Here is a 57671-nt window from a genome sequence, read left to right as displayed (position 1 = left end):
CCCGAGAGCCGTCGGTTGGCGCGAATGGCCCACCGGGTCAATGGTTTGTGGCGCTCGATCTGGTAGAGGCACTGGCGCACGTTCCAGCTCACCGCCGGCCGCTGGCGGCACAGGCGAGCCGCCATGCTGGCCATGAGGTTGCCGTGGTACATCCAGCCCTGAATGACGTCAGGGGCGAAACGTCGCACCAGAGCACCCAGACGAGGCAGGGTCCAGGGCGCGGGAATTCCCTGGCGCATGCCAAGAGCATGGACCTCGATGCCCAGCTCGCGAATACGTGGCCCGTAGCTACCCTCGTCCATCAGGGCGATCACTGCGACCTCGTCCGGGGCACTGACGCCTGCGGCCAGCAGATTGTAGAGATTTCGCTCCGCGCCACCGGTACCGAGTCCGGTGATGACATGAAGTACGCGCACAGACATGGGCAGACACATCCTGTGATGGGCAAGAAAGCGACAACAACGCAGTCGCTCAGGGAAAACGCAGAGGTGCCACGGAAATGGCGGTGGCCGAGATTTGCCGCGGATGGCCCGAGCACAGAGCCTTGCGCAGGCGCACCAGAACTCAGCCCTGCGACGCCATCGACGATACGCCGCTGTTCAGGCGAACAAGGTAGCGCTCGACGGCCAGTTCGGCGCCAAAGTCGGCGGCGCGCTGGTGAACCGGTGGATGCTCGTCACGCGCCAGCACTTCGTCGAGCGCGTCTGCAAGCGCTTCGCTGTCGCCCATGGGAATCAGCCGCCCCCAGCGCCCGCCCTCGAGAATTTCCTGAGGGCCCGAGGGGCAGTCAGTCGCTACCACCGGGGTGCCGCAGGCCATCGCCTGGATCAGCACGCTAGGCAACCCCTCGGCGTAGGACGACAACGCGAAGACCCGGGCCTTGCGCATATACACAAAAGGATTGTCGACGAACCCGGGCAGCGATACGGCGTCGGCCACCCCGAGGCGATGCGCCTGGTCAAGCAGCGTGTCTCGCAGCGGTCCTTCGCCGAGAATCGTCAGTCGCACCTCTCGGTGCTCATGGCGCTGACGCAGGCGTGCCAGAGCGTCGATCAGCACGTCGAAACCCTTCTGCTCGATCAAGCGTCCCACCGCGACGATGCCGACTTCGCCGATATCCTCCACCGACGACTCGGCGAGCTGCACCAGCCGCTTGTCGACGATGGGATTGAAGATGACCTCGATCCGAGAGGGGTCCAGCGCCAGGCCTCTGGCCAGGTCATCGGCGACACCTTGGGAGACCGCCACCACGGCGTCGGATCGCAGATAGGCATGGCGCATCAGCCGCCGCATCACCCGGGCATTGAAGCCGGTGTTTCTGGCGGTCACTGCAAAATAGTTGGTGTGCTCGGTCACCACCAGTCGACAGTCGAGGCGGGCCAGCGCCCGCGCCGCCACCGCCACCACGTTGGCGTGGCCCATCGCCGACAACAGGGCAGCGGGCCGTTCGCGCTTCAGATAGCGCACCAGCGCAGGCAGACTGCTGGCGACTCTGGAGGCGCCCAGGCTGAAGTGGCGGATGCCGGGGGCGATTTCCGCCTGGTAGACGTTCTCGTCGCTGGCGGTCACCAGGTCGACCTCATGACCGGCCGCGACGAAGCCATTGGCGAGCAGCACCATGACCCGCTCCGCGCCGCCGCCCCGCAGCGACGGCAGAAACAAGGCAATCTTTTGCATAGGACTTCGAATAGCGCTTCGAACAGGGCTGCGAACAGGGCTTTGCATGGCGTCCTTTTCCTTTGCTCTTCGTTCGAGCATGACCAATGGTCGGGCGGGCTTGAACGAGCACGATGGCGTCTCAAGGGAGACTTAACGCTGCATCGCGCCCGATCGGGAGCCCAGGCGTCGCAACCTGAGCGCCAACGTCAACAGCGCGGAGGCAGCTCCGATCAGCACTGGGTGACTGGCCAATCGAAATAGCGCGAGATCCCGCCGCTCGCGCCAGTTTCCAGGGGTGAATATCTCCACCTGAAAGCGGCAGGCGGTAAGGTCTCGTCTGCTCAGGCTGGACAACCACTGGCGTCGGGAAAAGGCGTTGCGATGATGGTCCTGACACAGGTAGCGCTTGACCACGTAACGACTGGCATCCAGATTGGCGCTGGAGCTCATGCGGCCCTGGCGCGTCACGTCCATGACTGCGGTCGGCTGCGGGTCGAACAGTAGACGCTCGCCCTGGTGAAAGGCGCGAATGGCGAAGACCCAGTCCTGATGCTTGCGCGTCGCGTCATCGAAGCGCGTCCCCTGCCAAAAGGCCTTGCACAGCGACAGGGTGGAAGAACGCACGTCTCCACGCTCCACGAACAGGTAGTGACGCATGTCGCCGCCGCGGTAGGCCGGAAGTCGCGACGCGCTCAGGCGGGAGGCGTCGGCGAGGCGCGCGAGATAGTTACCAAAGATGACGCCGGCGCCGCTATCGCGGTGCATGGCCATGCGGCGCTTGAGTGCCCCTGGTGCCAGTGCATCATCGGAGTCCAGAAAGAAGACGAAAGCCCCACGGCTCTCCTCGAGTCCCCGGTTGCGGGACACGGCGGCGTTGGACCTGGCAGGCTTCTCGATCAGCCTGACGGCTTCGTATCGCTGCACCAGCCGCGAGAGCGCCTCACGATCATCCGAACAGTCGTCCACCAGCAGGATCTCGTGGCTCAACCCTTCGGTCTGGCTTACCACGGACAGCAGGGCTCGCTCGACGAAAGCGGCGCTATTGTAGGTCGGTATCACCACCGAGACCTGCATAGGTTTCCCTCCTGACGGTTCGGCCCTGACTTACCTGGGAGCCGCGACCTTGCCACCGTCGGATCGCCTTGATGAGCGCTCCTCCGGAAGCCGAAGCAGCGAGCCAAGATAATCGAGCCCTTCATCGCTGTAGCCATTGTCCATGTTGGCCGAGGGCGTAAAGGTCATCTCACCGAGAACGGGACGGCCGTGCTCGATGTAGAAGTCCACACGCACGAACGCAAAAGGCTCGGCCAAGGCGCGGGCGGACTCGAGCAGTGGTTCAAGACAAGCTGGACGGGCCAGATCGGCGGTATCGGTGATGATCGGCACCTTGGCAGCCATCAGCTCAAGCGGCCCCCAGTCTCGATCGAAATAGGCGTAGCGAGTCTGCCCCTTGTCCGCGGCGCACAGCAGCACCACCAACGGCTCGCCGTTGAAGCAGTAGACCTTGTAGTCCAGGGGCGCGTCCCTCCCTCCGCTGTCCAGCATGCGCTCGGCAAAGATCCGCGGCACGATCTGATCGTAGTGATACTCGAGCTTGCGACGCCCATAGCGTTCGGTCATCCAGCGCGACAGATCCTGACTGGCCTTGCGCCTTTCCAGGGTCGACTTGTCGTGCACCAGGATGTTGTAGCCGCAGCCGTGATTGCACTTCAGCACGAAGGCGTCTGGCAGGGCTTCCCAGTCGATCTCGTCGACACTGCGATATACACCCAGCAGATCATTGAGAATCGCACCCTGGCCTCTTGAGCTCGCGTAATCGTGCAGCCCGAGCTTGTCGGCGCACCTGGCCATCAGCGGGTCACGATGAAACAGCTTGAGCCACTGAAGCTTCTCGTCGAAGCGCCTGGGGGTTCGAAGGTCAAGGCGACGCCGGGTCTTGCGTTGGTGCATCAGTCGCGTCGCCTGTTCGTTGGAGAAGGCGTCCAGCCCCAACATCCCCAACGTCCACAGGCGGGACTTGGCCGCGCCCATCCACTCATTCATGACCGCCATTGTCCGCTCCTTGCACGGTTCCGTTGAAGCTCAATGACCGCCCTGCCGTTACTTCGCGGTCGTGTCGGCAGCGCCGGCCCACCTGCGTCAGATCGATCAGGTCGCCCAGGTAGCGCTGTCCGTAGGCGTTGTAGCGCCGTGATACGTTCGCCCCGGGTGTGAACGTCATCTCACCGAGCACCGCCCGCCCTTGCCGCTCATAGAAGTCGACCCGGACGAAGACAAAACCCCGCGACAGCCGCTCGGCCAGTTCGAGCATCTCGTCGAGCGCTCGAGGACGGGCCACGCCAGCGGCGCTCTGATGCTGCCGGTCATTCAGCTCGAGCCGTTGCCAAGCCGGATCATGGAAGTCGAAACGCATGTCGCCTCCCCTGTCGGTGCATACCAGCACCACGCAAGGGCGGCCATGAAAGCAGTAGACCTTGTAGTCCACGGGCACTCCCCCGGTAGCGGTCTCGATGTACTCCTCGGCCAGCACTCTCGGGGGAATGGCGTCGTAGTGATACTCCAGATAGCGTCGGGCGTAGCGCTCCTTCAGCCAACGCTGCAGCCGTCGCTTGACCGCTCGCTCGTCCGCCTTGCGCTTGTCGTCGATGATCACGTTGTAGCCGCAACCGTGGGTACACTTCAGCGCGAAGCGCGCCGGCAGTTCCTCCCAGACGATCGCATCGACGCCTTCGTAGAGGCCGATCAGTCGACTGAGGGCAACGGCGCAGCCTCGCTCGGCGGCGAACTGTCGGACGGCGTACTTGTCGGCGCAGCGCGAAAGCCCTCGACGATCACCGTAAAGCTTGAGCCACTGCAGCTTGTCATTGAAATCCCTGGGATCGTCGAGTTCGAGCCGCTGCCCGTACTCTCGCCGGTGCACCAGCCTTGTCGCCAGACGCGGCGACAGGCGGTCGACCACCCCCAGAGCGCATCGCCACCCCAGCTTCTCCGTCCTGTCGAAGGCTCGCTGAAATCCTGTCATACGATAATCCCTTGTACAGAAGCGCTCTCACGTCTTGATCAACCCCTGGTCACGCCGTCTTGCCCGCAACAGGGTCACACCGACCAGCGCCAGATTGAGCATGGCGCCGACCAGAGAGAAGGCCACCACCGCAACGAGATCGCTGTGATACACCCGAAACCCCACATACAGCGCGGCCACACGGCCGAGCACGCTGAGTACCTCGTAGATCAGAAAACCACGCTGCAGGCCCAGACTGGCGATGGAGGCCACACTGGGCTTGTTGAGAAAGGCAAAGTACAGCCAGACCGCCATCCAGCGTGCGTACTCGCCCGCCTGCCACCAGGGGTCACCGAACAGCAGAGCAAACAGCCAGGGCCCCAGCACCACCATGGCACCAAAGGGGACGAGCCCCACCGCCGCCATCACCAGGGTGGTCTTCGCCAGTGACGCAGTAATCGGCTCGCCGCGGTTGACCGCCGAGGCCACATGGGGATAGAAAACGTCGTTGACCGACTTCGCCAGCAGCACCATGGGCGCGGCCAGTACCGAGGCCGCCAGGCTGTAGTGCCCGGCGGCTGCGGTACCGAAGAATGCCGCCAGCAACAACACCGGCAACGACTGCGACAAGGCGTTGAGCGTCACCTGGGGTGCGCGATACAAGGGAAAGTCACGGTGGCGACGCGCCAGTTCCCGCCATGGGGCGCCCCGGCTCCCGCCGACCAGACCATCACCGAGTCGCCGGTCTGCCCACCACAGCAGCAAGGCGTTAAGCCCACTGGCGGCGGCGGTGACAAGCACCAGCGTCACCCCGACCGGATGCAGCACTCCGCCGGTCGCCTTGGCCAGGTTGAGGACCAGGGCATGGATCATCGCCACCTTGGCCGTCACCCCGAATCGCTGACGCCGAATCAGCCACTGCTGCATGACCTGTTGCATGGCCGCCAGCAGCATGGCCACAGGCAGCAGCCAGATCAGCATGGCGGCAAGCCTCGGATCGAGATGCCGATCCAGTAGTGGTTGCAGCACAGTGAGCGCCGCCACGGCAGCCAGCGCCAGCAGCACCGCCAACCCCATGCTGAGTCGGGCCAGCCCCCGGGCGTCTTCGTGGCGCGGCGGCAACACCATGGCGACCGGGTAGGTCAGGGCCGCCAGCGGCGCGACGACACTGACCAGGGCGCTGAAGGAGCCGGCCAGGCCGAAGGCGTCAGGGCTGAACAGACGGGTGATGAGTGGCGCAAAGGCCAGACTCAGCGCCTGTGCCCCCGCCGTGCCACCGGCTACCAGCAACACCTGGGACAGCAAGCGATGACGTCTGAGCGCTGTCAGCCAGCCCCGTTGCGGCAAGACCGCGGCCACCGAGTCGGTATCCCGGGGCGTCATTCATTGCCTCGAAAGGGCTTCATGGTGACGCTTCCTTGGCCACTGATACCCTCGCGGCGCAGCACCTTGACGACCGTCATGGCCAGTATCCTGATATCGAGCGCCAGGCTGTGGTGGTCCACGTACCAGACGTCAAGCTGGAAGCGCTCGCGCCAGGAAAGCGCATTCCTGCCGTTGACTTGAGCCCATCCGGTGATCCCCGGTCGTACCTCGTGGCGACGGGCCTGGTACCGGTCATACAGCGGCAGGTACTCCATCAGCAGCGGGCGTGGCCCGACCAGACTCATCTCGCCTTTCAGCACGTTCCAGAGCTCGGGCAGCTCGTCCAGGCTGGACGCCCGCAGCCAACCCCCGAGCGTCGTCATGCGCTGCTCGTCGGGCAGCGTGCGTCCCTGCTCGTCACAGCGCTGGGCAAGGGTCCTGAACTTGATCAAGCGGTAGGGACGGCCATGCAGCCCAGGGCGCCACTGAAAGAAGAAGGCCGGCTTGCCAAGCCTCAGCCGGACGAGTCCCCAGATGCCGAGCATCAAGGGGAATAGCAGGACCAGCAACGAGGCGGCCACCAGCACATCCAGACAACGCTTGGCCATCATCATCTCACCACGCTGGGGTCGAGCCCTGCCGGGCAGGACGACGCCGTCTCGACCCCCATGGCGTCGAGGATGCTGTGATTGACGCGGTGCACGTCGTAGCGCTCCTCGGCGCGAGCGCGGGAGGCCTGGCCGTGCTGGACGATCAACGCCGGCGTTTCCAGATAGCGTTGCAACGCCAGGCACAGGGCGTCGACGTCTTTCACCTCCACCAGATAACCGTTGACCCCGGGCGCGACGGTCTCGCGGCATCCCGGCGCGTCGGTGGTCACCACCGCACGCCCCAGGGCCATGGCCTCGAGCACCGTTCTCGGGGTCCCCTCGCGATAGGACGGCAGCACATAGACGCTGCATTCGGCGATGGCCGGACGGACATCATCGAGTCGACCGAGGTACTCGATGGCGCCGTCATCGATCCACGTCTGAAGCTCGTGCGCCGCGATGCTGTCGGGGTTGTCGTCCAGCCAACCCGCCAGGCGAAAGCGCACCTGGGGATGGCGCTGGCGGATACGCGTCGCCGCCTCGGCGTACTCGCGCACCCCCTTGTCACCCAGCAACCGAGCGATCAGCAGGAAGCTGACCGGCTCTGTCGCTGGAGCCACCGGCGAAAAATGCGCCAGATCCACTCCGGAACCGTTGATCACCCGGGACGCCGTGGTATCAAGGAGAATCCCCTCCTCGATGAACAGGCGACGATCATCCGGGTTCTGGAACAGCACCATATGAGCCCGCCCCAGAGCAACGCGGTACAACCGCCGCACCAGCGCCTTGATCAAGCGGCGCTTGTTGCCACCCTGGGCGCCACCCTGGGCGCCCTCCTGGGTGCCGGTAAAGGCGTACCCCAGCCCGGTGACCAGCAGGGTGCGCTGGCGCACCCCCAACACCCAGGCAGCCAGTGCCCCGTAGACCACCGGCTTGATCGTGTAGGCAAAAAGCCCATCGGGGCGTACCCGCAGCATCAATCTCATCAGAGCCACCAGGGTCTTCAGATCGGCCAGCGGATTCATGCCGGTGCGCGAAAGCGGGATATCGTGCAGCGTCGCGCCGAGGGCCTCGAGACTGGCTTTAAGACGCGACGAAGCAGCCGAACGCTCGGCGTCACCCTCACCGCCGGCGTCACCGGTAGCGCCCCTCCCCCCCACGGGCGCGGCGACATGGACCTCGATTCCGCGAGCGACCATCTCCCTGATCAGCTCACCGCGAAACCCGACGATGGACTCGGGGTAGCTCGCTACCATCAACAGTCGCTTGATCATCTCGCCACTCCATTTGGCGTGCTTTCGACAGACGGCGTAGCGCCCCCGGACGATTCGGCGTCGGTGGTTGTCTGTCGCGGGCGCCCCATGACGGACATCAACAGATAGATAAGCACCGGGGTAAACATCCACTTCTGACGCGCAGCGATGCCCAGATTGGCAGTGGTCATCGCCAGGATGGTCCAGGCCAGCAGCAGGTAAAACCACAGAAACAGTCGATTGGCGGGAGGCGCATTGCGCCCGGTGATGGCGGCGATGCCACCGACCACCATCAGATACAGCAGGATGACGTTATCCACCGAGGACGCCAGCTGGAACACACTGCTGGCTTCCATGGGCAGAGGCCTGAACATATAGGTGAAAAGCTGCATCGGCAGACTCATGGAGGCGATGTCCACCGCACCGCCGCCGGTCTGGTTGTAGCTCTGCCGCAATTCGATGTAACTCATCACCTGATCGGCATCGGAGCCGCTGCCGACCCCGGCGTAATCCAGCGCCAGGGGTACGATGATCGCCGCCCCGGCAAGCGCCGCAGTCCCCAGCAAAAGCCGCTGCCACAGCACGACGCCGGGCTGCAGACAGAAGGCAGCCGCCAAGGCGATCAGCTGTATACCGGCCATGTGCGGTCGCACCACCAGCATGATCATGACCGCCACCACCATCAGCAGGTGACGGCGTCTGAGATCAAGCGCCGCCCACAGCGAAAGCCCCATGGACAGAAACGACAGCGCATCCTTGCCGATGGCGGAGCCCCAGTAGTGCATCGAGGGCAGAAAGAGTACGGCCAGCGCCAGCAGACGAATACCCAGGGCACGCTCGGCAATGGCCTGATGGAGACTGCCGGCGAAGGCCAGCAGCCCGACATAGCCGGCCAGATTGAACACCAGAAAGGTCCCCAGAAACGACAGCCCCAGCCCCTGGGTGAACAGCGAGGTGAACACGATCACCCCGGCGGTGCCAAAGGAGAACTCGACGCCGTCGTTCAACGACGCCCGGTAGTACATCAAGGAATCTCCGCCGTCGCCGTTGACGAACCAGGCGTAGAGCACGCAGAAGGCCGTGTGCCAGAGATAGAGCGGCAGACACAGCATGTAAGACAGCCCGAAGGCTCGCCCCACCGCTCTGGCAAGCCACAGACCGAGCACGAACACCGCCAGGGCGGAGTACACGTCCCAGGCGGAAGTGACATAAGGGATGGGAACCATCGGCGGTAAGCTCACTCATTTGACGTGCAGGCATGCCGTTCGACTACCACGGGGGCCAGGCGCTGGACGGACAGCGTCCTTCTCAGGCAATCGCCACATGGTCGATGTCGTCGTGACCGGGATCGCCCACGGCCAGATCGCAGACTCTTCGGATATGAACGTCGCCCTTGAGGTCGACGAAGGTCACCCTGTCGAGCAGATCCAGGCAGTAGAGTTCAGAAGACGAGGAATAGTGATACACCACCAGTTCGTCGACCCGGCTAGCCAGTAGACGAATCCACACCTCGGCGGGAATCCACGGCTGCTCCAGCACCTGGATATCAGCATCGAGCCAGGCGCAGCCGTCGTGGGGATGGGGCTTGAACAGCAACAGGGGATGACGTCGCTTGAGCTCGGCAAGCTTCTCGGCGGAGATATCGCCGCCCCCCCAGGTACCCAGTACCAGCGCCGGCGTTGCCGACGTCAGCCGGTCGAGCCAGGGCGACAGCAGTGCCTGCCAGTCCTCCCAGCCTTGCTCCAGCTCGCCGACGAGCCCCGGGCAATAGCGCGCCTTGTGCGCCAGGCGTGGATTCAATCGGGCGTAGGTCCGCGGCCGCGAAACGAACACCAGGTCGGTCCTGCGGCCGCCTCCGAAACGCAGTCCGCAACCGCGCACCAGGGCCACCAGGCTCCACTTCAACCGCCTGGACAGAGGCATCTCGTAGAGATAGGAGCTGAAGTAGGTGCTGACCCCCTCCTCGTAAAGGCACAGACAGCCTGTCTTCAGCGGCGCCAGCAGCAGGTACTTGCTGGTGCGATCGTTGTCGATGAACAGACTGTCGTAGTGCAAGGCGCCCAGCGCCTCGCGTGCCGCGGCCTGGGTCGGCACGCGGCGTATCTCGTCAAAGAGAGATCGATGGTGGCTTGCTTCGACAAAGGCGTAGAAGGCGTCATACTCGGCGATGCTTTCGGCCACCAGCAGCACCAGCGCCTGCTCGATTCGATAGTGACGAACGATCGAGGCACAGGTCAGAAACTGCAGCGGCTTGCAGCAGATAAAGACGCTTCGGCCAAACGACGCCTGCGTGCTCGTCGCCGGCACTGCCCCCCCTGTGTCGATCCCTTCCTGAAGCGGTATTCCTGCCCCACCCGACGGATGCGCGCGCTCGCCACTCACCTCCTCCCTCGCCCGGTTCATACCAGCTCCACCAGGCCACAGTCGCGCCAGCGCTTGAGATAGTCGTGGACCACGCTCTCCTCGAGGCCGACCTCCCTGGCCAGCTGGCGCACGGTGGTCGGACGCGTCAGGGTCGGGATGGAATCCATCAACAGGCGCATGCGCCGGCGTGACTCGTCCGGCACGTCACCGAAGGCGACCTGGCCAGGATCCACATAGAGGTCATGGCGGGGATGCGACAGGCAGACGTTGCCCTCGAAGCGCTTCTTGATCAGCGGCGAGGACTCGATATCGTCGATGGCGGCGAGCACCACGTCTCGCGCCTCGAGCAGGCGCTGCGGCGACATCAAGCCAAGGTTATCGGCGTCGGTGTGATACTCGGGATAGGGATAGCGCGACAGCGAGGCCATGGGGATGCCGTAGGCTTCCCACAGGTACTCGTCGTTGAGCAGCAGGCTCTCGAAGTCGCCCTCGCGGTAGGCGTGCCCGCCCTCGCTGAGCACGCGCGACAACGCCTGCTCGATGTTCGATCCGGCACCTCGTGAACGCTGCAGATTGAGTATGGTGGGCGAGCCCAGCATCTCGAGCATCACACCTTCAAACAGTCGAGCGCGCTCGGCGGCGGGAAGCCGCCCAAGATAATACTCGGTGCCCATGATGCCGGGGGCCAGCACCAGTCGATAGCTGAAGCGCCTGGGTCGCGCGGCAAGCGCCTCGAACACGGCGAGCCCCACCGCCACACCGGACAGACCATCGTTGGCGACACCAGGATGATCCAGGTTGGCCCCCAGCACGATGGTCTGCTCGAGCTGACCCGGCAGGTGATAGTCCAGGCAGCGCAGATACCCCGGCGCCTCACGGGTCTCGATCACCACCTCGTAGTCACCAGGCGCAAGACGCTCGACAAGACGACGTGGCACGCAGAACCCCCAGTCACGCTGCCAGCTGGTAAATAGCTGGCGAAAATGGAACGGGATGCGCTCGTCGTAGCGGTGATCAAAATGCAGGTGGGACTTGAGTTCTTCTCGCGAGACCGTGCCTCGGAACGGCAGTGACAGCGCCATCACCGCCATGGGATGCCAGCGACCATCATAGATACACTCGCCATCCTTGTAGATGGCCGCCTCCAGCACGTCCCACCTGGGCGGAATCACCCAGCCATTGTGGACGTCAGAGACCTCGAAACGATGTTCCCGGAGCGGCCAGCGCTCGGACAGGTAGGCCACCGTGGCGTCGTAGTCGCTCGAGCAGATCACCCGATTCAGCGGAGTGAGGTCGGCCAACATGGCCATCATGGCGTCGCCGGCGGCGACAGACGCTGTCGTCGCGCTCTGCGTGCACGCTGTCATGACAAGATCCCTGTGCATGGTAGGTAGGCTGGCGGCAAACCGCCGGGGCCGCGCCAGGCTCGGCGCAAATGGGGAAGACGTGGAGGTGGACGAGGATGTGGTCAGCTATCAAACCTGGACGGTCGCCGGGTCGCCAGGGCAGGCAGCGGCCTGGCTGGGCAGATCATTGGTGTCCAGGCGCGGCAGCAGCAAGGGGTCGTCCCGGGCCGGGTCGGCCTGTCGCGACGCCACGGTCAGCCCGGCGGCGCAGCCAAGCTGGCGTAGACGACCCAGCAGCGCTTCGTCGACGCCACCGTAGGGATAGCACATCACCCAGTCGTCGCCGAGCACCCCCAGGTTTCGAAGATGAGCGAGACTGACCTCGAGGTCCCTGCCCTGTTGTTCGGGCGTCAGGCTGTCGAACCAGAAGTGCTGATCCCCGTGGCAGCCGATATGCATGCCGGCCTCGTGCAGCTGGCGGACCTCGGCATCGCTCAGATAGAGCATTTCGGCGAAGGCTCGCTGGTCCGTGCTGACGAAGCGCGCAAACAGCTCATCGATGACGTCATGGCGAACCTCGAAGGGCAACTCCCGCTGCAGCAGGCGCTTGAAGAACAGGGTATCGGGGTCATCGAAGCGTCCCTGGCGCGACAGCCGATGATAGACCCTGCGATGGATATCCTCGTAGGTCCCCAGGCCATGACGCTCGCGACGCTTGTCCAGTGCCCTGGCCAGGGCCGGCAGCAACTCTACGGTGGAAGCGACGCTGGCCAGCACGAACTGGATCTTGTTGACGTCGAGGATCAGGCCGTCGCGCAGGGTACCGGTGCAGGGAAAGAAGCTACCCTGAAGGCCGCGTCGCTCGAGTTCCGGCAGCACATGTTCGAGGTGATCACGATAGCCGTCGTCGAAGCTCAACAGCACCGCCTGCTCGGGCAATGTCTGCTGGCCGCGCCAGACGGCGATCACCTGTTCCATCGTCACCGGCCGATAGTGCCGCTCGAGATGGTCGAGCTGAGCGCGAAAGGCAGCAAGCTCCAACGCCTTGAGGCGCGGATAGCGCGACCCGGCCAGCGGTCGGACATAGTGGTACATCACGATGGTCAACATCGAGCGAAACTCCTTCCCTGCGCATATTGCAGCGGCCATGGGGCCCGCCTTGCCACACCTCCGGCAATCCCTTCGCTGCCGTTCAGCTGGTTGCGTTGATCGGATGCCGTGCATCGGCCAGCGTGCATCGACGCCGTGCTACCAGGCGCTCAAGCCACCATCCACGTGAAGCGTCTGCCCCGTCACGTAGCCGGAGGCATCCGAGGCCAGAAAGATCAGAGCGCCGACCAGATCGGTCGGCGCTCCCATGCGCCCCAGCGGCACCCTGGCCGAATAGCGCTCGACGAAGGCAGCATTCTGGCCACTCTCGATGCCGCCCGGTACCAGGGTATTGACGCGGATACCGTGGCCTGCCCAGAGCGTGGCGAGATAACGCGCCAGTCCAGACACCCCGGCCTTGGAGGCGGCGTAGACCGGAGGCGTGTTGATGGCCACCCCCAGGTACTGCGAGCCCTCGTAGATACGCGGATCGCAGCCCATCTCGCCGTAGATGGAACCGGTATGGATGATGCTGCCGCCTCGACCCTGCTTGATCATCTGCCCGCCTACCGCTCGCGACACCAGAAAGACACCGTCGAGATTGACCGCCATGACGTCACGCCACTGGGCCAGGGTGTAGTCTTCGGCCGGGGCGAAGAAGGCCTCCAGGTCTCGCGCCTTGGTCGCCGCATTGTTGTGCAGGATGTCGATGCCTCCCAGCGTCTTGACCGCATGCGCCACCATGGCCTCGACCGAGGCCTCGTCGCTGACGTCACAGCCAAGTCCGAGGCAAGGCTGACCGTGGTCGGTCTGAAGCTCGGCGGCGAAGCGCTCGGCCTCGGCAGCGTCGAGATCCGCGACCACCAGCGAGGCGCCGCATTCGGCGAGTCCTCGACAGAAGTGCCGCCCCAGGATGCCCAGGGCCCCGGTGACCAGTGCTACCCGACCGCTCAGATCGAACAGCGCCGATACAGTGCACGCCTGCGCGGGTACGAGGCCTGCACCCTCATTGTCAGAGCGCATCGAGACGTACCTCCTGTCCCCGCTCGGCCGCGAGGCGCCCGGCGATCAACGTCTTGATCACCGCGAGTGTGGTCTGGCATTGATGACGATCCGGCCCCTGCTCGAGCATCCGCCAGAACTCCCACAGGGTGCGACGAAACATGCCGAAGTTGTCGCGGATGTCGGCACTGGTCTGGCCGGCATCTCCAAACACCTCGATGCGAAATACCGGCGGCACCTCGCCGAGCGCATCGATGCTCAAAAGGCTGCCGTCACTCATGGTGATGGCGAAGGACTGGTGGCCTGCCCCAAGCGCTCTGACGGAGACCGGCGTCGCCGCCGTCAACGGCAGGATGGCGTCGAGCAGGTGAACCCCGTAGCGCTCCCAGTCTTTGACGATGGCGCCCCTGGCCAGGCGCCAGTTGCCCAGCGCCCCCGGCGCCGCACGCAGGGCGTCGAGTTCGCTGGCAAAGCGCATGCCGGAACATGACATCAGGCGCCCTGCTGCCAGGTAGGGGGAAAAATAGGCCAGATCCTGCGGATCCAGGGTCAGCGGCTTGTCGATGAACACCGCCAGGCCCGCCTCGAGAAAGGGTGCCGCCAGTTCGCGGTGGCTCGCCGGATCGTCACGGGCGATGATGACCGCATCCACCTGCCCCAGCATGTCACCAGGCTCGGCCACGGCCTCGTCGATATGGCAGGCGCGACATAGCCGCTCGGTGACGTCTCGATCCTGGGTCCAGGCGTGGGTGACACGCAGATCACCGACGCCGAATTCCGAGCGATGTCGCCGTGCCAGATAGTCATGGATCACCGGCCAGCCCGCCTCGGCCATGGCCTCATCGTGGTAGCCATTGAGGATGGCGGAAAACGAAAACGGGTGACCGTTGCCGGGACTCATGCCCAGCATGCCAATACGCCTCATCGGCACGCCCTGTCACTGCTGCTTACGTCCGCGCCACTGCTGTCGAGACCGCTGCTCTCGTCTGCCTCTGGCCAAAGCCGGGCAAAACCTGCCGGCGCGGTCCCCGCCAGCCAGTCGATGCCATCGAGGGACGGCGTCAGCGGTATCTCGTGACCCAGCCAGAAGAAGCGCCCGCTGGCGCCATCCGCGGGCAGTTCCAGTAGATGGTCCAGGGTCGGTAGACAGACCTCTGGCGCCATCGGTGCCTCGGGGGCCATCTTGCTGCGCACCGGGCCGGGGCTCATCAGGTTGATCTTGATATCCACGTCCTGATGCTCTCTGGCGGCGGTCACCGTCAGCGCATTCAGCGCCGCCTTGGAGGCGCTGTAGGCGGCATGCCCGGCAAAACAGTTGAGCGGTGCGCCGGAGGTGATATTGATGATGCGGCCAAAGCCACGACGGCGCATGCCGGGCAGCACCGCCGCCATGAGCATGGCCGGCGCGATGGTGTTGACCTCGAGCGAGCGCCGAAGCACGGCTTCGATGTCGGCGTCCACTGGCGCAGGCCGATTGAAGCCGGCATTGTTGATCAGATAGCCGACGTCGCCGCATTGCTCCAGTAGTGACGCGATATCACTTGCGATCTCACCGCCGGCGAGATCCAGGCAGTGGACCTCGACACCGGGAAGGCTTGCGGCCAGTGCTGCCAGGGCGTTGGCGTCACGCCCCAGAGCGATCACCCGAAAGCGGCGGTTCAGGTGGCGGCACAGGGCCATGCCGACCCCACCGGTAGCCCCGGTGATCATGATCGCCGGGCGCACATCGGTGGCTGCGGGAGTCACTAAGGCTTCGACAGGGTGGCTCAACGGGCTCTCCAACGGGCTGTACAACGGGCTGTCCTCAACGGGCTCTCCAACGGGCTGTACAACGGGCTGTCCTCAACGGGCTCTCCTCAACAGGCTTTCGACGATGACGAAGTCGTGCTCGCGGTCGATGTCGACCGAACGTTCCGCCGGCATGATCACCGCGCCACTACGCCCGAACAGCAACGCCTTGCCATCCTCGGGAAGACGATCGGGACGGAAGGCATAGACGGCACCATTGAGCTGATAGGCCATGGGTAACGCCTGTCGCGGCAGCCAGGGATCGCTGCCGTCGATAAAGGCGGTGGGCCGGCCCCGCGCATCCAGCCGCCAGGTACGGTGAGGATTGACCTCGGCAGCCTTGAAGGTGGCCACCGAATCCAGCCCCTGCACCACCAGACGCGACAGGCACTCGGCCACATCCTGGGCACTGCGCAAGGGGCAGGTGGGCTCCAGCAGCACCATCACCTCGGGAGCCTCGCCGCCCTGGTTCAGCTCATCGAACAGTTCGCGGATGGCGTCGATCACCAGCGCCTCGTCGGTGGCCAGTTGCGCCGACCGACGATGCACCTCGGCGCCATGCCGGCGGGCCACCTGGGCAATCTCGTCATCATCGGTACTCACGATCACCCGATCGATCGCCATCACCTGCCGTGCCACCTCGATCGACCAGACCAGCAGCGGGCGTCCGCCGAGCGGCCTCAGGTTCTTTCTCGGCACCGACTTGCTGGCGCCCCGCGCCGGTATCACCGCCGTCACCGACATTGCCGCCTCGGACACTGGTGTCATCATCATTTCCTGAACGGTTGATGGGGTCGTCGTCGAAGGGAAGAAGGTCAGCCCATCAGGCCTTTGGTCGGAGAAGAGGTGCCGCCCAGAGGGGACACCTCGTCGATGTCGAAGAACCACTTCTCACGGATGCCGGCATCCAGATTGACCCGTTTCAAGGTGTTCTTGATTCGCCGCGAGGCGGCTCCATCCTCGAAGGGGTCATAGGGATTGCTCAGGGCGCCCAGCGAACGCTTGAAGGTCTCGCTCAGGGCGGTCTCGATGCCCTTGGCGATGGCCTCCTCCGAGGCCTCGACATTGATCACGTTTCCCGCTTTGAGGCGGCCGTCCTGACGCTTGCCGACATTGACCACCGGCCGACGGAAGGATGGCGCCTCGATCAGACCGCTGGAGGAATTGCCCACCAGCACATCCATGTGCTCGAGACAGCCGTGATAGAGACGCTGCCCCAGACTGTCGACCAGACGCCTGGCCTCGGGGCGCTCGGCACACCAGCGCGCCAGCCGCGCGTTGATGCTGCGTCCATGACAGTCGGCGTTGGCCTTGCACACCAGCACGTCCAGATCCTCGAAACGCGACAAGGCCGCGATCAGCGCTTCCTCGTCCTCGCCCGTACCCGCGGTCACCGGGTGATAGGTGACCAGCGCGGTGGGCCGGTCCAGTGGCATGTCCAGGGCCCTTGCAAGCACTGCCCTGGTCGGCGTGCGGCTGCGGTACAGGTGATCGATGCCCGGCGCGCCGTGGACAAACACTCGGCCGGGGTCTTCCCCCATCTGCAGAATCCGCCGACGGTAGACCTCGGTAGCGGGAAAGTGCAGGTTGGCCAGCTTGGTCACCGCATGACGATAGTACTCGTCCAGGGCGCCACGACTGGTCTCGCCCCCGTGGAGGTGGGCCAGGGTGATACCGTGGGTGACCGCCGCCAACGCCACCGGCACGATTTCGAAACGGTCGCCCAGCAGGACCACCAGGTCGGGCCGGTCCTCGACCAGGGCATCGCCGACGCTCAACAGCGCCAGCCCCATGGCCTTGGTCATGGCGTTGCGTGAGTCCGACGCCAGCAGGATCTCGAGGCGTCGATGCAGACGAAAGCCGTCGCGCTCGATCTCGCTGACCGTGGAGCCGAACTCGGTGGACAGGTGCGATCCGCTGGCCACCAGCATCAGTTCCAGCGCAGGGTCTTCGTCGATTTCCCGAAGCAACCAGTAGAGCAGCCCATAGTCCGCTCGAGAACTGGTCAGGACCCAGATCTTTCTCGGTGTCATGCCAGTCCCCCTCATGCCCAGGCCATCATGTCAGATCCGCCCAGTCCAGCAGGGCGTCGCGACCGATACGGCGTCTGGCCACCCGACCGATCAACTGAGGCAGGGCGGCGGCCGGCAGACCGCTGCCAGGCCGCTTGAGCAGCAAATCGGCGTGCGCCAGCACCTCGCCGGCGTCGATGTCACGCCCGGCCACCACGCTGCGACGCACCAGTTCCCGCTGGGGCTGCTCACAGGGCGCCGGGCGCTTGCGACCATCGCCGAGGGCCTGCTCGATACGACGAATGGCGGTCACCATCGCCAGGAAGGCCTGAGGATCCAGCGAGGCCGCATGGTCCGGCCCCGCCATGCTGGTATCCAGGGTCAGGTGTTTTTCGATGACCACGGCCCCACGCGCCACCGCCGCCAGCGCGATATCGATGCCATCGCTATGATCGGAGTAGCCGACCGGGCATCCGAAGGCCTGGGCCAGGGTGTCCATGGCGGCGAGGTTGATCTGATCCACCGGCGCCGGGTATTCACTGACGCAGTGCAGTACCGTAACGTCGCCGGCCCCCGCCGCCGAAAGGGTCGCCAAGGCGGCTTCGATTTCCCCCAGGAAACTCATGCCCGTGGACAACAGCACCGGTTTGCCCTGGGCGCCGATACGTGAAAGCAGCGGCAGATTGGTCAACTCCCCGGAGGCCACCTTGAAGCAACCGACGTCCAGCGCCGCCAGCCACTCGACGCTATCCTCGTCGAAGGGGCTGGCCAGGAATTCGATGCCACTGTCACGGCTGTACTGGGCCAATCGCCGAAAATCGTCAAGGCCGAGCTCCAGGCGCTTGAGCATGGCGTACTGGGAGCCGTCCTCCGGGCAGGCCTTTCGCTGGTAGCTTGCCTGGGCGGCGTCGGCGGTCACCAGTTGCTCCGCCTTGAACCACTGAAACTTGACGGCATCGGCGCCGCACTCACGTGCCGCGTCCACCAGCGCCATGGCGGTATCCAGGCACCCATTGTGATTGACGCCGGCTTCGGCGATCACCTGTACGCCTGGTGACTCGGCGCGGCTCGATGCCACCCTCCTGGTCTCGACAACCTCAGAATGACTCATTCGTGTCCCCTGCTTGCGCCTCTTGGCAGAAGCGCCTTCCCTGTTTGCGTAGACCTGCTTTTTGCGTAGACCTGCTTTAATTTTTTTTCGCCTTCTGGCGCTTTTCGCTGTGACGTCTGGTGGTGATGCGCGTCGGCCAGGCGCATTCATTGCCGTCGTCGCGCAGGCGTCCCGAGATACACTCCAGGGCGTGTTACGTCCCCTACCACGGTGGCACCGGCGCCGATCACCGCCCCCGCACACACTTCGACCCCCTGGATCAGGTTGGCTCCAGTGCCGATCATCACGTCCGCCCCTAGCCTGACGCCGCCACTGAGCGTGGCACCGCAGGCGACGTGGACGTTGTCGCCCAGCACGCAGTCGTGGTCGACCACCGCCCGGGTGTTGATCAGACAGCCTCGTCCCAGACGACTGCCGGTGACCACCACGGCACCATCCAGTATCACGCTGCCGTCTCCCAGCTTCACGTCGTCATGCACCATGGCGTTGTGCGTGATCAACGGTGGCAGGTCGAATCCCTGCGCCAGGAAGGCTTCGAGCAGAGCGCGCCGCCAGGGCGCGCTGGTGACCATGCCGATTCCCAGGAAGGCGACGCCTGGCAGGCCATCCGGCGACGCCAGTCGACCACGGTCCTGCCCCAGCCAGGGGACCGGCATGGCCGACGAGGGCTCCTGTGCCACGTAGCCGGCCACCTGCCAGCCAAGCCCGCGCAGTCCATGCAGCAGCACCCGCGCATGGCCACCGCCGCCGATCACGAAGCACTGCTTCATCGGTGCCCGCCTCCCTTCATCGATGCGCGTTCGGTTTACCAGCGCTCCGTCCGTCACTTCGCCAGCGCTTCGTCCGTCGCTTCACCCGTGCCCTCATTTGCGCGCTTTACCGGAGTCCCGTCTCAGGCGCTCTGCGCCATTCGCTTGAACACCTCGTTGCGCGACATCAGCTCCCGGTAGCTGCCCTGATCCACCAGGCGTCCACGCTCCATCATGTAGATGCACTCGCAGGCCATGACGGTGGTCAGTCGATGGGCGACCAGCACGATGGTCTTGCGACCGGCGAAGTCGTGGATCGCATCCATGATCAGCCGCTCGGTGATGCCGTCCAGGGCACTGGTCGCCTCATCCAGCACCAGCACCTCGGCCTCGTGATAGAGCGCCCGAGCGATGCCAATGCGCTGGCGCTGTCCCCCGGAGAGCTGGACACCCCGCTCGCCGACCAGGGTCTCGATGCCCTGAGGCAGCTCGGCCACGAACTCGGCCAGGTGGGCGAGCCGAAGCGCCCTTTCGACGCGGTCGTCGTCGATGCACTCGGGGGCCAGTCCAAAAGCCACGTTGTCGCGAATACTGCCATCGCATAGATAGAGCTGTTGGGAGACGAAACCCAGCGCGTCCTGCCACTGGCGACGATTGGCCTCATCGATGACCTTTCCGTCCACGCTGATGCGCCCTCGCTGTGGCTGCATCAGTCCCAGCAATAGATCGATCAGGGTGGACTTGCCGGAACCGGAGGCGCCAACCAGGCCGATCACGCTATTGGCCGGTATCACCAGGCTGACGTCGTCCACCGCGGGAGAGCGTGCACCGGGATAGCGAAAGCTGACCCCCTCGAGGCGAATCTCGCGCTGGGCCTTGAGGGCTGAGCCGCCCTGGGCCGAGTCACCGCCATGCTCAAGGTGGTCATGGGCATGGCTGGCCCGCAGGTCATTGCGAATTTCCTCGAGCGCATGCAGGTTCCCGCGGATGCTCGAGACGCTGGCGTAGATATGCTGAAAAGCCGGCAGCAGCTTGAAACCCGCCAGGGCATACACCGCCAGTACCGGCAGCATCGACGCCATCTCGCCCTGGTGGGTCTTGAGCAGGTAGAACAACAGCAGGATCACCGAGGCGAAGGCCACCACCTCCATCGCATAGCGCGGCGCCTGCTTGAGCGCCTGATTGGTGCCCTGGGCCCGGGCAAAGCGTCGACTGGCCCGGTCGAAACGCTCGGTCAGCTGGGTCTGACGCCCCAGCAGCAACAGATCCTTGATCCCTCCGAATCCCTCGGCCATCAGCCGAAAGCGCTGGCCCTGGGCCGCCGACAGCGCCTCGCCGTTGCTCATCAGGCGACGCCGGGCGGTGTGATAGAGCAGCAGGTAGGCCAGTGAGAACAACGCCATGGCGCACAGCGCCACCGCGGGGTTGTAGATCAGGATGGCCAGCGACATGAACAGCGCCAGCACCACCTTGGCATTCATCTGCATCAACGGATCGATGACGCCCAGCATGACTCGCTGGCACTCCTGAGCGATCTGCTTGGTCAGATAGCTGCTGCTGCCTCCGGCGTGGAACAGCCAGTCCTTGTGCATGTAGTGGGCGAACAGTCGGGAACCCAGCTCCGCCCCGACGGTGGCGCCGTAGACCGCCAGCCGCCACACCGTCACCATCGACACCACCGCGGCGACCGACAACGCGCCCAGCACCCCCAGCCCAAGCCATAGAAGAAAGCGCTCCGGCGAGTCGGCACCGCTGGCCCGATAGAGCTCGCCCATCACGCCGTCCCCGCCAAGACGCTCCAGATCGCCCACTACCGCCATGAAGGGCGCGATGGAGGCGACGCTGAGCAGCTCGCACAGCGCCATCGCCACCACCAGCACCTGCAGCCGCAGCAGTTGCCGGCGCTGGTGGTGAGTCAGCAGGCCGTAGAGTTCGCGCAGATCAGTCAGCATCTCACCGTCCCTGGTTGTCGCCGCTGCCGTACTTACTGGTAGGCATAGACATAGTGACCATAGCCGTAACCATGCCTGGCGCTGGGGTCCATGGCGTTGAGGATGCAGCCCTTGACCCTGACGTTGGAGGTCTCCAGGCGCCTGAGCGCCACCCTGACCTCCTTGACCGGGTTGAGCTTGAAGCGCGTCACCAGCAGGCTGGTGCCCACCCGGTTACCGACGATGGCGGCGTCGGTCACCGCCAGCACAGGCGGGGTATCGACGATCACCAGATCGTAGTCGCGACTGAACTGCTCCATCAGCGTGGTGAAACGCTCGCGCATCAGCAGTTCCGAAGGATTGGGCGGGCATGCGCCTCGCGACAGATAGTCGAGGCCTTCCACCTCGGTCTGGCGGATGACCTCGGCCACCTCGCTCTTGTCCGACAACAGGTCCGACAGGCCACTTTCGGCCTTGGCGCCGAAGGCGCTGTGCAGGTGTCCCTTGCGCATGTCGGCGTCGATGACCAGGACCCGTTGACCGGCCTGGGCACAGATCACGCCCAGATTCAGCGAGATGAAGCTCTTGCCGATCTCGGGGCTGGGGCCGGTGATCATCAGGCAGTTGTTGGGCGCTTCCATCATCGCGAAGTGCAGACTGGTGCGCAGGCCACGCAACGCCTCGATGGCCATGTCGGTCGGTTGAGTCAGGGCCAGCAGGCCCTTGATCACCGGCTGACTGCGCCGGTCGCTGCGATACTTGACCCGCTTGACCAGGCGCTGCTGAAACTCGGAAAGCGGCACCGTGGCGTACACCGGCAGCCCCAGGTCCTCGAGCTGGTCCGGGCTCTCGATGCCGCGATTGAGCATGCCACGCACCAGTACCACCGCCACCGCCAGAAAGGCACCGATAACGGTGGCCAGGGCCATCATCAGGCCGGCGTTGGGTGCCACCGGATCGTCATCCACGTACGCATCGTCGATGACCCGCACATTGCCGATGGTGCCGGCCTTGGCGACCGCCACCTCTTGCGCACGATTAAGCACATTGACATAGATCGCCTGGGTCACCTCCACGTCCCGGGTCAGGCGCACGATTTCCTGCTGGGACTCGGGCATCTCGCTGACACGCTCCTCCAGTCGGGCCTTCTCCTGGTTGAGGATGCCGCGCTGGCGCATCAACGCCTGATAGGTGGGGTGATTGCGGGTGAACCTCTGGACCAGTTCGGCTTCCTGGAAATCCAGGGTGTTGAGCTGTTCCTCCACCGAGATCAACTGCTCGACCACCGAGGCCGCCTCGGAGTCCAGGTCGATACTGTCCACCTCGACGCGATAGGCATTGAGCCGATCTTCCGCCGATGACAGCGAGGCCTTCAATGCCACCGCCTGCTCATCGAGAAAGGCCAGGCTCTGGTCGGCCTGGGCCGACTGCCGCTCGACATTCTGCATCAGGAAGGTTTCCGCCAGGACATCCAGCGACTCGCGCACCCGATCGATGTCGGTGCCGGTCAGGGTCAGGCGCAACATGCCGGTGCTGGCGCTCGAGCCGCTGCCCTGCTCGGTGACCGTCAAGCGAGCCAGCAGCGAATCGATGGCCGACACCTGGGGGCGCTTGGACAGGCTGAACTCTGCACCTGGCGCTGCGGTCATCTCGCGAACGCTCAACACCACATCGCCTCCGGCGAATCTTGCGGTATCGCCGACACGACCGACACCCAACAGATCACCGTCAGGACCAAATAGCTGATAGCCGGCATCGCGGCCTGCCACCAGGCGGAAGGCCGCGCCGCGATAGGAGTCAGCGACCTCGAGGCGCGCCAGTTGCAGCGACTCCCCTGCCCACACCAGATGGCTCAGATCCCATGCCTCGGGCATCAACCGCTCGAGCCATCCAAGCGGAGCAGTCATCCAGCCCAGCTCAGCCAGGTCCTCTCGGGTCACCCCTTCACGCACCAGATAGTCACCGACCAGCGGCAGACGGCGTGGCGACACCTGGGTGTCGAGGGCGAGGCGGTCAACCACCCGCCCCAGCACCATGCGAGACCGCAGTATCTGCACCTCTGCCGAGGTGTTCTCCTCTTCTCCCATCACCGTGGCCAGGTCCCCCAGCGGACTGACCGAGGCCCGACGCTCCACGTGCACCAGGGCGTCGCCCTCGTAGATGGGTGGCTTGAGCAAGGCGGACACATAACCTGCCGCTCCGAACAGCAGGGTGACGGCGAGGATCCACCACTTGTGCCGGAGCAATAGCCCCAGGATGCGCCCGAGGTCGATATCCTCGCGGCCGGGAGCGGAAGGCAAGCGTGACATTTGGGTCATGACGGCAGGTCCTGTCGGTGGCCTCGAGCGCGGCGATACGAGGTCATGGCGCGAGCCTTCGGTGCCAGGCGTCGGCGGCATCGGAAAGCATCACGAATACCTGACGGTGTGCGTCCAGGCTCTTGCGGTAGGGGTCGGGGATATCGATCCCGTCGAGCCAGTGGGCAAACAGCAGGGTCTTGCCGGTGGCAAAGGGCGCAAGTTCGCTGACCGCCTGGCGCTGGGACGCACTCATCACCAGCACCAGATCGTGATTGGCGATCATCTCGGGCGTTGCCACCCGAGCGCGGTGGGCGCTCAACTCGAGCCCGGCTTCCCTGGCCAGCGCCTGCACCTCTGCGGGCGCGGCTTCACCTTCGCGCACCGCAGAAAGCCCGGCAGACTGAATCTCCATGGCGGGCAGCCGCCTCTGCAGCAGCGCCGCACCGAGCGGACTACGACACAGGTTCGCTCGACACAGCACCAGCGCACTGGCAAAACGCACCGATCAGATCTCGCCGATGCGGGTAGTGGTGTCGGCGATGGTGCCGGGCAGCAGTGCCGACGGCAGCAGCAGACTGATCACGTTGTTCCAGCGTGCCAGCGGGGCCGCCGTCACGTAGACCACGTCCTGGGGCTGCAGCGGGAAGTGGGTGCCCATGGTCAGCGAGGTGGCGTTGCTGATATCAAGCTGATAGACGGTGGCAAGCTTGGCATCGCCCGGCGGCTTGGGACGAATCACGAAGATCCCCGACGGTTCGGCGGTGGTCTCGATGACGCCGCCGGCTCGCGCCAGGGCGGTGGTCAGGGTGATACGTTCGTTGCCCAGCACCAGATTGCCGGGATTCCTGACCTGCCCCAGCACCGCGACGTTCTCGGACTCCAGGGTCGGGATATGCACCACGTCGCCATCGCGCAGCAGGCGGTTCTGGGTCTGGTCACCATGGCGCATCAGCGCGTACAGCGACAGCACCTCCCTGGTGCCATCACGATTGAGTACCACCTCGTGCCAGTTGGCCGTCTCCGATGGCCCCCCGGCCTGGCTGACCGCATCGACCAGGGTCAGCGGGACCGTGGTGATCGGCTGGGCGCCGGGGGTGGCAACCGCTCCACTGACGTAGATCTTCTTGGAATGGTAGGCGGCGACGTTGACGTCCACCTGGGGCTCGGTGATGTAGTTCGACAACATGCCGGTGAGGGTTCGGCGTATCTGGTCCACCGTCCGCCCGGCCACTCGGAAACGTCCGACATAGGGGAAATAGATGCGACCATCGGGCTGTACCGTCTTGCCGGTCTCTTCGGGGCTGCGCTCGGCGCCCCCCGGGATGGTCAGCTCGGGGTGGTCATAGACGGTGATGTTGAGCACATCACCCGGCCCGACACGGTACTCGTAGTCCGTCAACTGGGCCTTGAGGTAGGAAGGCATGGTGCTGGCGATATCGCCGGTGACGTTCTGGCGGAAGTTCGCCACCAATGCCGGGGTGATGGCCTGGATGTCGACCAGATGATCGATGTCCGGCGCCTCGGTCTCGTAGTCGATATGCCCGCCAGGGGCATAGGCACAACCACTCACGGTCAGCGCAAGCAGCACTGCGAAGACGGCACCCGCCAGCCAGCCGGGCGATCGTTGCGACTCGTCCACGACCCTTGTCCACTGGTGTGCCTGATTCACCTTATCCATATCGTCCCCCTGAGCGTGTGACACGCTACCGCCCCAGGGTGATATCGATGGCATATCCCTGAAGCCCTGCGCGTAGACAGATGGTTATTGTCACCGTCGAGGCTGCGTCTTCTGCGAGACGATCGACCACCGACAGCCCGCAGCACCCGTCGACGCTCGAAGACTCGATGGCCGCCAGGTACTGCGATTTATGCCAGTACGATTGCATAGCCGCGCCGTCCTGGCAGTCCGAAATTCCTGGCGTACACAGGCTGACAAACCCCATATCGGTATCCCGGAAGCATGAGAGCGACTGTTTCCGCTTGTAATTGCGTGTTCCTTGAGGACACGTCGGGGGCGCCAGCGGACAGTTACCGTGGAGAAAGTTTTTCTTTAGCCAAATCATAAGGTTGGAAATGTGCGAAAAAAGCACTGAGAAACCAGGATCGAGAATGTGGGCAAAGAGCGCGACCATGGGCCCTTCGCAGACGCACCATTGCAGTGCGACAGATCACTGATTCCTGATACGACGAGGTGATCGCTGCAGCAACCTCGGTTCATGCGCCGAGATGACGCATCTAGTCATTGGCGACATGGCGCGTCAGCCAGGGGGACGCCAGGCCTCCAATTACCAAAGCGCGGAGCGGCAAAAAGTATCCGGGCGAACGAAGCAAACTGAGAAAAAAATGCCCCCGGCAACGAGGGCATGGTAGCTTGCGAAAATTCAGGCAAGGACGAGGGAGAAAATCGGCAACCGGTCTCTCTCACCCCGTCATTGGGCCCCGTTCACGGCTCGGGGCTCTTGACTCGGCTCTTGCTACTCGGCGCTTTGCTCGCCAGGCTGCTGCTGGTTGGATCCTTGCTCGCCGCTATTGGCGTCGGCGTCCTGCTCGTCACTATTGGCTTCAGCGCCCTGCTCGTCGCTGTGCTGGTCACTCTGCTCGTCGCTCTGCTGGCCATCCTGCTCATCACTCTTCTCATCACTCTGCTCAACGCCGGCTGACTCCGCCGCCTCCTCATCGTCGGTGCTACGGGTCACCTCGGTCACCGGTGGCGTCGCGGCTTCCGGGGCCGCTTCGGCGCCACCCAGGCCATCGATCAGGGACGCCAGGGCGCCGTCGAGCCGGCTCAGATGATGGGCCATGGTCAGCGGATAGTTGGCGAAGATGCCGAGGCCACTGCCGCGCAGCACCACCGGGCTCCAGAACTGACGTTGCATACGCTCGATCTCGGCCAGCGCACGGGCGTAGCTGTCGCCGAGGCCCGCGCTTGCGATCAGATCCGCCTGGTCACGCTCGAGCGCCTCGAGCAGGTGTCCCAGCGCCCAGGTCTGACCGCGGGTCTCGTGGAACACGTTGTCGACGCGGTACCAGGGCACTCGACTGTCCTGTGCCACTTCGATACCCAGTTCCTTCAAGCGCTCGCTGTCGCTGACCGTGGATGACAGCCGCTCCCGCAACGAGGCCAACTGCTGGCGCACCGCGTCCAGATAGAGCGCCAGGCCCTGGCCCTGATCGACGAAGGACGCGCCGACCCCATCGTCGAAACGCGCCAGATAGGCGCGGGCCGAGTTCCCCGCCTGGGCCAGGTGATCCTCCATGGACGGGGCCAGCCAATCGTCGGCGTCCTGTTCGAGGGCAGCGATCAGAGTATTCACCGACTCACCGGCGCCGGGGTCGAAGTCCGCCAGGCTGGCGGCCATCAGCCTCGCCTGAACCAGCACACCAGTTTCCCAGGACGGCATATTGTCGAGCAGCAGTCCCGGCGGCATCAGGTCATTTCGCAGGTACCCGCCGGGCTTGTCCTGCAAGGTATCGATCAGGGTGGCCAGGGTCGCGACCGTAACGGTGCCTCTGGCCGCCGGCGCCGCGGAGATGCGCTGCTCCTGGGTGGCAGTCTCCACGTCGAAGCGCGACGGCGCCAGGCTCCACCAGATCCCCAGCCCCACCGCCACCATCACGGCAAGCACCAGCAGCACGGCGAGCGGTTTCCAGATCCATCCGTACTGCGGGTTCTCGAGCTCCTGACGACGCCTTTCGGCGCGCTGTCGACGACTGCTCATTTCGCTCTCCTTGTCGTTCATCAAAGGCCGGCCAGCCCTGCCTCCAATGAGGGAAAGCGCCGGCGCCAGTGGTAGAATACGCTTGCATCTGATCATAGCGCAGGGTCCGCGGGAACCCCGCCCCGCTTCCACGGTCACACAGTGGGGTCTGACACGGCAGGCGAATCCCGCCACGCCTTGCCCCGTCTTCCACACCCATCGTCAACAAGGATTCGACGTGTTCTTCGCCACACGCCTCTTGCTGTTCGTCTGTCTGCTGCTGTCCCCCTGGGTGGCCCAGGCCCAGTTCTTTTCCTCGTCGTCGAGCAGCGCCGAGTTTCTGCCGGTGAACGAGGCCTTTACCGCCAGCGCCTGGCACGACGGCGATCGGCTCTATATCGGCATGCAGAATGCCGACGGCTACTATCTCTATCGTCACCGCTTCTCGTTGGAACTGCCAGGCGAACCGGACGCCCTGGGTGAGCTGTCGCTACCGCCCGGGGAGGCCAAGACCGACGAATTTCTCGGCGACGTCAACGTCTTCTACGATCAGGTGGTGTTCAGTGCCCCGCTGGCCGACACCCGTCAGGGGCCACTGGACATCGCCCTGACGTTCCAGGGCTGCGCCGACGCCGGTCTGTGCTACCCCCCGGAACGCCTTGAGCTGGCCGCCGCCCAGAGTGAGCCCCCCGCCGCCTTTGCCGACGCTCTGGAGGACGGCCAGACGGCCAACGACAACACAGCCCAGGCTACCGCAGCGGACCTCGCCGGACAGCCGCCCACGAGCCAGCAAGCGGGCAGCCTCCCTACCGCCTCTGTCGATGCAGCTCCGCTCAGCGAAGACGGCCGCTTCCGCGCCCTGATGCAGGACGCCAGCCTGCCGTTGATGCTCGGACTGTTCTTTGTGGCCGGCCTCGGGCTGACCTTTACCCCCTGCGTGCTGCCGATGATTCCGATCCTGTCGTCGATCATCGTCGGTCAGAACCCCAGCCGCCCCCGCGCCTTTGCGCTCTCGGCAAGCTACGTCGCCGGCATGGCCGCCACCTACGCCCTGGTCGGCGTGCTGATGGGGCTGTTCGGCGCGGGGCTGAACCTTCAGGCGCGCCTGCAGTCGGCCCCGGTACTGATCGTGTTCGCCGCCCTCTTCACCCTGTTCGCACTGGCCATGTTCGGGGTCTTCAATCTACGCCTGTCCTCGGGGCTTGGCTCACGCATCGATGCCTGGCAGGCACGCGCCCAGCGCAGCGGCCCCCTGGGTCTGGCGCTGGCCGGCGCGCTGTCGGTGCTGGTGGTCTCGCCCTGCGTGTCGGCACCGCTGGCCGGCGCCCTGGTATTCATTTCCTCCACCGGTGACGCCGTCATCGGTGGCGCGGCGCTGCTGGCCCTGGCGCTGGGCATGGGCGTCCCGCTGTTGCTGGTCGGCGGCTTCGGCACCACCCTGCTGCCGCGCTCGGGCACCTGGATGAACGGGGTCAAGATCGCCTTCGGTGTGCTGCTGCTGGGCGTCGCAGTCTGGCTGATCGAGCGTTTGATCCCGGCCCCGCTCACCCTTCTTTTGTGGGCGGGTCTGGCCATCGGCACGGCGCTGGCCCTCGGCGCCCTCGATCTGGCGAGTACGCCGGGCTGGCCGCGGGTCCGCCAGGGCGCCGGTATCGTGCTGCTGGTGTGGGGCATCGCGCTGGTCATCGGCGCCGCCCGTGGCGGTGGCGATCCCCTTCGCCCCCTGGCCGCCGGCCCCATGAGCGCGACGAGCAGCTCTATCGAGGCGGCCCATCCCGATCGCATCGTCGAGAGCCTGGGCCAGCTTCAGGCGGCCCTGGCCGAGTCCACGACCCCCGCCTTCGTCAACGTCACCGCCGAATGGTGCATTTCCTGCAAGGTGATGGAGCGCGAGGTGTTTCCCGACCCCCGGGTACGCGAGGCCCTCGCCGGCTTCCGCTGGATCGACGTCGATGTGACCGACACCAACGCCGTGAGTCGTGAGGTGCTCGACCATCTGGGTCTGTTCGGCCCACCGAGTCTTCTGTTCTTCGACGGGGACCAGGAGCTTCGTCAGGCACGTATCCAGGGCGAACTCGATGCCGCTGCCCTGGCCGGCCATATCGCCGCAGTCAGCCGCGCCCTCGACGGCGCCCAGGCGGCTACCACCAGCGGGTGAAGGTGACAGCGAACAGCGTTCGGCCTCGCTGGACAACCTTCGCAATTTTCGGCAAACTCCGCACTACTCTGAATTCTGACACGATAGAGACGCCAAGAGCCGCCATCTTGCCGCGATCTCTAACGACTTGGACCGGGTTTACAGCGCCCGGTAGACACTTCACACGATCGAGACAACGTCATGGATATTCGTAAGGTCAAGAAGCTGATTGAACTGCTGGAAGAGTCCAACATCAGCGAAATCGAGATCCAGGAAGGTGAAGAATCGGTCCGCATCAGCCGTCATCCGCAGGGTGGCAGCTGGCAGCCGGCACCCGCCGCCCAACCCTGGGGCGCACCCGCTGCACCGGCGGCCGCACCTGCCCAGGCCCCGGCCGAAGCTCCCGCACCCAGCGCCGACAGCGGCCCGAGCTACCAGGGCCAGGCCGTGGTCTCGCCGATGGTCGGCACCTTCTACCGCTCCCCGGCACCCGGCGCCAAGCCTTTCGTGGAAGTCGGCGCCAGCGTGCGCAAGGGTGACACCATCTGCATCGTCGAAGCGATGAAGATGATGAACCAGATCGAAGCCGATCGTGACGGCGTGATCGAGGCCTTCATGGTCGAGGACGGCGAGCCGGTCGAGTTCGACCAGCCCCTGGTTGTCATCTCCTGAGAAGACTTGCGTCTTCCCTGATCATTCACTTTCGGCGGACACCACCATGTTGGACAAGGTTCTTATCGCCAACCGCGGCGAGATCGCTCTTCGCATCCTGCGGGCCTGCAAGGAGCTCGGGATCAAGACGGTTGCGGTCCACTCCAAGGCCGACCGCGAACTGATGCACGTGCGGCTCGCCGATGAGGCGGTGTGCATCGGCCCCGCTTCCTCGGCCCAGTCCTACCTCAATATCCCCTCGCTGATCAGCGCGGCCGAGGTGACCGACGCCAGCGCCATCCACCCCGGCTACGGCTTCCTCTCCGAGAATGCCGACTTCGCCGAGCAGGTCGAGCGTTCCGGCTTCACCTTCATCGGCCCGCGCGCCGAGACCATTCGCCTGATGGGCGACAAGGTCAGCGCCATCGAAGCGATGAAGAAGGCCGGCGTGCCCACGGTGCCAGGCTCCGACGGGCCGCTGGGCGACGATGAAGGCGAGCTGCTGGCCACCGCCCGGCGCATCGGCTACCCGGTGATCATCAAGGCCGCCGCCGGCGGCGGCGGACGTGGCATGCGCGTGGTGCACACCGAAGCCCACCTGATCTCCGCGGTCACCGTGACCCGCACCGAGGCCCACTCGGCCTTCGGCGACGGCACCGTGTACATGGAGAAGTTCCTCGAGAAGCCTCGTCACGTCGAGGTTCAGGTGCTGGCCGACGGCCAGGGCAATGCCATCCACCTGTATGACCGCGACTGCTCGCTGCAGCGCCGCCACCAGAAGGTGCTGGAAGAAGCACCCGCGCCGGGCCTGGATCCGGACGCCCGCGCCAAGGTGCTGGAAGCCTGTCGCGAAGCCTGCGTGGAAATCGGCTATCGCGGCGCCGGCACCTTCGAGTTCCTCTACGAGGACGGTGAGTTCTTCTTCATCGAGATGAACACCCGCGTCCAGGTGGAGCACCCGGTCACCGAGATGGTCACCGGCGTGGATATCGTGCGCGAGCAGCTGCGCATCGCTTCCGGCCTGCCGCTGTCGATCCGCCAGGAAGATGTCGAGCTCAACGGCCACGCCTTCGAGTGCCGCATCAACGCCGAGGATCCTCGCACCTTCATGCCTTCTCCGGGCAAGGTCACGCTGTACCATCCTCCGGGTGGTCTCGGCGTGCGCATGGACTCCCACCTGTACACCGGCTACACGGTGCCGCCCCACTACGACTCGCTGATCGGCAAGCTGATCACCTGGGGCGCCGACCGCGAGACCTCGCTGACGCGCATGCGCAACGCCCTGGACGAGCTGCTGGTGGAAGGCATCAAGACCAACACCGACCTGCACAAGGACCTGGTGCGCGACGGCTACTTCCAGCAGGGTGGCGTCAATATTCACTACCTCGAGAAGAAGCTCGCGCAGTAGCACGGCGGCTTTGCACCAAGAGCGTGACAACGGGGCGGCCCAGGCCGCCCCGTTGACGTTGCACCAGACCGAAGAGGAATACCGCCATGCCCTGGCTTCAACTCAAGGCCGAGGTCCCACCACAGCAGGCGGAACTGCTGGAGGAACTGCTGCTGGCCGAAGGCGCCACCGCGATCACCCTGCAGGACGCCCACGACGATCCGGTGTTCGAGCCGGACCGGGGCACCACCCCACTGTGGGACCAGACCATTCTCACCGGTCTCTACGATGACCTCGACGGTCTGGCGGACATGCTCGAGCGGCTGTCTGCCGCCTGGGCCGAATCCCTGCCCGGCGAGCCCTGCCCGGTCATCGAGCACGAGCTGATCGATGACCGCGACTGGGAGCGCGAGTGGATGGACAGCTTCGAGCCCCTGCGCATGGGTCAGCGACTGTGGATCGTGCCGAGCTGGCACCAGCCGCCCGAGGACGACGCGGTCAATCTGCATCTGGACCCGGGCCTGGCCTTCGGTACCGGCACCCACCCCACCACCGCACTGTGTCTCGAGTGGCTCGATGGGCTGGCGCTCGACGGCGAACTCGACGGCATCGAACTGCTCGACGTCGGCTGTGGCTCCGGCATCCTTGCCATCGCCGCACTCAAGCTGGGTGCCGCCCGAGCCATCGGCACCGACATCGACCCGCAGGCGCTCAGCGCCAGTCGTGACAACGCCGAGCGCAACGCCATCGACGAGTCGCGCCTGACGTTGCGCTACCCGGAGCAGATGGGCGAGGAGCGCTTCACCCTGGTGGTGGCCAATATCCTGGCCGGTCCGCTGGTGGAACTGGCCCCGACCATCGCCGGCCATGTCGCCGACGGTGGTCGCCTGGCGCTGTCTGGCATCCTCGAGGCCCAGGCCGACGAGGTGATCGACGCCTACCGCCACGAGGGACTTTTCATGGACGAGCCGGAAGTCCGTGAAGGCTGGGTGCGGCTTAGCGGCCGGCGCCCCACCAAGGACTGAACATCGCGCCACGAGAGGCTGTCACCGGGCAGCCTTTCGCATTAAAACGTCTCGAACACGCCTTCACCAACGGTGCTTCGAGGCGTATGATATGCAGCCCCGGAACGACGGCAGCTCCCATGTCAGACCACGATCCCAGATCCCCCATGGTGCAACAGCAAGATTCAGGCATCACCACCTGCATTGGCCCGCATCAGCTGGCCGGCCCGGTGATCCTTGCGCCCATGGCCGGGGTCACCGACCGCCCCTTCCGCGCGCTCTGTCGTCGCCTGGGCGCGGGACTGGTGGTGGGCGAGATGGTCACCTCCGATCCCAGCCTGTGGCACACCCGCAAGTCGCGCCTGCGCATGGACCACCGGGGCGAACCCGGCCCCAGGGCGGTGCAGATCGCCGGCGGCGACGCCGAGATGCTGGCCACCGCCGCCCGCCTCAACGCCGAACAGGGCGCCGAGATCATCGACATCAACATGGGCTGTCCGGCCAAGAAGGTCTGCAACAAGGCCGCGGGCTCTGCCCTGCTGCGGGACGAGGCGCTGGTGGCGGAGATCCTCGATGCGGTGGTGGCCGCCGTCGACGTGCCGGTGACCCTGAAGATCCGCACCGGCTGGTGCGCCGAATCCAACAACGCGGTGCGCATCGCCCGGCTGGCGGAAGATGCCGGTATCCAGGCGCTGGCCGTCCACGGCCGTCATCGCCAGCAACGCTATCAGGGCGAAGCCGAGTACGAGACCATCGCCGAGGTGGCATCAAGGGTCAGCATCCCGGTCTTTGCCAACGGCGATATCACGTCTCCCGAAAAGGCTCGGCGCGTACTCGACTATACTGGTGCGGATGCGGTGATGGTGGGTCGAGGCGCCCAGGGCAACCCCTGGATCTTCCGCGAGATCAGCCACTATCTGCGCCATGGCGAAATCCTGCCGGCGCCTTCCGACGCGGAACGACGCGACGTCCTCGGCTCTCACCTCGATGCCCTGCACGCCTTCTACGGTGACCATATGGGCGTGCGCATCGCGCGCAAGCATCTGGGTTGGTACCTGTCCAGCGATCGACGCCTCGACGATGATGGCCGTCGCCAGCTCAAGGCCACCTTCAACGGCCTGACCTCGACCCAGGCCCAGCGCGACTTTATCGACGAACTCTTTCGTCACGACCCCGCCAGCGCCCCCGAGCGCGTGGCCAGGGCCGTGGCACACCATGGAACCCGTGCCGCATGACCAGCCAGCAACCCATCGACCAGTCGGTGTCCGCCTCCAAACTCGACACCTCTCAGCGTGGCCTCGACGGCCTGGCACCCTCCGCACCGCAGGCCAGTGACGAACGTCCCCTGCGCGAGGCCGTGTTCGCCGCCATGGAACGCTACTTCGACCATCTCGACGGCGGCACCGTCACCGACCTCCACGCCATGGTGATGGCCGAGGTCGAGGCGCCTCTGCTGTCGTCGGTGCTCGTCTACACCAACGGCAACCAGACCCGTGCCGCAGAGATGCTCGGACTCAACCGTGGCACCCTGCGCAAGAAGCTCAAGCACTACGAACTGATCTGACCCGACCCCAAGGGAGCCCACGGCTCCCTTTTCTGCGCCAAGGCGCCCTTCGCTTCCCTTCGCAACAGAGACATCCCCATGGCCCAGCCCTCCTCTCTCGCCGTTCGTCGCGCCCTGATCAGCGTGTCGGACAAGACCGGTATCGTCGACTTCGCCCGCGCCCTCGCCGACATGGGCGTCGAATTGCTGTCCACCGGCGGCACCTACCGCCTGCTGGCCGACAACGCCATCGCCGTCACCGAGGTGTCCGAGCACACCGGGTTTCCCGAGATCATGGATGGCCGTGTCAAGACCCTGCACCCCAGGATCCACGGCGGCATCCTCGGGCGTCGCGGCCAGGACGACGAGGTCATGGCCGAGCATGACATCGCGCCCATCGACATGGTGGTGGTCAACCTCTACCCCTTTGCCGCCACCGTGGCGCGTCCTGACTGCAGCCTGGAAGACGCCATCGAGAACATCGACATCGGCGGCCCCACCATGGTGCGCGCCTGCGCCAAGAATCATGCCTACACCAGCATCGTGGTCAACGCCGACGACTACGACCGGGTGATCGCAGAGATGCGTGACAACGGCGGCGCGCTGGCCCAGGCCACCCGCTTCGACCTGGCGGTCAAGGCCTTTGAACACACCGCCGGCTACGACGGTGCCATCGCCGACTATCTTGGCCGTCGGGTCGAGGGCGCAGAGGACGGTTTCCCGCGTACCTACAACCTGCAGCTGACCAAGAAGCAGTCCATGCGTTACGGCGAGAACCCCCACCAGCAGGCGGCGTTCTACGTGGAAGAAGGCGCCAGCGAACCCAGCGTCTCCACCGCCGTCACCCTGCAGGGCAAGCCGCTGTCGTTCAACAACGTGGCCGACACCGATGCCGCGCTCGAGTGCGTCAAGAGCTTCGACGACACCGCCTGTGTCATCGTCAAGCACGCCAATCCCTGCGGCGTGGCCGTGGGCGAGAGCGCTCTTGCGGCCTACGACAAGGCCTTCGCCACCGATCCCACCAGCGCCTTTGGCGGCATCATCGCCTTCAACGTGCCGCTGGACGCCGACACCGCCCGCGCCATCATCGATCGTCAGTTCGTCGAGGTGATCATCGCCCCCGGGGTCAGCGACGAGGCCCAGGCCATCGTCGCCGAGAAGAAGAACGTGCGCCTGCTCGACGTCAGCGCCAACTGGCCCGGCCAGATGGCACCGGCCCACGACCTCAAGCGCGTCACCGGCGGTCTGCTGGTCCAGGACCGCGATCTGGGCACGGTCACCCGCGACGACCTGACGGTGGTCTCCGAGCGCGTGCCCTCGGAGCAGGAGATGCGTGACCTGGCCTTCGCCTGGAAGGTCGCCAAGTTCGTCAAGTCCAACGCCATCGTCTACGTCAAGGAAGGCCAGACCATCGGCGTCGGCGCCGGCCAGATGAGCCGTGTCTACTCGGCCCGCATCGCCGGCATCAAGGCCTCCGACGAAGGCCTCTCGGTGCCCGGCTCGGTGATGGCCAGCGACGCCTTCTTCCCCTTCCGTGACGGCATCGACGCCGCCGCCAGCGCCGGCATCACCGCGGTGATCCAGCCCGGCGGCTCCATGCGTGACCAGGAGGTCATCGACGCCGCCAACGAGGCCGGCATCGCCATGGTGTTTACCGGTATGCGCCACTTCCGCCACTGACGCGGTCGCGTGGCGGCACGGCGGGGCCCCAGGCCCCGCCGGTTCTGGCCCACCCAGGAGCCGCCCGCCAATCTACGCGCCAACTACGCGCCAATCTACGACAAGGGCCCCGACGCGTGCGTCGGGGCCCTTGTGTGTGTGCTATCGCTGAGCGGTCTGCCGCTACCTGCAGGATGGCGGCAGACAGCGAATTACTCGCCGAGGTCGATGCACAGGTACTTGGTCTCGAGGAACTCGGCCAGGCCCTGGTGCCCGCCTTCGCGACCGAGGCCGGAGGCCTTGACCCCACCGAAGGGCGCCGCGGCGTTGGAGATCAGGCCGGTATTGATGCCGACCATACCGTACTCGAGGGCGTCGGCCACTCGCCACACCCGGCCCAGGTCCTTCGAGTAGAAGTAGGCCGCCAGACCGAACTCGGTGTCATTGGCCAGTTCGATGGCGTCCTCCTCGTCATCGAACGGGAATACCGCCGCCAGCGGACCGAAGGTCTCTTCCCGGGCCACCTTCATCTCGCTGGTGGCACCGCTGACGAGGGTCGGCGTGAAGTAGTTGCCACCCAGCGGATGGGGGTGGCCACCGATCCACAGCTCGGCACCCTTGTCCACCGCGTCCTGGACATGCTCGTTGACCTTGCCCACCGCCTTGTCGTCGATCAGCGGTCCGATGTTGACGCCCTCGGTGGTGCCGTCGCCGACCGTCAGTTCGCTGTTCATGGCCACCGCCAGCTTCTCGCTGAAGGCGTTGATGACGCTGGACTGCACCAGGAAGCGATTGGTACACACGCAGGTCTGGCCGGCATTGCGGAACTTGGCAGCCATGGCGCCGTCCACCGCCGCGTCCAGATCGGCGTCCTCGAACACGATGAAAGGTGCGTTGCCGCCAAGCTCCAGCGAGATCTTCTGGATATGCTGGGCCGCCTGGGACATCAGGGTACGCCCCACCTCGGTGGAGCCGGTGAAGGTGATCTTGCGTACCACCGGCGATTCGGTCAGGGCTGCGGCGATCTCGCTGGCCGACCCCGGCACCACGTTGAACACCCCACGCGGTACCCCGGCGCGCTCGGCAAGCAGCGCAAGCGCGGTGGCCGACAGCGGGGTCTGGCTGGCCGGCTTGACCACGATGGTGCAGCCTGCCGCCAGGGCCGCGCCGGCCTTGCGGGTGATCATGGCGGCGGGGAAGTTCCAGGGCGTGATGGCGCCGCAGACACCCACCGGCTGCTTGGTCACCACGATACGCTGGTTGGCCTTGGCCGCCGGAATGGTCTCACCGTAGACCCGGCGTCCTTCCTCGGCGAACCAGCGCAGGAAACTGGCGGCATAGACGATCTCGCCGGCGGCTTCCTTGAGCGGCTTGCCCTGTTCGAGGGTCATGATGGTGGCCAGCTCGTCCTGATGTTCGAGCATCAGCTCGTACCACTTCATCAGGATGTCTGCCCGCTCCTGGGCCGTCAGCGCGCGCCAGGCCGGCAGGGCGGCGTCGGCGGCGTCGATCGCCGCCTCGGTCTCGGCGCGACCCAGGCGAGGCACCTGGGCGATGGTCTCGCCACTGGCCGGATTGACGATGTCGATCTGCTCCCCGCTGTCGGCCGCCACCCAGCTTCCGTCGATATAGGCAAAGGGGCGAAACAGCGGCATGTCGTTAAGGGCTTTCATGAAGGCTCCTGGCTCGGGCTTGACGGAAAACTGCAATGACTGGCGCCGACGCTTCGGCGACTGCGCGACGACGATATAGCTTTCATGCTAAGCGTTCCGCTGGCCGATCGCCAACTCGAAGCCGTCGCCTCAACTCACCGAATCGTGATCCCGCGGCGCCCTCGAGGCCGACAGCGTGATCGACACCGAGTCGGCAAAGCGCAGCGCATGGGGCTTGTCGATCTCCACCTGGGTGGTCAGCACCTGCTCGTGGCTCATGATCAGGTCCAGCACTTCGCGGGTCATCCGCTCCAGCAGCTGAAAGCGGTTCTCCTCCACCAGCGCGATCACCTGCTTGGTGATGGTGCGGTAGTTGAGCGCCTGTTCGATATGATTGAACGCCACCGCCTTGTCGGCGCGGTAGCGGATCACCGCATTGATCACCACGTCCTGGCGATTGAGGATCTCCTCCTCCTTGATGCCGATGAAGGTCCTCAACCGCAGGTTCTTGATGCGGATGGTGGCAAGGTCGTGATCCAGATGCTGGTCACCCAGTACATGCAGGGACATGGCCCCTCCCGTGCGTCATGCTTGAAAGCGGTAAACGAAAAGCGTCGGCTTCAGCGCTTCGTGCGGCGGCCGTAGAATCGGCCCCTCAGCGGCTGTTGACCAACGTCAGGAACTCCTGACGGGTGCTTGGCTTCTCGCGGAAGGCCCCAAGCATCACCGAGGACGTCATGCTGGAATTCTGCTTTTCGACCCCTCGCATCATCATGCACAGGTGTCGCGCCTCCACCACCACGGCCACGCCCCGTGCATCGGTGACCTGCAGCACGGCATCGGCGATCTGACGGGTCAGATTCTCCTGGATCTGCATGCGGCGGGCGTACATGTCGACGATCCGGGCAAACTTGGACAGTCCCAGCACCTTGCCGTTGGGCAGGTAGGCGATATGGCACTTGCCGATGAAGGGCAGCAGGTGATGCTCGCACATGGAATACAGCTCGATGTCCTTGACCAGCACCATCTCGTCGGTCTCGGACGAAAACACCGCACCATTGACGATCTCTTCCAGCGACTGGGTGTAGCCGCGGTTGAGAAACTGCATGGCCTTGGCAGCACGCTTGGGCGTATCCACCAACCCTTCTCGCTCCGGGTCTTCGCCCAGTTCCTCAATGATGTGTCGATAGTGATTGGCGAGTTCGTCAGTCATGATCCAGCCCTTCAGGGGAGTCGTCGGCTCGGGCGAACACCAGGCGGCCCGCCTGGCTCCACAAAACCTGTACAAAGAATTTTTGAAGTATAGCTTTTGCATTGCGTGAGCGATAGTCTACCGCAGCGTGTCGCCTTCCGCAGTTCGCCTGGCGTTTTTGCCCGCCGTCACCCCCCATCATTGGCAAGAAATCGGCTCGACACCCGATCTTGCGACAGCCCATGACGAAAGCCCGTTGCCGAGGCCTATTGGGAGATTGCCGCCGCCGTCGCGACGAGGTACGTGACAGAGTGTCGCGCAACGAGAGCGATAGCTGTCCACCCGACAGCCCTGTGCTATCGTCATCAGGTTGTCCATGTGCCAGGCGACACTGTCGGTGGCATGCCTCCATGCAGCTACCCGTCCTGTTGCCCGCATTTCGCCAGCCATATCGCGAGAATCGCCAATGCCTGCCCTTCGCCGCCTGCTTGCCCGGCCCAGCACGCCCCTCGTCGCCATTCTGACCTTCAGCGCCCTGACCAGCATGACGCCCGCTATGGCGGACAGCCTGGAGCTACCCGCCCAGGCACGCATCGACGTCAGCATTATCGAAGGCATCGACCTCGACTCCGCCGGACAGCGGCTCGATGATGTCATGCTCAAGCCCGCCGCCGATGCCGAGGGACGCACCGACCTGCCCCACTACTGCGTGCTGGTCGGCGACGCCAAGCGCGATGGCCAACGCCTGCGCATCACCACCGAGGCCCTCACCTGCGTCGAGACCGATGGCGGCGAAAGCCACATCTACTCCGGCGAACTCATCGCCGGCGCCTATGACGAGGATGGCCAGTTCGGCATCGCCGCCTGCGATGACGGCGGCTGCCGCCTGGACGCCGACCGCGTGTTTCAGCTAGAACTGACCGAACCGCTGGCCATCGAGCAGATGCCCAACCCGTCTGCGCAGCTTAACGCCGAACGTCGTGGCGAAGACGCCGACAACGAAACCAAGCAGGCCACCCCGTCGAGCCAGACCACTCCGTCCGAGTAGCGGCACCTATGGCGGACAGCACACGGCGTCCGCCAGACCCCATCTGTCAGCCACCCGCCAGCCAGCGCTCGGAATCCGCCAGGGCCAGGCGTTGATGCTCCAGCTGGCGGATGTGCTCGTCCCAGTAGCCGGCGTCGGCGACCCAGGGAAACGCCCGGGGAAAGGCCGGATCGTTCCAGCGCGCCACCACCCAGGCGCTATGGCGCATCAACCTCAAGGCGCGCAGCGGTTCGATCAGGGCGAGCTGCTGGCGATCGAAATCGATCACCTGCTCGTAGCCCTCGATCACCTCCGATAGCTGCATCGCCCTTTCCTCCGGCCCCTGGGCGGTGAACAGCATCCACAGGTCCTGTACCGCCGGCGCCATCATCGCGTCGTCGAAATCGACCAGCGCAAAGCGATCCTCCCGCCCCAGCATATTGCCGATATGGCAGTCGCCGTGAACCCTCTGCATGGGTGCGCTGACACCCGCGGGTGGTGCCAGCGCCTCGATCAACTGCTGCGAGATGCGCTCGTAGGCCTTGCGCTGACGCTCGCTCAACCAGGGACTGTCGAGTACCGTGCGACGAGCCTGTTCGGCCATGGCGCGGGGCTCCTGCCGACAGCGATGGGCGAACTCGCCGCGCCGGCCCACCTCGTGCACGCGTCCTATCAGCTCACCCAGGGCGAACAGATGGTCGGGGTTCTCGAGCTCAGGCGCCTGGCCGGGCAGGTGGGGAAACAGCGCCACGCGGTAGCCCCCCGCCCGGTGCAGACTCTCGCCAGCGTCGTTGCGCCAGGGGGCCGCCACCGCCACCCCGGCATCGTCGAGCTCACGCAGGAAGGCGTGCTCCTCGCCGATGGCCTCATCGCTCAACCGGTCGGGGCGGTAGAACTTGGCCACCCAACGCTTGCGGTCATCGTCCTGCACCAGATAGACGCGGTTCTCGTAGCTGTTGAGCGCAAAGGGCTCGCCGGGCAGCCACAGGCCCAGTGATTCGATCGCCTCCACCACGCGCTGCGGAGAAAGTTCACTGAAGGGCGTGGGGGTCGTGGTCATGGGGGCTCCGGGTAAAAGCACAAATATCAAACGAGGCGAGAGGCGCCGAGCTTAACAGAGCCAGGGTGGCGGCGTCCTCGCCAGCGCCCAGGCGTCCACCCGGCGTGCCCCCGCCCGGCGACAGGCCTGCGCCAGCCGCTCAAGGGTGGCCCCGGTGGTCATGACGTCATCGACCAGCGCCACGTGCCGAGGCAGCCCTGACGCGATACCAAACATGCCCGACGCGATGCGACGGCGGGCCCGCGAACCGAGCTCATGCTGGGGGCGATCATCGCGACGCCGCCAGGCCCGCCTCACCGGCACGCCGAGCCGGCGCCCCAGCTCGCAGGCCAGCCACTGGCCCTGATCGAAGCCAAAGCGCCTGGCCCTGACGGGATGACGCGGCACCCCGATCAGAGCGTCAGGCACGCCATTCTCGCCCGCGAGTGACGCCTCGAGAAACAGTGCGACCAGCAACTGGGCGCTGGGCAGATGGGCCTCGGCCTTGAAGCGCTGGACGAGACGCCTGATCTCGTCGCGGTAGATCAGCGGCGTCCGCACCTCATGGAAGCTGAAGGGCTCCACCAGACAGCGACCGCACAGGCGTTCACCCGCCGGACGCCGCCAGCGGTGCTCGGGCAAGGGTTCGCCACAGCCCTCGCAGGGACAACGATTGAGGTCAAGCCCTCGGCGGCAGGGATCACACAGCAGGACGGACACAGGACCCGGCGCAGCAATCACCGCGAGCCCCGATCTTGACCCTGACCCTGGTCCTGGCGCCAGGGTCGCCAGGCAGAACAGGCAGCGATCCGCCATCAGTTTCGCCACGCCATGGTCAACCTTGCCGATCACGCAGGTTGACAGCTTCGCCACACCACTTATCCTTGTCGTCAACCAATCCGATTTTAAAAAGTTGACCATAGCGAGACACCCATGTCTGCCGACTCGACGTCCACAGTTTCCACCCTAGCCGCCGATGCCGCCCCCCGTCACGACTGGACGCTCGATGAGATCGAAGCGCTGTTCGCCCTGCCCTTCAATGATCTGCTGTTCAAGGCCCAGTGCGTCCACCGCCAGCACTTCGATGCCAACGCCGTTCAGGTCTCGACCCTGTTGTCGATCAAGACCGGCGCCTGCCCCGAGGACTGCAAGTACTGTCCTCAGTCTGGCCACTACAACACCGGCCTGGACAAGGAGAAGCTGCTCGAGATCGAAAAGGTGGTGGAGCAGGCGAAGTCCGCACTCGATGCCGGTGCCAGCCGTTTCTGCATGGGCGCCGCCTGGCGCAGCCCGCGCCAGCGGGATCTCGAGGTGGTCATCGAAATGGTGAAAAGGGTCAAGGCGCTGGGGCTCGAGACCTGCATGACCCTCGGCATGGTCGACGAAGCCCAGGCCCATCAGCTGGCCGATGCCGGCCTCGACTACTACAACCACAATCTGGATACCTCGCCTGAGTACTACGGCGAGATCATTACCACGCGCAGCTACGCCGATCGCCTCGACACCCTGGGCAATGTGCGCCAGGCCGGCATGAAGATCTGCTCCGGCGGCATCCTCGGCATGGGCGAGACCGCCCGTGATCGCGCAGGACTGCTCAGGCAGCTGGCCAACCTGTCACCGCACCCGGAGTCGGTACCGATCAACATGCTGGTCAAGGTCCCCGGCACGCCCCTCGAGGACGTCGAGGACCTCGACCCCATCGAGTACCTGCGCGCCATCGCGGTGGCCCGCATCATGATGCCGAAGAGCCACGTGCGACTGTCCGCCGGGCGGGAGCAAATGGACGAGTCGACCCAGGCACTGGCCTTCATGGCCGGCGCCAACTCGATCTTCTACGGCGACACCCTGCTGACCACCGGCAACCCACAGGTCGAGCGCGACCGCGCGCTGTTCGACAAGCTTGGCCTGCATCCGGAACGTCGCGACACCTGTGCCAGTGACGACGAACGCGAACAGGTCCTGGCCCGGCAGATCGAGCGCCAGGCCAGGGAAGCCAGCAGCGCCCAGTTCTATGACGCTGCGGTCTAGCCCCATGTGCGCCCGCTGCCAGCCCTGCGCTAGTGCGGCGCATCACTGCCAGGAGCCCACCCCATGAGCGCAGACTGGCATTCCCACCTGCGCCAGAGTGCCCAGGCACGCCACGAGGCGCATCGCTGGCGCCAGCGCCGTGTCCATCGGCAGGACGCGCAGCGACTCGACATGGCCGGCAATGACTATCTCGGTCTGGCCGCTGACCCGCGTCTGGCCGAGGCCGCCGCCGATGGTGCGCGGCGCTTCGGCGCCGGGGCCCGTGCCTCACATCTGGTCACCGGACACAGCACGGTGCACGAGGCGCTCGAAGAAGCCCTGGCACGCCTCACCGGACGCCCCCGGGCGCTGCTGTTCTCCACCGGCTACATGGCCAACCTGGGGGTGATACAGGCGCTCTGTGACAGCGGCGTGCATCTTCTGCAGGACCGGCTGAATCACGCCTCCCTGATCGACGGTGCCCGGCTGTCCGGCGCCCGCTCACGGCGCTATCACCACAACGACCTTGATGACCTGGCGCGCCTGCTGGATCGGGTGCCGGACGCCAGCCGCCGCCTGGTCATCAGCGACGGTGTCTTCAGCATGGACGGGGACTGCGCCGACGTCGACGGCCTTGCCGCACTCAGCCGGCGCCACGGCGCCTGGCTGATGATCGACGATGCTCACGGCATCGGCGTGCTGGGCGAAAACGGCGACGGCAGCGTCGGGCGACGACTCGGCTGCGAGCGGGTCCCCGTGCTGGTCGGCACCCTGGGCAAGGCGCTCGGCACCGCCGGTGCCTTCGTCGCCGGCGATGACGCCCTGATCGAGCATCTGATCCAGTTCGCCCGCCCTTACATCTACACCACCGCCCTGCCCCCGCCGGTGGCGGCAGCGACGCTTCAGTCTCTCGAGATACTGGCCGGCGAACCCGAGCGTCGCCGCCATCTCGATGGGCTGATCGCGCGATTCCGCCGCGAGGCCACCAGCCTGAAGCTGCCGCTGATGGCGTCGGCCACCCCCATCCAGCCGATCCTGCTCGGCGATGAGCAGCGCACCCTGGACTGGGCCGGGACCCTCGAGGACGCTGGCATCCGGGTGGGTGCCATTCGCCCGCCGACGGTCCCCGCCGGTGCCTCGAGGCTGCGTGTCACCCTGAGCGCCGCCCATGACGACCACGACATCGACCGTCTGCTCGAGGCGCTCTTGACGTGCCAGAAGCAGGAGTCGGCCACCTGCGCAGGGGCATCCCGATGATCCGGCTGGTACTGCTGTCCGGTTGGGCCATCGACGCCAGAATCTGGTCACCGCTGGCGAGCCATTGGGGGACCTCGGTGACGGTGGAGGCCATCGACTGGCCCGGCATGGGCGGCAGGCCCGCGCTTGCAGACGCAGGTGCCTCGGACGCAGACGCCTCAGACGCAGACACGGGGCTTTTCCAGCAGCAGGCACACCCGCCGTCTGGCCTTCAGACGCTGGCGAAGGCCATGGGCCCTTCCCTGTCGTCCCGCGACGGCGAGCCGGTCATCTGGGTGGGCTGGTCGCTCGGTGCGTTGCAGGCCGCCGCGCTGACCCGGCACCTGCCCGCCCCCGATGGCCTGGTGCTGCTCGGCATGGGCCCGACCTTCTGTCACCCGAACGGGGTGACAACGTCCGCGCTGGCTGATTTTCGCGCCGCCTTCCGCCGCAACCCGACCAGGGCCAGAGAGCATTTCCTGCGCTGGCAGCTGTCCGGCGAGCCCTCGCCCCGTGACGCCCTGCGCCGGCTGCGCACCCTGCTGACGCCTGACATCGGCGCCGATCACGCCACCCTGGAGCAGGGCCTCGCCACCCTGGCAGGCGCCGATATCGGTGACCTGCCTGGCGGCGTGCCAGGCCATGTCTCAGGCCAAGCGCCGGATAATGCAACTCCCGTCCCCATCACGTCCCTGTGCGGTGCCACGGATCCCTTGCTGGCGCCTGCCGTACGCGCGGCCATGGACGAGCGTATCGAAGGCGCCGGGCACTGCCCGATGCTGAGCCAGCCGGCCCGTCTGGCCGAGGCGATTCAGCGACACGCCTTGCGGATGCTAGATGGAGGAAAGGCACCCACCAGCCGCCGCGGGGCTCACTATGGTGACCGCGAAGACGATGATGCCGACCGCGAAGCAACCGATGCCGACCGCGAAGTCCAGGGGTTTGACGAGGTGACGCCATGAACGCTCCGCTAGTGCAGCGCCAGCTCGAGCCCGCGCGCTCCAGCGACACGGCCACGGCCGCGCCGGACCAGAGGGGCGTCTCCCCAGCGCCCGATGCCACACCCGGTGACTGGCAGCGACGGGTCGCCCGGGCGTTCTCGCGGGCAGCCCCGCGCTACCGAGAACTGGCGCGCGCCCAGATGGCCATGGCCGAGACGCTGTGGCCCCACCTGCCAGATCACGCCGAGCGGATCCTCGATCTGGGTTGCGGGCCCGGCGACCTGACCCGAAGAGTGGCCGAGCGCTACCCTGACGCCAGCGTGCTGGGGCTGGATCTGTCCGCGGCGATGCTGGCACAGGCTCGCCAGACGCTGGTTCAACAGACACTGACCCAACAGACACCGACCCAACAGACACCGACCCGACCAGCCCAGGACCACCGAGGCACCGAGCCACGTCGACAAGAGGCATCACCTCATCCGCGCGCCACGGCGTGCGCCTGGGTCTGCGCCGACGCCCAGGCGCTGCCGCTGGCCGATGCCAGTCTCGACCTGGCGATATCCAATCTGGCCATCCAGTGGTGTCCCGACCTGAAGCAGGTGCTGGCGGAACTCCATCGCGTCCTGGCGCCTGGGGGACGGGCGGTACTCAACACCCTGCTGCCCGGCACCCTGGCAGAGATCGGCCAGGTCTGGCGTCAACCGGGCAAGGCCAGTGGAGTGCTGGACTTCGCAAGCCTCGACGACCACCGGCGCGCGGTGCTTTCCCGCCGCTGGGCCGCCACCGCCTTCGAGCAGCGTGCCGAGCGCTTCTACTACCCGGACCTGGACGCCGTGATGGCCTCGGTCAAGGGCGTCGGCGCCCAGGTCGCCCGTCCCGGCGCCCGTCTGAGCCGTCAGGATATAAGACAGGCGCGGGCCCGCTATGAACACCTGCGCAGACCCGAAGGACTACCGGTGACCTACCAGCGGCTGACCTTGATTCTCGATCGCTGACGCCTGACCACCGCGCCCCTGAGTGAGGTGCCCCATCGTCGTTTCACCGCCACCAAACTTGCAGCACAGGATCCCGCACTCGCCATGCCAAGCTACTTTGTGACCGGCACCGACACCGACGCCGGCAAGACCCTGGCAAGTTCCGGCCTGCTGGCCCTGGCACGCCGCCAGGGCCAGACCACCCTCGGCCTCAAACCGATCGCCTCGGGGTGTGAGTCCACCGCCGAGGGCCTGCGCAATATCGACGCCCTGACCCTGCAGGCCCAGAGCGTGCCGTCTGTACCCTATGACGACATCAACCCCTTCGCCTTCGCGCCCCCCATCGCGCCACACCTGGCGGCTCGCTATGCCGGCGTGGACCTGTCCCTCGACAGGCTCTGCCACACGCTGGGGGGAAGCCTTGAGCTCCCCCGTGATCTGATCCTGGTCGAGGGAGCCGGCGGCTACCGGGTCCCGCTCAACGACCAGGAGGACCTGGCGGGGCTCGCCACACGCCTTCAGCTTCCGGTGGTCCTGGTGGTGGGACTGAAACTCGGCTGCCTGAACCACGCCCTGTTGACCGCCGAAGCCCTCAAGGCAGATGGCGTCACTTGCGCCGGCTGGATCGGCAACCTTGTCGATCCCGGCTTCGCCGAAGATGAAACCCTCTACCGGGACAACCTCGATCACCTGAAAGCCAGACTGCCGGGGCCCTGCCTCGGCATCATTCCGCGCCTCGATGGCAGCGACCATCGGGCACTCGCCGATCAAGCCGCCGATCATCTTTCGCTGCCATAGCTCGAACTCCCAAGCCTCAGCCCCGCTCCCGAGCCGCCCGCAGCGTCCGGGCGGATAGCGGGGCCCTGACTCGATCGAAGCGAGCGCACCTCACGGAAGTGTTTGACTTGCCAGGCCGGCAACGTAAAATATGCCCCGCCTACCCCGCGTGCGGATGTGGTGGAATTGGTAGACACGCTAGATTTAGGTTCTAGTGCCTTAGCGCGTGGGAGTTCGAGTCTCCCCATCCGCACCATCTTTTCGGACCCGTCGAGCGAGCACACTTCATTCGACCGCAGGTCCAGCATTCTTCTTGACCTTTCTCCTGTCGGCTCGGCCCCTGGCCCTTGCTTCGACGCGCCCTAGCTTCGACACGCCTAGCTCCCCGTTGACGCCGCCTAAGCATCCGTTGGCTTTGTCAGGGCTCGATCCTGCTATCGTTACATGCATGTTCCATGATTGAAATCGACCTCGCACGTTGCGCAGGTCCGCGAAAAAAGGTCATTGCATGCTGAACTACTTTGCCCTCGGCATCCTGTGCTTCGTGGTGTTGACCCTGTTCTACGGTGTCATCGTCATCCACGACATTCCCTACGGTATCGCCAAGAAGCGCGACCACCCGCACCAGGACGCGATCCACGTCGCCGGCTGGGTCAGCCTGTTCACCCTGCACGTGCTGTGGCCCTTCCTGTGGATCTGGGCCACCCTCTACCGGCCGGATCGCGGCTGGGGCTTCAAGCAGATCGAGGAAGAACAGGCGCGAGAGCGCAGCGAGATCGACGAGTTACGCCTCGAACTCGACCACCTGCGCCAGCGACTCGACGCCCAGGAGGCCTCAGCGCCGTCGCTCAAGGCAGAGCAACCGGCTCGCGCCCAATCTACGTCCGGCAATACCCAGGGGGGTCAGGACTGATGGATCTGCTTATCGTGCTGACCTATGCGGCGCTGTGTATCGCCGTGTTCAAGATCTTCCGCATCCCGCTCAACAAGTGGACGGTCCCCACTGCGGTACTCGGCGGCATCATCGTGGTCGCGACCCTGGTGCTGCTGATGAACTACAACCATCCCTTTACCCGCCAGGTTCGCCAGGCCTACGCGGTGACGCCGCTGGTATCCGAGGTCCGGGCCCGGGTCAGCTCCGTCGAGGTCGACCCCAACACCCTGGTCGAGGCCGGTACCCCGCTGTTCATCCTGGACGCCACCCAGTTCGAGTCCCGGGTAGAGCGGCTGACGGCGGAGCTGGAAGACGCCCTGCGCAATTCCGACAGTCGCAGCGCCGGCGTTGCCGAGGCCGAGGCCAACCTGGTGGCGGCCCAGGCCGATAGAGATCAGGCCAGTCGGACCCTGGCACGTTATCAGGCCGCCTCCTCGGCCTTCAGCCGTCAGCAGATCGACGAAGCCTCCCAGAACGCCCAGACCGCGGCTGCACGTGTCGCCCAGGCCGAGGCTGCCCTCGAACGGGCCCGCGCCGAACAGCGCCCCGACGGCGATGACGAGGACCCGCTGGTCGTCGCCAAGCGCGCCCAACTGGCCGAGGCACAATATGATCTGCAAAATACGGTCATCCGCGCACCCACGGACGGCTTTCTGACACAGCTCGCGGTGCGCCCGGGAATGATGGCGGTACCGCTGCCGCTGAAGCCACTGGGGGTCTTCGTGCATGACGAACCCGGCCGCTTTACCGGCGCTTTCCGCCAGCAGGCACTCAACCGCATCCAGCCAGGCGACGAGGCCGAACTGACCTTCACCGCCCTGCCGGGCCAGGTGTTCGCCGCCGAAGTCATCGAGGTGCTGCCGGCCATCGCCGAGTCCCAGGTCGCCGCCGGTGATCGACTGCTGGGCGCCGACGCCTTCGCCAGGACCGACGCCCCTGCGCTGGTGACCCTGAAGCTTGCCCCGGGCCAGGATATGCCGGACATGCCGCTGGGCATCGGCGCCCAGGCAGCGGTCTACACCGAGCACTTCCACCACGTCGCCATCATGCGCAAGGTGCTGTTGCGCATGCTCGGCTGGCAGCACTATGTCTACATCGACCACTGAGTCGACAGGCGTTTCGCCAACGCTGACCCGCTGCTAGGCTGGCCCCAGTCAGGTTCGCCCAGCGTGGCGAACCAGGGAGCGACAGACAGCACCCAGCCTTTCCTGGTGTACCCGACGAAAGGCACACCAGGTGGCTGGGGGCGGGGGGCAAGGATGCACAGCAGGAAGGAATCAACGCGCACCAATACCTGGGTGGCACTGGTGATCGTCATCGCCAGCGCCGCTCTGAGCTATTGGCTGCTGGACAGTCGCGACGACGTCAACGGAGGTGCAGCGGTATCGCTGTTCTCGTTGGGTCTCGTCAGCGCGCTGGTGATCGGCTATTCCCGTTCGGTCAGTCAGATCAACGCCCTCGGCGCCCAGGTCAAGTTCAACCGCCTGAGCCAGGAAGCCGACGCCACGCGCAAATCGCTGGAGCGCGACCGCCTTCATCTCTACCGCATGCTGATACCGCTGACGCTGAAGCACCCCGAAGGCGAACACGCCATCCACGGCGTCGATCCCCGTGTACCGGCACTGCTGGAACTTGACGACAAGGTCGCTACCGAAGGCCTTCAGGCCGACCTGTCACAGGACCTCGCCCGCGCCCTCCATCGCCTGCTGCATAGCCAGTACCACCGCCTCGTGGAACTGCTGCCGCAGGACGCCTCCCTGCCTGCCTCGCAACGGACATCATCGGGCCACGACTTTACTCCCGCCCAGCTTGGCGAGCTGCTGGATCGGGCCGAAGCCTGTCTCGAGCGCCAAGGCGTGGCGTCGACGTCCAATGACGACAGACAGCGGCTTCACAACAATGTTCGCGTCAGCCGCCGCCTGCTGGCCAGTTACCATCGGCTCGATGACGTCACCCCAAAGGCCCCGTCTGACGCCGTTGTCTGAGGTACGCAGACAGTCTCTCGTCTCTCACCTCTCGTCTTTAGTCTCTCGCCACCTGGTCCCCGCCCGAGAGGATGACCGATCAGGCTGTGCCGGTTCGCTCCATCCTGTTCGCCGACGTCGGCCCCCAAACTCGGCGTCCCTGGCCCTCGTCTACGCTGAGATGGCGGTACATCACCGCAGTGTCACATCCATCTTCGCGATCGGCGGGAGGCCCCATGGCAGAGTCACTTACACAACAACAGGACGTTGACAGCGACAGCGGCGGACGCTCGCCTCGGCTGATCTGGTCGTTGCGGGCCTTCGGGCTGGCCGGTGCGGCCATGGTCTGGGTGGCCCTTGGGGGTGCCGAGTCGATGTCGTCAGATGCCCGCTGGGTGGCCGCCATCGGCACCCTGATGGCGATCTGGTGGATGACCGAGGCGATTCCGCTGTCGGTCACCTCGCTGCTGCCCATCGTATTGATTCCCATGCTGACCGAACGCTCGGTGTCCGAGGCCACCGCTCCCTACGCCAGCTCCATCGTGTTTCTGTTTCTCGGTGGCTTCCTGATCGCCATCGCCATGGAAAAGTGGCAACTGCACCGGCGTATCGCCCTGACCACCCTCCATCGCGTCGGGGTCGAACCTCGTCGTATCGTGCTCGGCATGATGCTGGCCACCGGTTTTCTGTCCATGTGGGTGTCCAACACCGCCACCACCCTGATGATGCTGCCGATTGCGCTGTCGGTACTGACCCTTGTCGTGGAACGCTCGAGCTCACAGGACAGCGGCGCGGTCGGAGAAGACCTGCACAAGGGCGGCCGCGTCTCGGACATCATCAAGGATGACAACATCCGCAGCTTCGGTGTCTGCCTGGTACTGGCCATCGCCTGGTCGGCGTCCATGGGCGGGCTCGGCACCCTGCTGGGTTCTCCCCCCAACGCCATCGTCGCCGGCTACGCCGCCGATGAACTGGGCCGGGACATCGGGTTCCTGCAGTGGATGATGGTCGGTCTGCCCCTGGCGCTGACCTTTATCCTGATCGGCTGGGTACTCATGACCCGGGTGCTCTATCGCTTCAAGCTCGATGAGATTCCCGGCGGCAAGGCGATGATCGAAGACCAGCTCGATCACCTGGGACCGCTCGGCCAGGGCGAGCGCATGGTGATGTTCGTGTTCGCCGGTGCGGCCTTTCTGTGGGTGGTGCCGGGGCTGATCGCCAGCCTGCCGCTGATCGGCGACTGGTTTTCGTTCCTTGACGCCTTGAATGACACCGCCATCGCCATCGGCGCCGGTATCGTGCTGTTTTTCCTGCCGGGCAACGCCAAGGGCGACATGGTGCTGGACTGGCAGGACGCCGAGGATGGCCTGCCCTGGGGCGTACTGCTGCTGTTCGGCGGCGGTCTGTCGCTGGCCAGCGCGGTGGCGGCGTCAGGGCTCGACGGCTGGTTCGGCGAACAGGTCAGCGCGCTGGGAGCGCTGCCGATGGTGGCGCTGGTGGTGGCGGTGACCACCATCGTGCTGTTTCTTACCGAGATCACCTCCAACACTGCCACCGCCGCGACCTTCATCCCAGTGCTGGGCGGGGTCGCCGTCGGCATCGGCGCCGACGCCATGACGCTGCTGATACCTGCCGCCTTCGCCGCGACCTGCGCCTTCATGCTGCCGGTGGGCACGCCGCCCAACGCCATCGTGTTTGGCTCCGGCGCCGTCACCATCTCGCAGATGGCCCGTGGCGGGATCGTGCTCAACGTGATCGGCGTCGCCCTGATCACCCTGTTCTGCTACGTACTCGGGGGGCTGGCCCTGGGTCTGCGTTTCTAGGCCGGTCCGAAAGGGCTCGGATTGAAGGGCGGGATAAACCAGGAGCCTCACCTGCCGGTGGGGCTCTCTCCCTGTTGTCTGCGCTGTCGAAGACGGCCCTCGGCCTGCTCAAGCACCTCCCAGGCCAAGCGACGAAGGCCGACCTCCCCCTCGGTCATGGCCTCGAGCAGGGCTCGCTTTTCCTTTAGGTAGAGGCGTGCAAATCCCGGGTCATGCTCGACGATAGAGCCGGTGTTGTGGATCAGATCGGCGTACTTGATGGTCTGTGCGCGGGCCCCGGCCTGTGCCAGACGCTCCAGCGCCAAGCGCTTGCGCACGGCGCGATTGCCCACCTCAGGCCCTTCGAGATCGCTTAGCGCCAACACCAGCGCGGTCACCTCTTCCCCGAAGTTGTCACTCAGCGCCTGGGCCGTCACCTGGGTGTCCTCCAATACATCGTGCAACCAGGCGGCGGCAACCATGGCGGGGTCGCCAGGACAGTGGCGGCTGACCAGCGCGGCCACAGCGGCGGGATGCTCGATGTAGGGGGTGTCCAGGTACTTGCGCCGCTGACCGATGGCGCCGTGAGCCGCCGTAGCGAAGAGCCGCGCCGCCTCAATGGTGTCGATGCCCGAGATCTCGCTTGCGTCGCTGGAGGGTGTGTCCACGCTGTCGCTCCCGTGTCGTGTCTTTATCGTGCGCCCCGGTCGGGCCCATTGCCGGTCCAGCACCTTTTGCTGATTGAGGCCTCGGCCGCCGCGGCTTAGGCTGTCAGACCCGACCCCAAGACGCCATCAGGCGCTCCCCTGGCCGACCAGGAACCGCCATCAAAGGAACTGCCATGAAACGCGAAACCCTCGCCCTGCACCACGGCTACGCCCCTGACGACCAGCACTCTGTCGCGGTCCCGATTCACCAGACCACCTCGTTTTCCTTCGATGATGCCCAGCATGCCGCCGACCTGTTCGATCTCAAGGTCGAGGGCAACATCTATTCGCGCATCATGAACCCCACCTGCGCGGTGCTGGAAAATCGTGTGGCCGCCCTGGAAGGTGGTATCGCCGGTCTGGCGGTGGCCTCCGGCATGGCGGCCATTACCTATACCATCCAGACGCTTGCCGAAAGCGGCGACAATATCGTCTCGATCAGCGAACTCTACGGCGGTACCTACAACCTCTTTGCCCACACCCTGCCGCGCCAGGGCATCGAGGTCCGCTTCGCCGACAAGGACGACCTCGCCGGCATCGCCGATCGCATCGATGAGCGTACCAAGGCGGTATTCTGCGAAAGTATCGGCAACCCTTCGGGCAGTGTGGTGGACATCGCCGCACTCGCCCAGGTGGCCCACGACAACGGTGTCCCGCTGATCGTCGACAATACCGTGGCCACGCCCTTCCTGTGGCGACCTATCGAACACGGCGCCGATATCGTGGTGCACTCCGCCACCAAGTATATCGGTGGCCACGGCACCACCGTGGGTGGCGTGATCGTCGATTCCGGTCGCTTCCCCTGGGCCAGCCATGCCGAACGCTTTGCGCTGCTCAACGAGCCCGACCCCTCCTATCACGGCATCAGCTATACCCGAGACGTCGGCGACGCGGCCTTTATCGCCCGCGCCCGGGTCGTGCCACTGCGCAACATGGGGGCGGCCCTCAGCGCCCATGCCGCCTGGAATCTGCTGCAGGGTCTCGAGACACTGGCGCTGCGTATCGAGCGCATCTGTGCCAACACCCAGACCATCGCCGAGTACCTCGAGGGCCACGAGGCGGTGTCCTGGGTCAAGTACGCTGGCCTTTCACATCACAAGGACCACGAGCTGGCCAAGCGCTACATGAACGGCCAGGCCTCCGGCATCTTGAGCTTCGGCATCAAGGGCGGACGAGACGCAGGGGTGCGCTTCTACGACGCGCTCGGGCTGATCCTGCGCTTGGTCAATATCGGTGACGCCAAGACCTGCTCGGCGATTCCGGCGGTGACCACCCATCGCCAGCTCAATGACGAGGAACTGGCCGCTGCCGGGGTCACCGCGGACATGGTGCGCCTGTCTGTCGGCATCGAGCATGTCGACGATCTGATGGCGGACCTGGACCAGGCGCTCAAGGTGTCTCAGGGCTAGCCCGGGCGGTAGAAGCGCAGCAGGTGTTGGTGACAGCGTCCATCCACAGGGATGGACGTTCCTCTTTTTGTATCCAGCCCGAGCTTTATATCTAGCCAGAACCCGGCACTGGTAGCCCCACCGGGGTCGGCGACGGTGGCAGCCAATCGCCCTTGATCAGGGCTTCGGCGGGACGATAGAAGCGTAAGGTGTACGTCCATCCCGGGGCGATCGCCAGATGGTTGGGTGCCAGGGGGTCGCCGCCAAAGTGGAGGGTTACCGAACCATCCTCGTTGGCGTCGGCCTCGACACTGGTCAGGGAGTGCGCCCCTTCGGCGCCCTCGATCAGACGCCCTCTGGCATCGTAGACGGTCACCGACCAGAACCCGGTGACCGGCACGTCCACCGGCAGAATCAGCACCTGAGGCGTCTCTCCATCATTGTGAAGTGGGCTGACGGTGACGTAGTAGGCGTCCTCGATGGGCTGGCCCAGCCAACCCGCGGCCGTCCCCCACAGGTGCCGCACCGGGTCGACGCTGTCTTCGGCGCCAAACATGCCGTGGCTGCCGGAGATAAAGGGCGACAGACCAAGCACCGCCTCTCTTACCTCGCTCAGTCGCTCCATATCCCACTCGGGCAATGACAGCTCTCCCGCGTCATCCTGGGACCACTCGATGGCATCCTGCAGCGCGTTGGCTTCGGCGATGTCCGCGCTCGAGTCGGCGTCCACCTGGGTACGGAACATGACCAGGGCATAACGCGAACCGACGCTCTCTTCATCCAGCACGATCTCGCGTCCGCCGTAGGACATCATCGGGGTGTAGTGGTCCTGGTTGACCACCTGCATGGACTGCAGTCGGGTGGCGCTGGCCGGGGCGGTGAAGGTCACCGGTGAGGCCAGATCGAAGACGCCGACGCTGTGCAGGATATCCCGATTGACCCGAACCACCTCGGCGTCCACCGGCAACGGCGCGCGGTCATGGCGCAGGCTGCCAAAATAGCCATCATCGGCATAGTTCTGGAAGTGGGTGTCGGTCTGCGCCCGCACGTAGGTATCCAGATTGACCGCACCGTCCGAGCTGGATGGCTCGGTGGCCTCTGCGGTCGCTGCCGCTGCGTTCGAGACCAGGCCGCTTGCCATTGCCAGCAGCAGCCAGGAAAACCGCTTCATTGTCATCCCCGCACCCCGATTGTCGGTCGCGAGCCCTGGCGGCCAGAGCCCTGCCTATGGCTCAGCATAGCGTCTTCGCGGCACGAAGGACTCAACGGCAAAAAAACGGCGGCCCCGAGGGCCGCCGAAAATTCTATGCCATATTAGCGAACGTCGGTCGTTCGCTGGGCGTGTCAGCTACCGGCGATGGTCATCTCATCGATCAACCAGCTACCGCTGTGGATGCTGCCACGGGTATCGATATCTTCCCCCAGTCCTACCAGGCCCTGGAACATGCCCGCCAGGTTGCCGGCGATGGTGAATTCCTCGACGGGATGCTGAATCTGGCCGTTCTCGACCCAGAAACCGGCCGCACCGCGGGAATAGTCACCGGTGACGCCGTTGACGCCCTGCCCCATCAGCTCCGTGACCAGTACGCCCCGATCCATCTTCGAGAGCAGCGCCTCGCGGCTTTCCAGCGGCGCCTCGAGGCGCAGGTTGCGTGCCCCGCCGGCGTTGGCGGTGGTCTGCATGCCGAGCCGACGTGCGCTGTAGGCCGACAGCATGTAGCTGGCCAGACGCCCCTGCTCGATAAAGCGATTGTTGCGGGTCTGGACGCCGTCGCCGTCGAACGGACTGCTGGCCATGCCACCCACCAGCATCGGCTGCTCGGCGAGGCTGAACCACTCGGGAAACAGAGTCTCACCCAGGCGGCCACACAGGAAGGAGGCGTCGCGGTAGATGGCGCCGCCGGCCAGGGCCGACATCAGGTGGCCGATCAGGCCGCTTGCCAGGGTCGGGTCGAACATCACAGGAAAACGCCCGGTCTGGGGGCGCTGCCCCCCGAGGCGCTGTAGCGTACGCTCGGCGGCGCTGCGGCCGACCTCCGCCGGGTCACGCAGCGCCCGTGGATCCCGGGCGCTGGTGTAGTCGTAGTCCCGCTGCATGCCGGATGCATCCTCGGCGATCAGCAGGCAGGAAAGCGAGTGACGGCTGCCGCGCTGGCTGCCGAGAAAACCATGGCTGTTGGCGTAGACGCGAACGCCCTCGCCGCTCGACAGGCTGGCGCCGTCGGAGCTGCGGATACCCGGCTCGGCCAGGCCCGCCGCCTCGCAGGCAAGCGCCAGCTCTATCGCCTTGTCCGTGTCCAGCGCCCAGGGGTGATGGACGTCGAGATCCGGCAACTCGGTCGCCATCAGCTCGGCGTCGGCAAGCCCGGAGGCAGGATCCTCGCCGGTGTAGCGAGCGATGGCGATGGCCTTCTCGACCACGCTCTTGATCGAGGCATCGCTGGCGTCGGTGGACGAGGCGCTGCCCTTGCGCTTGCCCAGATAGACGGTGACGGCGATGCCCTGATCGCGGGACAGCTCCACCGACTCCACATCGCCCTCGCGCACGCTTACACCGGTGCCCTGATCGACGCTGGCGCCGACCTCGCAGGCATCCGCACCCAGTCGCCGAGCAAGCTCGAGCGCGGTCTCGGCACGACTTTCCAGCACCGCCTGCTGGGCTCTGGCATCAAACGCCTGTGTCATCTTGTACTCCTTGTCCGACCATAGGGGTCGGCTGAGACTGTCATCCTGCGGCGCCTCGGGCGCCACAGGCTGGTATACTTTCGCGGACGTCGCGCCCGACGCGACCACCGCCTTTTCGATTTTCCCCGATGCCTTCACCAGGGACCCGGTATGACCCAGGATGACCTTTCCCCCGACGACCGCCCCAGCAAGTCCCAGCTCAAGCGGGAGATGCACGAGCTGCAGGCGCTGGGCGAGCGCTTCATCGCGATGAAGCCCGAGGAGCGCGCCCGCTTCCCGCTGTCGGACGATCTGCTTCGCGCCATCGACGAGACCGACCGCATTCGTGCCCGCGAGGCCAGACGCCGCCATATGCAGTACGTCGGCAAGCTGATGCGCAAGGAAGACCTGGAGGCCATCCAGGCGGTCTTCGACGACATCGAGAAGGCCCAGGTCCAGCGCGACCATGCCTTCCTGCGCCTGGAAAAGTGGCGTGATCGCCTGATCGAAGAAGGTGATGACGCCGTCGAACCCTTCCTCGAAGACTATCCCCAGGCCGATCGCCAGGCGCTGCGTCAGCTGATCCGCAACGCCCGCAAGGAGCGCGAGCAGAACAAGCCCCCCACCAACGCCAAGCGGCTCTACAAGCTATTGCGTGATACCGCAGGGATCTAACCGCCGGGCTCGAGGGCCAGTCTGACGAGTGCCTGCGCTCGTCGACTTTTCGGACAGCGCCTAGGTCCTGCATGCTCCGCCTTGGCGCCGACACCTCCGTCGGCGCCGCCTTGTCGCTCAGCCAGCTTGCCTCGGCTGTATCAGGATTGGGTGCCACCCACGGTCAACTCGTCGAGCTTGAGGGTCGGCTGACCGACGCCCACCGGCACCCCCTGCCCTTCCTTGCCGCATACCCCGATACCGGTGTCCAGTTCCATGTCGTGGCCGATCATCGAGACCTGGCCCATCGCTTCGGGGCCGTTGCCGATCAGCGTCGCCCCCTTGACCGGCGCGGTGATCCGACCGTCCTCGATCAGGTAGGCTTCGCTCGCCGAGAACACGAACTTGCCCGAGGTGATGTCCACCTGGCCGCCGCCGAAGCTGACCGCGTAAAGTCCGCGCGAGACGCTCTTGATGATGTCCTGGGGGTCGTCCATGCCGGCGCGCATGTAGGTATTGGTCATGCGCGGCATCGGCATATGGGCGAAGGATTCGCGACGGGCGTTACCGGTGGGCGCCATGCCCATCAGGCGGGCGTTCAGCTTGTCCTGCATGTAGCCGGTAAGGATGCCGTCCTCGATCAGGGTGGTGCATTGGCTGGGGGTGCCCTCGTCGTCCACCGACATCGAGCCACGGCGGTCCATCAGGGTGCCGTCGTCGACCACGGTAACGCCGGGCGACGCCACTCGCTCGCCGATACGACCGGCGAAGGCCGAGCTGCCCTTGCGATTGAAGTCGCCCTCGAGGCCATGGCCCACCGCCTCGTGCAGCAGGATGCCGGGCCAGCCGGCCCCCAGCACCACCGGCATCTGTCCGGCGGGGGCATCGGTCGCCTCCAGGTTGACCAGCGCCTGACGCACCGCTTCCCTGGCGTAGGTCTCGGCGACGCCTTCGTCGCGCAGCCTCGCCATGGGGTAGCGGCCGCCACCACCGGCACTGCCGCGTTCACGCCGGCCGTTCTTGACCGCGATGACACTGACATTGAGCCTCACCAGCGGGCGCACGTCGGCGGCG

Annotated in this window: 52 protein-coding genes and 1 tRNA gene (2 of these 53 only partly in view); 20 read left to right on the top strand and 33 right to left on the bottom strand. The window is 65.5% G+C overall.

Translation table 11 applies throughout. The annotated features are described in order from the left end of the window. From C9F12_RS11925 to C9F12_RS11805, 24 genes are all read right to left on the bottom strand, one after another. On the bottom strand, positions 1-422 hold the start of the coding sequence (locus tag C9F12_RS11925; protein ID WP_162816465.1) for a glycosyltransferase. It extends 814 nt beyond the left edge of the window; 422 of the gene's 1236 nt are visible here — the first part of the coding sequence; its start codon is at positions 420-422; its stop codon lies beyond the left edge, outside the window. 142 nt (positions 423-564) lie between these two features. Beyond that, on the bottom strand, positions 565-1677 hold the full coding sequence (locus C9F12_RS11920) for a glycosyltransferase (RefSeq protein ID WP_108449014.1): 1113 nt from the start codon (positions 1675-1677) through the stop codon (positions 565-567). Between the two features lie 132 nt (positions 1678-1809). Further along, complete coding sequence (locus tag C9F12_RS11915; RefSeq protein ID WP_108449013.1) at positions 1810-2733, bottom strand: glycosyltransferase family 2 protein; 924 nt, start codon at positions 2731-2733, stop codon at positions 1810-1812. 30 nt (positions 2734-2763) lie between these two features. Beyond that, entirely contained in the window at positions 2764-3711 is a 948-nt protein-coding gene (locus C9F12_RS11910) for an ATP-grasp fold amidoligase family protein (protein ID WP_108449012.1), read from the bottom strand. Then, positions 3695-4681: an ATP-grasp fold amidoligase family protein gene (locus C9F12_RS11905; protein ID WP_108449011.1), complete on the bottom strand. Its 987-nt coding sequence runs from the start codon at positions 4679-4681 to the stop codon at positions 3695-3697. The genes C9F12_RS11910 and C9F12_RS11905 overlap by 17 nt, the downstream gene beginning before the upstream one ends. A gap of 27 nt (positions 4682-4708) precedes the next feature. Further along, positions 4709-6043 (bottom strand): lipopolysaccharide biosynthesis protein, encoded by a 1335-nt coding sequence (locus C9F12_RS11900; RefSeq protein ID WP_108449010.1) that lies wholly within the window; start codon positions 6041-6043, stop codon positions 4709-4711. Then, complete coding sequence (locus C9F12_RS11895; protein WP_108449026.1) at positions 6040-6633, bottom strand: sugar transferase; 594 nt, start codon at positions 6631-6633, stop codon at positions 6040-6042. Before C9F12_RS11895 ends, C9F12_RS11900 begins: the two co-directional genes overlap by 4 nt. Before the next feature lie 2 nt (positions 6634-6635). Continuing rightward, a complete protein-coding gene (locus C9F12_RS11890) occupies positions 6636-7889 on the bottom strand; it encodes a glycosyltransferase family 4 protein (protein ID WP_108449009.1) in 1254 nt (417 codons plus the stop codon). Next, positions 7886-9094 (bottom strand): hypothetical protein, encoded by a 1209-nt coding sequence (locus tag C9F12_RS11885; protein WP_205254675.1) that lies wholly within the window; start codon positions 9092-9094, stop codon positions 7886-7888. The genes C9F12_RS11890 and C9F12_RS11885 overlap by 4 nt, the downstream gene beginning before the upstream one ends. A gap of 82 nt (positions 9095-9176) precedes the next feature. Further along, positions 9177-10175, bottom strand: coding sequence for a hypothetical protein (locus tag C9F12_RS11880; RefSeq protein WP_108449008.1), 999 nt, complete (start codon positions 10173-10175; stop codon positions 9177-9179). 92 nt (positions 10176-10267) lie between these two features. Continuing rightward, positions 10268-11599: a DUF4910 domain-containing protein gene (locus tag C9F12_RS11875; protein ID WP_162816464.1), complete on the bottom strand. Its 1332-nt coding sequence runs from the start codon at positions 11597-11599 to the stop codon at positions 10268-10270. A 108-nt stretch (positions 11600-11707) separates the two neighbouring features. Next, on the bottom strand, positions 11708-12688 hold the full coding sequence (locus tag C9F12_RS11870) for a polysaccharide deacetylase family protein (protein WP_162816463.1): 981 nt from the start codon (positions 12686-12688) through the stop codon (positions 11708-11710). 138 nt (positions 12689-12826) lie between these two features. Continuing rightward, positions 12827-13690, bottom strand: coding sequence for an SDR family oxidoreductase (locus C9F12_RS11865; RefSeq protein ID WP_108449005.1), 864 nt, complete (start codon positions 13688-13690; stop codon positions 12827-12829). After that, the gene (locus C9F12_RS11860) at positions 13680-14594 is read right to left on the bottom strand and encodes a Gfo/Idh/MocA family oxidoreductase (RefSeq protein ID WP_108449004.1); all 915 of its coding nucleotides are present in this window, start codon (positions 14592-14594) and stop codon (positions 13680-13682) included. Before C9F12_RS11860 ends, C9F12_RS11865 begins: the two co-directional genes overlap by 11 nt. Then, on the bottom strand, positions 14591-15415 hold the full coding sequence (locus C9F12_RS11855) for an SDR family NAD(P)-dependent oxidoreductase (RefSeq protein WP_108449003.1): 825 nt from the start codon (positions 15413-15415) through the stop codon (positions 14591-14593). The genes C9F12_RS11860 and C9F12_RS11855 overlap by 4 nt, the downstream gene beginning before the upstream one ends. A gap of 96 nt (positions 15416-15511) precedes the next feature. Next, positions 15512-16225 carry an acylneuraminate cytidylyltransferase family protein gene (locus C9F12_RS11850; protein WP_204248976.1) on the bottom strand — a complete coding sequence of 238 codons (714 nt, stop codon included), beginning with the start codon at positions 16223-16225 and terminating at the stop codon, positions 15512-15514. A 47-nt stretch (positions 16226-16272) separates the two neighbouring features. Further along, positions 16273-17490 carry a UDP-N-acetylglucosamine 2-epimerase gene (neuC, locus tag C9F12_RS11845; protein WP_045993984.1) on the bottom strand — a complete coding sequence of 406 codons (1218 nt, stop codon included), beginning with the start codon at positions 17488-17490 and terminating at the stop codon, positions 16273-16275. Between the two features lie 25 nt (positions 17491-17515). After that, positions 17516-18580: an N-acetylneuraminate synthase gene (gene neuB, locus C9F12_RS11840; RefSeq protein ID WP_108449002.1), complete on the bottom strand. Its 1065-nt coding sequence runs from the start codon at positions 18578-18580 to the stop codon at positions 17516-17518. A 146-nt stretch (positions 18581-18726) separates the two neighbouring features. Next, the gene (locus C9F12_RS11835) at positions 18727-19350 is read right to left on the bottom strand and encodes a NeuD/PglB/VioB family sugar acetyltransferase (protein ID WP_108449001.1); all 624 of its coding nucleotides are present in this window, start codon (positions 19348-19350) and stop codon (positions 18727-18729) included. A gap of 122 nt (positions 19351-19472) precedes the next feature. Then, the gene (locus C9F12_RS11830; protein WP_108449000.1) at positions 19473-21281 is read right to left on the bottom strand and encodes an ABC transporter ATP-binding protein; all 1809 of its coding nucleotides are present in this window, start codon (positions 21279-21281) and stop codon (positions 19473-19475) included. 32 nt (positions 21282-21313) lie between these two features. Then, positions 21314-23578 (bottom strand): polysaccharide biosynthesis tyrosine autokinase, encoded by a 2265-nt coding sequence (locus tag C9F12_RS11825; RefSeq protein WP_108448999.1) that lies wholly within the window; start codon positions 23576-23578, stop codon positions 21314-21316. A 43-nt stretch (positions 23579-23621) separates the two neighbouring features. Then, entirely contained in the window at positions 23622-24062 is a 441-nt protein-coding gene (locus C9F12_RS11820; RefSeq protein ID WP_045993980.1) for a low molecular weight protein-tyrosine-phosphatase, read from the bottom strand. A 3-nt stretch (positions 24063-24065) separates the two neighbouring features. After that, positions 24066-25238 carry a polysaccharide export protein gene (locus C9F12_RS11815; RefSeq protein ID WP_052704453.1) on the bottom strand — a complete coding sequence of 391 codons (1173 nt, stop codon included), beginning with the start codon at positions 25236-25238 and terminating at the stop codon, positions 24066-24068. A gap of 796 nt (positions 25239-26034) precedes the next feature. Further along, entirely contained in the window at positions 26035-27279 is a 1245-nt protein-coding gene (locus C9F12_RS11805; protein WP_045993978.1) for a DUF2333 family protein, read from the bottom strand. 217 nt (positions 27280-27496) lie between these two features. Here C9F12_RS11805 and dsbD point away from each other — a divergent pair, with 217 nt between their 5' ends. The 7 genes from dsbD to purH all read left to right on the top strand — a co-directional run bounded on the left by dsbD (position 27497) and on the right by purH (position 35660). Continuing rightward, the gene (dsbD, locus tag C9F12_RS11800) at positions 27497-29416 is read left to right on the top strand and encodes a protein-disulfide reductase DsbD (RefSeq protein WP_045993977.1); all 1920 of its coding nucleotides are present in this window, start codon (positions 27497-27499) and stop codon (positions 29414-29416) included. A 180-nt stretch (positions 29417-29596) separates the two neighbouring features. After that, entirely contained in the window at positions 29597-30067 is a 471-nt protein-coding gene (accB, locus tag C9F12_RS11795) for an acetyl-CoA carboxylase biotin carboxyl carrier protein (protein WP_045993976.1), read from the top strand. 46 nt (positions 30068-30113) lie between these two features. Further along, on the top strand, positions 30114-31454 hold the full coding sequence (gene accC, locus C9F12_RS11790) for an acetyl-CoA carboxylase biotin carboxylase subunit (RefSeq protein WP_045993975.1): 1341 nt from the start codon (positions 30114-30116) through the stop codon (positions 31452-31454). An 86-nt stretch (positions 31455-31540) separates the two neighbouring features. Next, a complete protein-coding gene (prmA, locus tag C9F12_RS11785) occupies positions 31541-32458 on the top strand; it encodes a 50S ribosomal protein L11 methyltransferase (RefSeq protein WP_108132870.1) in 918 nt (305 codons plus the stop codon). A 146-nt stretch (positions 32459-32604) separates the two neighbouring features. After that, entirely contained in the window at positions 32605-33672 is a 1068-nt protein-coding gene (gene dusB / locus C9F12_RS11780) for a tRNA dihydrouridine synthase DusB (protein WP_083970531.1), read from the top strand. Continuing rightward, positions 33669-34001 carry a DNA-binding transcriptional regulator Fis gene (gene fis / locus C9F12_RS11775; protein ID WP_045993973.1) on the top strand — a complete coding sequence of 111 codons (333 nt, stop codon included), beginning with the start codon at positions 33669-33671 and terminating at the stop codon, positions 33999-34001. Before dusB ends, fis begins: the two co-directional genes overlap by 4 nt. Before the next feature lie 78 nt (positions 34002-34079). After that, on the top strand, positions 34080-35660 hold the full coding sequence (gene purH / locus C9F12_RS11770) for a bifunctional phosphoribosylaminoimidazolecarboxamide formyltransferase/IMP cyclohydrolase (protein ID WP_108448997.1): 1581 nt from the start codon (positions 34080-34082) through the stop codon (positions 35658-35660). Between the two features lie 191 nt (positions 35661-35851). Here purH and C9F12_RS11765 read toward each other — a convergent pair whose 3' ends face one another. The 3 genes from C9F12_RS11765 to folE form a co-directional block, all read right to left on the bottom strand. Beyond that, positions 35852-37312, bottom strand: coding sequence for an NAD-dependent succinate-semialdehyde dehydrogenase (locus C9F12_RS11765; protein WP_045993971.1), 1461 nt, complete (start codon positions 37310-37312; stop codon positions 35852-35854). Positions 37313-37441: 129 nt separating this feature from the next. Continuing rightward, positions 37442-37861, bottom strand: a complete 420-nt coding sequence (gene folX, locus C9F12_RS11760; RefSeq protein ID WP_108448996.1) for a dihydroneopterin triphosphate 2'-epimerase — start codon at positions 37859-37861, stop codon at positions 37442-37444. 85 nt (positions 37862-37946) lie between these two features. Next, positions 37947-38504 (bottom strand): GTP cyclohydrolase I FolE, encoded by a 558-nt coding sequence (folE, locus tag C9F12_RS11755; protein WP_045993969.1) that lies wholly within the window; start codon positions 38502-38504, stop codon positions 37947-37949. Between the two features lie 445 nt (positions 38505-38949). Between folE and C9F12_RS11750 the strand changes: the two genes are divergently transcribed. Next, positions 38950-39531 (top strand): hypothetical protein, encoded by a 582-nt coding sequence (locus C9F12_RS11750; RefSeq protein ID WP_108132873.1) that lies wholly within the window; start codon positions 38950-38952, stop codon positions 39529-39531. A gap of 46 nt (positions 39532-39577) precedes the next feature. Here C9F12_RS11750 and C9F12_RS11745 read toward each other — a convergent pair whose 3' ends face one another. Then, complete coding sequence (locus C9F12_RS11745) at positions 39578-40570, bottom strand: serine/threonine protein kinase (protein WP_108448995.1); 993 nt, start codon at positions 40568-40570, stop codon at positions 39578-39580. Between the two features lie 51 nt (positions 40571-40621). Then, entirely contained in the window at positions 40622-41422 is an 801-nt protein-coding gene (locus C9F12_RS11740) for a ComF family protein (protein WP_240184240.1), read from the bottom strand. Positions 41423-41482: 60 nt separating this feature from the next. Here C9F12_RS11740 and bioB point away from each other — a divergent pair, with 60 nt between their 5' ends. From bioB to C9F12_RS11690, 10 genes are all read left to right on the top strand, one after another. Continuing rightward, complete coding sequence (gene bioB / locus C9F12_RS11735) at positions 41483-42577, top strand: biotin synthase BioB (protein WP_045993967.1); 1095 nt, start codon at positions 41483-41485, stop codon at positions 42575-42577. A gap of 63 nt (positions 42578-42640) precedes the next feature. Then, the gene (gene bioF, locus C9F12_RS11730; RefSeq protein ID WP_108448994.1) at positions 42641-43813 is read left to right on the top strand and encodes an 8-amino-7-oxononanoate synthase; all 1173 of its coding nucleotides are present in this window, start codon (positions 42641-42643) and stop codon (positions 43811-43813) included. Continuing rightward, on the top strand, positions 43768-44754 hold the full coding sequence (locus C9F12_RS11725) for an alpha/beta fold hydrolase (protein ID WP_240184239.1): 987 nt from the start codon (positions 43768-43770) through the stop codon (positions 44752-44754). Before bioF ends, C9F12_RS11725 begins: the two co-directional genes overlap by 46 nt. Next, entirely contained in the window at positions 44751-45728 is a 978-nt protein-coding gene (locus C9F12_RS11720) for a methyltransferase domain-containing protein (RefSeq protein WP_108448992.1), read from the top strand. The genes C9F12_RS11725 and C9F12_RS11720 overlap by 4 nt, the downstream gene beginning before the upstream one ends. A gap of 84 nt (positions 45729-45812) precedes the next feature. Next, on the top strand, positions 45813-46505 hold the full coding sequence (gene bioD / locus C9F12_RS11715) for a dethiobiotin synthase (protein WP_108448991.1): 693 nt from the start codon (positions 45813-45815) through the stop codon (positions 46503-46505). Between the two features lie 150 nt (positions 46506-46655). Next, a tRNA-Leu gene (locus C9F12_RS11710) sits at positions 46656-46740 on the top strand. A 252-nt stretch (positions 46741-46992) separates the two neighbouring features. Further along, positions 46993-47397, top strand: coding sequence for a DUF3302 domain-containing protein (locus C9F12_RS23095; RefSeq protein ID WP_108448990.1), 405 nt, complete (start codon positions 46993-46995; stop codon positions 47395-47397). Continuing rightward, positions 47397-48524 (top strand): HlyD family secretion protein, encoded by a 1128-nt coding sequence (locus tag C9F12_RS11700; RefSeq protein ID WP_108132881.1) that lies wholly within the window; start codon positions 47397-47399, stop codon positions 48522-48524. Before C9F12_RS23095 ends, C9F12_RS11700 begins: the two co-directional genes overlap by 1 nt. A 153-nt stretch (positions 48525-48677) precedes the next feature. Further along, positions 48678-49403 carry a hypothetical protein gene (locus C9F12_RS11695; RefSeq protein WP_108448989.1) on the top strand — a complete coding sequence of 242 codons (726 nt, stop codon included), beginning with the start codon at positions 48678-48680 and terminating at the stop codon, positions 49401-49403. Between the two features lie 215 nt (positions 49404-49618). Beyond that, positions 49619-51205, top strand: a complete 1587-nt coding sequence (locus C9F12_RS11690; protein WP_108448988.1) for an SLC13 family permease — start codon at positions 49619-49621, stop codon at positions 51203-51205. 47 nt (positions 51206-51252) lie between these two features. Here the strand turns inward: C9F12_RS11690 and C9F12_RS11685 are convergent, their stop codons facing one another. Further along, positions 51253-51852 (bottom strand): HD domain-containing protein, encoded by a 600-nt coding sequence (locus tag C9F12_RS11685; protein WP_240184238.1) that lies wholly within the window; start codon positions 51850-51852, stop codon positions 51253-51255. Between the two features lie 173 nt (positions 51853-52025). Here C9F12_RS11685 and C9F12_RS11680 point away from each other — a divergent pair, with 173 nt between their 5' ends. After that, positions 52026-53300 (top strand): aminotransferase class I/II-fold pyridoxal phosphate-dependent enzyme, encoded by a 1275-nt coding sequence (locus C9F12_RS11680; protein ID WP_108448987.1) that lies wholly within the window; start codon positions 52026-52028, stop codon positions 53298-53300. A 91-nt stretch (positions 53301-53391) separates the two neighbouring features. Here the strand turns inward: C9F12_RS11680 and C9F12_RS11675 are convergent, their stop codons facing one another. Both C9F12_RS11675 and pmbA read right to left on the bottom strand, forming a co-directional pair. Further along, positions 53392-54456, bottom strand: a complete 1065-nt coding sequence (locus C9F12_RS11675; RefSeq protein WP_108448986.1) for a DUF1214 domain-containing protein — start codon at positions 54454-54456, stop codon at positions 53392-53394. 167 nt (positions 54457-54623) lie between these two features. Next, positions 54624-55964 carry a metalloprotease PmbA gene (gene pmbA / locus C9F12_RS11670; protein ID WP_108448985.1) on the bottom strand — a complete coding sequence of 447 codons (1341 nt, stop codon included), beginning with the start codon at positions 55962-55964 and terminating at the stop codon, positions 54624-54626. 150 nt (positions 55965-56114) lie between these two features. On the opposite strand from pmbA, the gene yjgA reads away from it, so the two are divergent. Continuing rightward, a complete protein-coding gene (yjgA, locus tag C9F12_RS11665) occupies positions 56115-56618 on the top strand; it encodes a ribosome biogenesis factor YjgA (protein ID WP_045993059.1) in 504 nt (167 codons plus the stop codon). A 140-nt stretch (positions 56619-56758) separates the two neighbouring features. Here the strand turns inward: yjgA and tldD are convergent, their stop codons facing one another. Beyond that, positions 56759-57671, bottom strand: the 3' portion of a protein-coding gene (tldD, locus tag C9F12_RS11660) for a metalloprotease TldD (RefSeq protein WP_108448984.1). 539 nt of this gene lie beyond the right edge of the window; 913 of the gene's 1452 nt are visible here — the last part of the coding sequence; the start codon falls outside the window, past its right edge; the stop codon is at positions 56759-56761.

The organism is Halomonas sp. BN3-1 (genome assembly GCF_003056325.1).
Classification (GTDB): Bacteria; Pseudomonadota; Gammaproteobacteria; order Pseudomonadales; family Halomonadaceae; genus Halomonas; species Halomonas litopenaei.
This window is presented reverse-complemented; position numbering and strand designations above follow the sequence as displayed.

Coding starts and splice junctions, on each gene's coding strand:
- purH (WP_108448997.1), top strand. CDS start 34,080: ATGGCCCAGCCCTCCTCTCTCGCCGTTCGTCGCGCCCTGATCAGCGTG.
- C9F12_RS11750 (WP_108132873.1), top strand. CDS start 38,950: ATGCCTGCCCTTCGCCGCCTGCTTGCCCGGCCCAGCACGCCCCTCGTC.
- C9F12_RS11765 (WP_045993971.1), bottom strand. CDS start 37,312: ATGAAAGCCCTTAACGACATGCCGCTGTTTCGCCCCTTTGCCTATATC.
- accC (WP_045993975.1), top strand. CDS start 30,114: ATGTTGGACAAGGTTCTTATCGCCAACCGCGGCGAGATCGCTCTTCGC.
- C9F12_RS11720 (WP_108448992.1), top strand. CDS start 44,751: ATGAACGCTCCGCTAGTGCAGCGCCAGCTCGAGCCCGCGCGCTCCAGC.
- C9F12_RS11860 (WP_108449004.1), bottom strand. CDS start 14,594: ATGAGGCGTATTGGCATGCTGGGCATGAGTCCCGGCAACGGTCACCCG.
- neuC (WP_045993984.1), bottom strand. CDS start 17,490: ATGACACCGAGAAAGATCTGGGTCCTGACCAGTTCTCGAGCGGACTAT.
- C9F12_RS11830 (WP_108449000.1), bottom strand. CDS start 21,281: ATGCTGACTGATCTGCGCGAACTCTACGGCCTGCTGACTCACCACCAG.
- C9F12_RS11910 (WP_108449012.1), bottom strand. CDS start 3,711: ATGGCGGTCATGAATGAGTGGATGGGCGCGGCCAAGTCCCGCCTGTGG.
- neuB (WP_108449002.1), bottom strand. CDS start 18,580: ATGAGTCATTCTGAGGTTGTCGAGACCAGGAGGGTGGCATCGAGCCGC.
- C9F12_RS11920 (WP_108449014.1), bottom strand. CDS start 1,677: ATGCAAAAGATTGCCTTGTTTCTGCCGTCGCTGCGGGGCGGCGGCGCG.
- C9F12_RS11915 (WP_108449013.1), bottom strand. CDS start 2,733: ATGCAGGTCTCGGTGGTGATACCGACCTACAATAGCGCCGCTTTCGTC.
- C9F12_RS11905 (WP_108449011.1), bottom strand. CDS start 4,681: ATGACAGGATTTCAGCGAGCCTTCGACAGGACGGAGAAGCTGGGGTGG.
- bioF (WP_108448994.1), top strand. CDS start 42,641: ATGAGCGCAGACTGGCATTCCCACCTGCGCCAGAGTGCCCAGGCACGC.
- C9F12_RS11870 (WP_162816463.1), bottom strand. CDS start 12,688: ATGTTGACCATCGTGATGTACCACTATGTCCGACCGCTGGCCGGGTCG.
- C9F12_RS11835 (WP_108449001.1), bottom strand. CDS start 19,350: ATGAAGCAGTGCTTCGTGATCGGCGGCGGTGGCCATGCGCGGGTGCTG.
- C9F12_RS11675 (WP_108448986.1), bottom strand. CDS start 54,456: ATGACAATGAAGCGGTTTTCCTGGCTGCTGCTGGCAATGGCAAGCGGC.
- C9F12_RS11825 (WP_108448999.1), bottom strand. CDS start 23,578: ATGACCCAAATGTCACGCTTGCCTTCCGCTCCCGGCCGCGAGGATATC.
- fis (WP_045993973.1), top strand. CDS start 33,669: ATGACCAGCCAGCAACCCATCGACCAGTCGGTGTCCGCCTCCAAACTC.
- C9F12_RS11850 (WP_204248976.1), bottom strand. CDS start 16,225: ATGACACCAGTGTCCGAGGCGGCAATGTCGGTGACGGCGGTGATACCG.
- C9F12_RS11895 (WP_108449026.1), bottom strand. CDS start 6,633: ATGGCCAAGCGTTGTCTGGATGTGCTGGTGGCCGCCTCGTTGCTGGTC.
- pmbA (WP_108448985.1), bottom strand. CDS start 55,964: ATGACACAGGCGTTTGATGCCAGAGCCCAGCAGGCGGTGCTGGAAAGT.
- C9F12_RS11805 (WP_045993978.1), bottom strand. CDS start 27,279: ATGAGCAGTCGTCGACAGCGCGCCGAAAGGCGTCGTCAGGAGCTCGAG.
- C9F12_RS11690 (WP_108448988.1), top strand. CDS start 49,619: ATGGCAGAGTCACTTACACAACAACAGGACGTTGACAGCGACAGCGGC.
- prmA (WP_108132870.1), top strand. CDS start 31,541: ATGCCCTGGCTTCAACTCAAGGCCGAGGTCCCACCACAGCAGGCGGAA.
- C9F12_RS11875 (WP_162816464.1), bottom strand. CDS start 11,599: ATGACAGCGTGCACGCAGAGCGCGACGACAGCGTCTGTCGCCGCCGGC.
- C9F12_RS11900 (WP_108449010.1), bottom strand. CDS start 6,043: ATGACGCCCCGGGATACCGACTCGGTGGCCGCGGTCTTGCCGCAACGG.
- dusB (WP_083970531.1), top strand. CDS start 32,605: ATGGTGCAACAGCAAGATTCAGGCATCACCACCTGCATTGGCCCGCAT.
- C9F12_RS11815 (WP_052704453.1), bottom strand. CDS start 25,238: ATGGATAAGGTGAATCAGGCACACCAGTGGACAAGGGTCGTGGACGAG.
- bioB (WP_045993967.1), top strand. CDS start 41,483: ATGTCTGCCGACTCGACGTCCACAGTTTCCACCCTAGCCGCCGATGCC.
- C9F12_RS11700 (WP_108132881.1), top strand. CDS start 47,397: ATGGATCTGCTTATCGTGCTGACCTATGCGGCGCTGTGTATCGCCGTG.
- C9F12_RS11695 (WP_108448989.1), top strand. CDS start 48,678: ATGCACAGCAGGAAGGAATCAACGCGCACCAATACCTGGGTGGCACTG.
- C9F12_RS11680 (WP_108448987.1), top strand. CDS start 52,026: ATGAAACGCGAAACCCTCGCCCTGCACCACGGCTACGCCCCTGACGAC.
- accB (WP_045993976.1), top strand. CDS start 29,597: ATGGATATTCGTAAGGTCAAGAAGCTGATTGAACTGCTGGAAGAGTCC.
- C9F12_RS23095 (WP_108448990.1), top strand. CDS start 46,993: ATGCTGAACTACTTTGCCCTCGGCATCCTGTGCTTCGTGGTGTTGACC.
- C9F12_RS11885 (WP_205254675.1), bottom strand. CDS start 9,094: ATGGTTCCCATCCCTTATGTCACTTCCGCCTGGGACGTGTACTCCGCC.
- folX (WP_108448996.1), bottom strand. CDS start 37,861: ATGTCCCTGCATGTACTGGGTGACCAGCATCTGGATCACGACCTTGCC.
- bioD (WP_108448991.1), top strand. CDS start 45,813: ATGCCAAGCTACTTTGTGACCGGCACCGACACCGACGCCGGCAAGACC.
- yjgA (WP_045993059.1), top strand. CDS start 56,115: ATGACCCAGGATGACCTTTCCCCCGACGACCGCCCCAGCAAGTCCCAG.
- C9F12_RS11890 (WP_108449009.1), bottom strand. CDS start 7,889: ATGATCAAGCGACTGTTGATGGTAGCGAGCTACCCCGAGTCCATCGTC.
- C9F12_RS11745 (WP_108448995.1), bottom strand. CDS start 40,570: ATGACCACGACCCCCACGCCCTTCAGTGAACTTTCTCCGCAGCGCGTG.
- C9F12_RS11865 (WP_108449005.1), bottom strand. CDS start 13,690: ATGCGCTCTGACAATGAGGGTGCAGGCCTCGTACCCGCGCAGGCGTGC.
- folE (WP_045993969.1), bottom strand. CDS start 38,504: ATGACTGACGAACTCGCCAATCACTATCGACACATCATTGAGGAACTG.